The following is a 55,407-nucleotide window of genomic DNA, read 5'->3' as shown; positions in this document are numbered from 1 at the left end:
CGTAAAGTAGAATACAAAACCTTATTGAGCGAAAACTGCTTTAAGTCATGAGTACGGAATACATAGTCTGAAACATAATTACAGGCATTACGATAAACAGACATAGTTTCATCAAGCAAAACCTTATCTGTTTCATCTACGACTATTTGAATTTTAGCTGTAATAGTCATTTGTTCCATATATGTACTCCTTTCATAGATATTTCACTAAATATATTATATAATAATAATTAGTGAAAATCAATGTTTTGAGGTGACGTGAATTATGGATAATAGATACAATCGTCATAACAGACGGAAATACAGCCTTAAAGTAGATATAGTTCTAGTAACCAAATATCGTAAACAATTACTCAAAGATTCTATCGCTGATGATGTTAACGATATTGCTAATACTTATGGCACAAATATGGTTCGTTTCTGTCTAAACAGTATTGGAAGAAAAAAATATTTTGGTCAGACGGATATTTTGCTTGCAGCATTGGAGAAGTATCGTCAACTACCATACAAAAATATATTGAGAATCAGGGTTAACGATTAAAGATTTACAAGGCTCCTCCCACCACCTAAAGGTAGTGGGTTTCCGCCTATGGCAAACGAAAGGGTTTTATTTATGAAAACTCCAACGCCGTTATGTGCCCATCCGCCGGGCATTGCAAAACGGGAGACTATTATTCTCATTTTACTCTCATCCTTTCTCCGGATCAAGCGTAAAATCTGTTTTTCCCGACAATTCCAGATCCAGCATCTGCGCCAGTGGAACACAGGAATTCATACACTCCTCATAGGTGTTGGTCTGCGCCCCCATTTCAATCAGCAGATACCTCTGCTTTAAGTGCATATTGTAACGGTAGCCTTTCAAGTAAATCCTGCGGGTCAGCCCCGGGTAATACTCGTTGCACAGCACCTGCATCTGGAACGAAAATGCGAGATTATCCGCAATATTTTTATTCGGAAGCGAATCAATGTCCCCGAGCCGTCTCGTTCTGGACAGTCCGTTGAAAAACATGAAGCGCGCCATTTTTTTGCCGCCGATCTCCGTAACGAGCCGCGTTCCTTCTGCCACTTCGTCCCGGTGCAGGTCGATCACCACCTCAATCGACGGGTTTTCCTTCAAAATCGCTTCCAACGCCGGAAGGGAATTGGAATAGGCATAATCCCTTTTTTCCACGTCATACTGTCCCATATGATGCATCACGTTATAGCCATACTGTTTGCGAAGAATTTCCGCCAGCACCTCCCCGACGCCCATAATTCCGGTCTGCGCGTTTCCCGGAATCGAATCGGCAAAGGCTTCCTGCGAATGGGTATGATAAATCAAAATCTGCGGCTGGTCGTCCGTCCGCTTCTGTACGGAAAGCACCCTGCCAAGCAGCGCCTTTTGATTCAGCTGCGTCTCGTCCGCCGCGGTTGCCGGATCGATCGCATAAAATTCCCGCACCAGCGCATCATAACTCGTAAGCTCCGACCAGTTGTAGGTACGCTGCTTCTCCGGAAGAGAGGCTGTAAAATCGCCGATGCCGGAGCTATTTGCTGTGTCGCCGGTTTCGTTTTGACTATCGCCAGGTCTGGTTTCGATCCCGCCGCTGCCTTGTCCTTCGCGGTCGGATGCAGCACTGCTCCCATCGGTTTCGCTGCCGTCCGCCACGCCGTTTTGTCCGCTTTTTCCTCCGCCCGCCTGCTCATTTTCCAACCGCGCAAGCTCTTCAAGCGATAGGTCCCTGCCATCCGTCGGCGCATTTTTTTCTGTATCGTCACCGCTCATCCCGGTGTATTCGTCCCTTCCTTCCGCCAGCAGAATCTTTTCCACCATATCAGAATTTTCCTGCGCCAGCTGCGCGGTTTTTGTTTTGCTCTGATAACCAAGAAACGGAAAAATCCATCCGGACACAAAGAGCCTGCCGTTGTCCCCTGCCGCTGCGATCACCGGACATAGGGCATTTAAAAGCTCCAGCTCTGCATTCTCCGTCAGAAGCTCCCTGAAATTTCGTTCCTCTGCGCGCGGAAACGCCAGAAAAACAATTCCGGCTATCACAATGGCGATTACTGCCCGATATCTGTTTTTTTTCGGTCTGTCTTTTTTCCCCATGCTGCAATATATGCGCACAGGAAGGCTGGAATCACTTTTCCTGACTCAGCACCTGATTGGTTCGCCATCACTTTTCCTAACCAAGCACCTGACTGGTTCGTAATCACCCTTCCGGATTCAATGCCGGTTGGTTCGCAATCACCCTTCCGGGTTCAGCGCCCGGTTGATTCCATTCGACACGATTTCGCTCAGATACAAAATTGTCTCATCGATGTCCTTTCCGGTCACATACATATTGTTCAGACCGGACAGTGCCTGCGGATGCTCGCGATTTTGAAGCAACGCAGAATCGTTTTCCTGTTCCATCTCCCGCAGCGCGTCTCCGACGATTGTCGCAGCATCCACTACCGTCGGCACACCAATCGCAAGCACCGGCACTCCCAGAGATTCCCCGGTCAGCGCATTTCTGTGGTTGCCGACCCCTGAACCCGGATAGATTCCTGCGTCACTGATCTGGAACGTCCTGTTTAACCGCTTTGTACTACGCGCCGCAAGCGCATCGACAACCAGCACCAGATCCGGCTTTGTCTCCTTCACAACGCCCCGCACGATTTCCGCACTCTCCATGCCTGTCTGCGCCATTACACCGGGGACAAGACAGCTGACGCGGTTCATTTTTTTCCGGTTATACGCTGCAGCGCCAAACTCGAGAATGATGTGCCGGTTAATAAACAGTCTGTCCGCCACCCGCGGTCCCAGCGCATCCGCCGTCACCTGCCGGTTTCCAAGCCCCACGACCAGCACGGATTTTTCAGTCTCCAGATCAGGAATCAGTTTCTGCAGCTGCATCGAAAGTTCCTTCGCCACCTCCTGCTGATACTCCTCCTCGTCGTTTCCAAGCTGTCCGGCTTCCAGTGTAACGTATGTTCCGATCGGTTTCCCCATAATTTTTGCGCCATTTTTCGTCTCTATTTTTACCCGCGTCACCAAAATTCCCGTTTCCGGTCTGGTTTCCTCTTCCAGAATTACCCCGTGAATCTCAACGCCGGACTCCCGAATCCGTTCCCCCTCTTCCAGTGCAAGATCTGTTCGAACGACAAAAACGCTCATTCGCATTCCCTCCTTCTAAGATTGTGTTTCTTACAGTTCACTCGCGCCATTCACAATACAATAGAATGCTCGCTCCGCGAACATTCTATTGTCATGAACCGCGTCTTCGACGCTCTCCGCTGCTTCGCAGCTCATTTTTACTCATAAAGTGGCTCTCCCTTCGTACCTTTTTGTAAGCAGATTTTCATGCGAGCATGAAATCTGCTTACAAACGGTACGAGTGAACTGTAAGAACTATATTCCCATTTTTTCCAAAAATCCAGAAAATATCTATTGACAGAATTCTTTTCATCCAATAGAATACATATGTATGTTTGCATTAGAACGTCCGTGTCCGGCTTTAATGTAATACGATACAGCACACATTTTTGGGTTAATTCATTGGAGGTATCATCGTGGCAAATATTAAATCTGCAAAGAAGAGAATTTTAGTAAACCAGACCAAGGCTGAAAGAAACAAAGCAATCAAATCTTCTGTTAAGACCGCTGTTAAGAAGGTTCGTGTTGCAATCGAAGCACAGGACAAGGAAGCTGCAAAGGCTGCACTGCTGAACGCAACCACAGTTATCGACAAGGCTGCTTCCAAGGGCGTATATCATAAAAACACCGCTTCCAGAAAGGTTTCCCGTCTGGCTAAAGCAGTAAACGAAATCGCTTAATTTTAAAACGAATGAAACAGAATTAAAAAATTCTGTATGAAAAAGAGCAGTTCCCACCGTCACGGGAACTGCTCTTTTTGTTATGGTGACATGGAAAATACTCTGTGCAGAACAACATCCATCCCTGATTACGCGGCTCAACAGACAGATCCCAGGCTCACAGCTTCGTCATGCGATCCTGTGCGATCAGCTTTTTCAGTGCCTCCACGCCGACGCGCACCGCCATGTCTGTGTCGTGGACGACCGGGTTAGAAAGTCCGAGCACTTCCCGCTCCTGGTTTGCCATCGTCAGAAATACCGCGCCGCAGCGCACCCGAAGATACTGCGCCACGATAAACAGCGCCGCGGATTCCATTTCCGATGCAAGGCATCCCATCTTTTTCCACGCGCCCCAGTGCTGCTGCAGCATGTAATCCACCGGCATGACCTGCGGCTCGTGCTGTCCGTAAAAGGAGTCCTTGCTCTGCACAACGCCCGTATGGAATCGGATTGCCTGATCCCGGGCTGCCTCTCGCAGTGCGCAGATCACATCCAGGTTTGCGACTGCCGGATATTCGATCGGAGCATATTCCCGGCTCGTCCCCTCAGCCCGTACCGCACCGGTTGCAATGACCAGATCGCCGCTTTGTACCTCTGTGTCAATGCCGCCGCAGGTTCCGACGCGGATAAACGTATGCGCGCCCGCTTTGAACAGCTCTTCCATCGCAATCGCCGCAGAGGGACCGCCGATGCCTGTCGAGGTCACAGAAACGGTCTCGCCCTCCAGCGTTCCGGTATACGTCACAAATTCCCGGCTGTCCGCAATCAAAACCGGATGTTCAAAATATGCGGCGATTTTTTCACACCGTTTAGGGTCTCCCGGCAAAATGACATATTTTCCAACCTGCCCGTTATGAATCTGCAGATGATACTGCATTTCTTCTTCCGCATAGTGCATACAGATCCCCCTTTCCGGACAATCTTTATCAATTCTATAAATTTGCCATCCAAACGCCTGCTTCATAGGCGCGCTTTAAGTAATGTGCGCAGTCTTCCCCTTCCGGCTTGGAAACTTCCATCACGAAAGGCTGCTCGTAAGCGGACGCCCGGACAAGCTTCATGGTTTCTTTCCAGTCAATGCTGCATTCCCCCGGCAGACGATGTGCGTCTCCGCAGCCATCTTCTTTTCCCCAGCCCCTGTTGTCATGTAGGTGCTGGCAGAAGAAACGGTCTGCATAGCGGGTTGCCAGCAGCTTGATGAACTCGTTGCCGCCGACAAGGTTTGCATGTCCGGTATCGATGCACAGTCCCAGAAAATCTGCGGGATAACGTCCAAACAGATAATCAAACTGCTCGATCTGATCTTTTGCAGAAGCTTCAAACAGGTTCTCCAGACAGATCTTCACCCCAAGCTCCTTACAATAGGGCTGCAGCTCATCCAGAGACTTGCATGCCTGCTGATAGAAAAGCTCTTTGGTTTCCGGCTTTTCTTCAAAGCTCTTTGTCGGCAGATACATATGCAGCACGATCTCCTTGCCTCCCAGCACATGAACCAGCTCCACACGGTTTTTAATCAGCTCGACGCCCGCGATACGGTTCGGCTCCAGCTCAGACAGGTAGTCTTTTCTGCCATGAGGTGCCTCTGCATATCTTTCTACAAATCGGCGGCTGCCCTTCGAAGCATGCAGTCCTTTTTCTTTCAATCCAAGCTCGTCCATCCAGCTGCGGATCTGCTCCATTTCGCTGCGGGCGTACAGATAATCCCCATCCCAGTCAAAGCACCAGTGAATGTGCGTAAAGCCAGCCTCTGCGATCTCGCGGAGCTTGTTTTTGATTTCTTCCAATTCCCACGGCTCGTTTGCAAAATCTGTGCTAATTCCCAATTCCATGTTATTTCCCTCTTTCCCCTTTGTATCTATGCGGCATATCCTGCCGCTTTGCGTGATGCCATTTCATTGTACTACGACAGCGGCTGAAAGCAAGCCGTTTCCTGTAACAAATGCTTTGTCACAACGCCTTATGCCAGCGCCTTTAATTTGCTTTCCAGCAGATCTTTGCTCTGTACGCCGACCATGCGCTCTTTTTCTTCGCCGTTTTTGAAAATAATCAGAGTCGGAATGTTCATCACATGATAGCGCTCTGCAAGCTCACCCTCGTCGTCCACATTGATTTTGCCGACGTTATAGCCTTCCTCTGCCAGCTTTTCCACTGCAGGTCCCTGCATCCGGCAGGGTCCGCACCAGGTTGCCCAGAAGTCTACCAAAACGGGGCCTGCCGCCTGCAGTACCTCTTTTTCAAAATTATCCACGGTAATATTTTTAGCCATATTTTCCTCTCATTTCTGCGCACATTTTTTTGTACATGCCGAGTTTGTGTCAAGTGCGCACAGACACAAATCTCGCGATTGAAAAATTCTATTTTTCATAACTGTTCAGTCCCCTCACAGTTACGCGCAAAAATCCATTCCAAATCGGCTGTGCCGATAGGATTTTTGCCTTCCAGCCTAAGTTTTCTTACGGTCAACGCAGTAAATGCGCAGACCTACGGAACAGTTACTATTTTTCAATCTTTATTCTATTCTGTTTATGATACCAGAGTCAACAGTTCGAAAAACCTCCTGCAAGCACACTTGCGTCGGATTTCCGACCTTTTGACCCTGATATCAGTATATCCACAAATTGTACTTTTTTCCATAACAAAGTCATAATCTGTTTACTTTTTTGCATTCGAACGCTATAATACAAAAAGAATTTTCGGAAGCGGGATGTGTGGGGTTCACATATCCCGCTTTTTTTGTCGCTTTACTGTATTATCACATTGAAAGAAGGAAACTGCCATGTCACCCAAGCTGCACCATACGTTAAAAAATCTGTTCCGGATTTTCCTGATTCTGTTCGGAAACGCCCTATATTCCCTTGCAGTCGTCGCCTTTATCCTGCCATCCGGCATCATCACCGGCGGCACGACCGGTCTGGCCCTCGCATCTGCGCACTGGTTCCATACGCCGATCACAGCGTTCGTACTGTGCTTCAATATCCTGACCTTTTTACTCGGATTTTTTGTGCTCGGCTGGAAGTTTGCCGCGACTACGCTTTTGTCCACATTCTTTTACCCGATCTTGCTCGCATTCTGGCAGCAGTTCCCGGCGCTGTCCTCCCTGACGAAGGACGCAATGCTCTGCACGATCCTCGGCGGAATGATGATCGGTGCCGGCATTGGCATTGTCATCCGTGCAGGCGCATCCACCGGCGGTATGGACATCCCGCCCCTGATTTTAAAAAAACTATTCCATCTCCCTGTTTCCGCAACGCTCTATGTGTTTGATTTTTCCATCCTGATTCTGCAGATGTTCTTTTCCGACATCGAAGAAAGTCTTTACGGCATTTTGCTCGTCATGATCTATACCTTTGTGCTGGACAAGGTTTTAGTCATCGGCACCCATCAGGCGCGCGCCGACATCGTCAGCAGTCATTATGAAGAAATCCGGCAGGCAATTTTTACCCGTCTTGACCGCGGCTGCACCCTTTTAAATGCGACGACCGGCTATCTGCAGACCGATCAGCCCGTCCTGATGACCGTCGTTTCCCGCCGCGAAATGGCTTCCCTGAATCAGATTGTCATGGAAATCGACCCCCATGCCTTTTTGATCATCAGTGATGCAAACGAGGTCAAAGGCTCCGGCTTTACCAGCACCAAAATCCATAAAAAGAACCCGAACCTCTGATCAGTTCCGGGTCTTTTCCACAATCAGCTCTTTCAATTTCCACAGACACCAAAGGTTTGGAACCGCCATGCAGGCATTGCATAGGTCCGATAGGTTCCAGACCAGCTCCAGCGAGCAGACGGATCCGAGATATACAAACACCATGTAAATCACCTGAAATACCGTTACACCTCTCTCGCCCCACAAATACCGCGCCGCACATTCCCCATAAAAGCTCCAGCCGATAATCGTCGCAAATGCAAACAGCACCAGGCAGAGCGACAAAAGATCCTCCCCCGCAACCGGCAGGTTCGAAAATGCAACAAAACAATATTCATCTACAGCAGCCGCCCTGTAAGGAGCGGCATTTTTTACCATATCGCTCAAAATTGCAAGCGCCGTCACCGCGCACATCACCAGCGTATCCCAGAACACTCCCGTCATCGAAACCAGCCCCTGATCCCGCGGAGATAGCCCTTCCGCCGCTGCCGCCGTCATCGGCATCGAGCCCATTCCAGCCTCGTTTGTAAAAAGTCCCTTCGCCATTCCGGTGCGAACCGCCATTTTCACTGCAGTCCCTGCAATGCCTCCGATCACCGCTTTTTTCGAAAAAGCAGACACAAAAATCGCCTGAAGCGCCGCCGGAATCCATGCTGCATTTTTTACCAGCAAAAACAGACAGCTACCCAGGTACAGCACGCTCATCACCGGAACCAGGCAGGTACAAACCTTCGCCGTTTTTTTCGCTCCTCCGATCAGGATGCTGCCCGCCAAAAGCGCCGCTGCGATGCCGATCCAGTGTACAGACACCGGAAGCCTGCGAGAAATTACCGCTGTCAAGGAATGCGCCTGCACACCGCTTCCGACGCACAGCGCCGCCAGCACGGTAAAGACGGAAAAAAGAACCGCCAGCAGCCGATTGTGCAACAGCTGCTCCATTACATACATCGGTCCGCCATAAAAGCTTCCGTCTGCCCGCTTTTTCCGGCACGCTGCGGACAGCACGCTTTCCGCATAGCAGGTCGCCATCCCGAAAAAGCCGCTGATCCAGCACCAGAAAACCGCCCCGGGTCCTCCGATCGCAATTGCACTCGAAATTCCGATGATATTTCCGGTTCCGATTGTCGCCGCCAGGGCGGTTGACAGTGCTTCATAGGGTGACAGCCCTCCTGATCCGGCAGAGGACAGGCTTCGGCGCAGTCCATCCGGCAGCTTCCTTTGAATAAAGCCCAGTCGAATTGTAAAATACAAATGTGTCCCGGCAAGCAGCACCAGCATTGGAAAATTCCACAAAAGGTCGCAGACTGTCCGCACCGCGTCATTGAATCGTTCCATCCTGATTTCCGTTTCAGACAGCCTTTCGCCGCACGTTCCGGTACCCGGCTGTCACAGTCGTTTTTTCTTTTCCAATATATGACGCAGGATGTTTTTTCTATGAATATATAAAAAGAATCCTGCAAAGCAGGATTCTCCGCCTGCGGCGGGTCGCGCAAGCGACATTCTTCCATTCCGCTGCAGTGCGATCCGCGCGGAGCGTTTATTATCGTATAGGAAACGAAGTTTCCTATACGATGAATAAATACGCATCAACGATTCTGCATGAACCCTTCGATTTCATCCGGGTCGCGGATAATCTGCTCCGAAAGGACTTCGCATCCGTCCTCCGTAATCAGAAGGTCGTCCTCGATTCGGATGCCGATTTCCCATTCATCGATGTACAGCCCCGGTTCGTCGCTGATGACCATTCCGGGAAGCAGCTTATCGTTCTCCAGCGTGTTGACATCGTGCACGTCGATTCCAAGATGATGGGATACGCTGTGCATGTAGTAAGTGCCGATCTCCTCCTCGTTTTCAATCAGACCGAGACGGATACATCCCTCCGCCAGCACCTTTTTGCAGACGTCATTCAACTCCCGAAGCGTCATGCCGGGCTTTGCCGTTTTTGCGATCGTCCGGTTTGCTTTCAAAACGACCTCATAAACCGCCCTCTGCTGCTGCGTAAAATGCCCGTTTACCGGATAGGTTCTCGTGATGTCCGCACAGTAGCCCTGGTATTTTGCGCCCAGATCCATCAACAGCAGCGTGCCGTCCTCGCAGATATCCCGGTTGGTTTCGTAGTGCAGCATTGTACCGTTTGCACCGCTTCCGGCAATCGTCGGGAACGAAGTTCCATCCGCGCCCTGATACATGATCTGATATTCAAAATCCGCCTGCGCCTGATATTCCGCCATGCCCGGTTCCAGATGCTTCATCACATACTGCAGTGCATTGTCAGTGATTCCGATCGCCGTTTTGAGCTGTGCGACCTCGTCTGCATCCTTCTGCATCCGCATCTGCGCCACATACGGGAATAGATTTCTGATCGGATGTCCCGGATACAGCGCTGCGTATTCCTTCGCCTTTACCGCATTGTAATCCGGCAGATCCTCTTGCTGATGGCGATAACAGTCAAAATACAGGCTTTTGACATCCTCGCGGGTCATCATCATATCGAACACCCCGTCAAAGCTTTCCAGGAAACGCACATCTTCGATCTGGCTAACCTCTTTTGCCTCATCGACCGTCACCTTCCTGCCATACCAGCGCTCCTGCGTCGGGTCAGCCTCTTCTATAAATAGGATTTCCTTCGGATCGCGTTTTGTCTTTTTCATGAGCAGAATCATCCGCTCCCGGCGCAATCCCGTCAGATAAAAGAAGTTGCGGTTCGCCTCAAACGGCGCGTACTCGTCCGCGCTCACATGTGTTTCAATTCCAGAAAATAAAATCAGTGCAGCATTTTCCTCCATCTGATCGAACAGCTGCTGTCTTCTTTTTAAAAAATTCATCTTTCCCTCTCATTTCTGCGCACGCTTTTTGCGCATGCCGAGTTCGTGTCAAGTGCGCGCAGACACAAACCTCGTGATTGAAAAATTTTATTTTTCAACCTTTTCCTACATTTTGCAGACGCCCTCACGTCATGCACTTTGCGGACGCAAACGCGATCCCGCTTCTTTCATGTATCGGATAAATTCTCCGTTCAGTCGTTCTCTTCCAGCTCCTCCAGATTCTCGTCCGACGCAGACGAACCCATCCATGCCGCGACTCCAAAAATCAGAAGCACCGTTCCGACCGTAATCCATAATGTACTGTCCGAATGCATCCAAATCGCCGCAAATCCGCCGATTTCCAACGGAATAGCCGCGATTTTCAGCCCCCAGAACCGCAGTTTTTCCACATCGTTCAACTGCTGATACGCCTGCTTCTGGGCCACCACAGACGCTGCACACATAATAAAAATGTTGCCGGAGGCTTTGTGTCCTCTTAACAACCACGCGATTCCAAAACAGATCGCCGCCAAAAACCATCCAACAATCAGCAGCAGGAAGCTGTCGCCTTCAACGAAATCCTCCACATACTGATAGAAATCATCTTCTGTCCCGTAAAAATAGAGATATGCGTGTCCCTCGGACGGCTTCTGCACCGTCACTTCACCGTTTCCGACAAGCGCTACCGCCGTCAGCTGCGCATCCTCTCCCAGTCCCCAGATCTGATAACGGGTATCTCCATTTTTTCCGCCCGGGTAAAATTCGTCAAACCATTCCAGACCGCGAACATTATCCTCCGTCAGCTCTGTCTGATCGTCCAATGCAGCTGCGACATGATCGCCCCGGACTGTATAGCTGCCACCATCCTCTTTTTCCCAGCCGGAAGAATCCTCATCCTCTTCTTTCTGATAGACCCATTTTTCCACTTTCAGATAATAAAACTGCCCATCCAGAAACTTTCGCGGATCGGAAACCAGATCGCCGGTCAGTGGAATCTGCGTCACCACAACTTCCTGCTGCGTGTCCTGATTTTTCCATTCCTCCAGATCCTGCATGGTGACAACCGGCGCGTCATAAAGCGCCTGCGCACGCGCACTCGTATCTTTCGTATCAGCTGCGCAGAACACAATTCCCGCAAGTACAAAAAATATCCCCAGTCCGATAAAAAATTTTTTCACAATCCGCTCCTTTCCATAGCTGCTCTATTTCGGGGTGTCCGTCAAAAAAAGAATTGAAGCCTCTTGCATTCCTGTCTTATACTGATAGTACCTGATAATATAGGAGGGCTTCCACATGATCCGTTTCGCTGTAATCGGCACAAACACCATTACCGATAAATTTCTCCAGGCAGCCTCTGCACTGCCTGATTTCAAGCTCTGCGCTGTCTATTCCAGAACGCTTGCGCGGGCGCAGGAGTATGCACAAAAAAATAACGTTTCGCTTGTCTTTGATTCTCTGGAGGCGTTGGCCAACTCAGACCAGATCGACGCAGTCTACATCGCCAGCCCCAATTTCTGCCATGCGGCCCAGAGCATCCTGATGATGCAACACCACAAGCATGTGCTCTGTGAAAAACCAATCGCCTCCAATGCTTCGGAATTTCAACAGATGTATGACACTGCCATAAAAAATCAGGTCATTCTGCTCGAAGCCATGCGCTCTGTCTTTTCTCCGGGTTTTGCAGCGATCCGTTCCTTGCTGCCTGTGCTTGGAACAATCCGGCAGGTAGATTTTTCTTTCTGTAAATATTCCAGCCGCTATGACCATTTCAAAGAGGGGATCATCGAAAACGCTTTCCATCCTGCACTTTCCAACGCTGCCCTGATGGACATCGGCGTTTACTGTGTCCATCCGCTCGTCTCCCTGTTTGGCATGCCGGCTTCGATTCAGAGCAGCAGCATTTTCTTATCCAACGGCTTCGAAGGCGCCGGCACGGTTCTTTTACAGTACCCGGATATGCAGGCAACGCTCCGGTATTCCAAAATCTCGGATTCGTATCTGCCATCCCAGATTCAGGGAGAAGCCGCAACCCTGCTGATCGATAAAATTCAGGATCCCCAGCAGCTCACGCTCCTGTTTCGAGACGGTCATACCGAAAATCCGAACATTCCAGCTGTTTCCAACAACATGGTCTACGAAGCAGCTGAATTTGTCCGCTTAATCGACCAGCTGCAGCAGGCGCTGGAAAATGACTCAGCGGATGGGATACCTTCCCTTATCCGTCATTCCTGGCTGAAGGCATCCTGCCTCGAGCTCGAAATCATGGACACCGTCCGCAGGCAACAAAAAATTCTTTTTCCGGCAGACCACTGAGGTCTGCCGTTTTCATTCATGACAATAGAATGCTCGCAGAGCGTGCATTCTATTGTTTCGGGAAGAGCCTTCTCCACCATAAGCAGCGGTAAAATGCACCTTTCTTTTTACATTGAAATCCACCCAAATGCATTTGCCACGGAGCTGATCAAAATGATCGTCGCAAAGATCGGGCATAAATACCGAATCATCACGTTAAAAATCTTCTTTCTCCGAAATGCGCTCTCGCCGTGCATAACTTCTTCTTCGATGCTTTTTGTTCCAACTACTTTCGACACGAGCAGACAGGTCGCAATTGCTGCGATCGGCATCATAACAGAGTTTGTCAGAAAATCAAAGAAATCCAGAAACTGCATTCCGATCAGCTTTACCCAGGACAACGGACCGTATCCCATACAGGATAAAGTCCCCAGACCCAGCATGATCACGCCAACCAAAACAACTGCCTTCCTGCGTCCCCAGTGAAGCTCATCCTCAAAGGTAGACACTGCACTCTCTGTCAGTGCAATCGAGCTTGTGATCGCTGCAAATAACACGAGTACGAAGAATAAAATTCCAGCTACTGTTCCAAATCCCATGCTTGCAAACACTTTCGGAATCGTAATAAACATCAGCGCAGGTCCTGCCTGCAGCGTCTCTGGATCTCCGCCGGAAAAGGCAAATACTGCCGGGATGATCATCAGGCCCGCCATAATTGCGATGGCTGTATCGAATACTTCTACATTTCTCGTCGAATCCTCAATCGAAACATCTTTTTTCATATAGGATCCAAACGTGATCAAAATTCCCATAGCAATCGACAGGGAATAAAACATCTGTCCCATCGCCGCAACCACAGTCATCCAGGAAAAATTCTTCACATTCGGTACCAGAAAATATTTCACACCTTCCAGTGCGCCCGGACGCGTTACCGAATAAATTGCAATAATCACGGACAACACGATCAGAATCGGCATCATGAATTTCGATACGCGCTCGATTCCGTTACGCACACCCGCATAAATGATCGCCAGCGTAAACAGCGCAAATACCGTAAAACAGATTTCCGTAGATGCTCCGTTTGAAATAAAATCGGAAAAATAGCCGTCTGCTGCCAGCTTCTGACCATTTCCTTTGATATATTCAACCAGATATTTGATGACCCAGCCACCGATTACGGAATAATACGGTACGATCAGCACAGGAATGATCGCATTGATCCAGCCGCCTGCAGACAGCCATTTCGATTTGCCGAAAGAGGAAAAGGCTCCGACCGGGCTCTTTTTCGTCATGCGCCCAATCGCGGTTTCCGCTACAATCATGGTATAGCCGAAGGTCAACGCCAGCAAAATATAAATCAGCAGGAAAATGCCGCCTCCGTACTTTGCTGCCAGATACGGAAATCTCCAGATATTTCCCAGCCCAACAGATGCTCCCGCAGCCGACAGGACATATCCGAGTTTGCCGGAAAAGCTGCTTCTTTTGTTATGTTCCATTTTCAGTCTCTCTCCTTTTTGTGAAATACGTTTTTACTATACCATACTTTCATCAAAAAGGATTCCTAAATTTTCGGAGTATTTTTATGCATTTATGCGGATTTTTTCTTTTCAACTGCCGATCTGATGCGTCCGGATACCCTGCTTTTTCTACGACAGCATCTTCATAAAATAGTTTTCGTAGAAAAATACAAAGACAAAAAAAGATAAAACGTTGTAGGGGGAAGTATGGGCATAGATTATGTGGGATGCACATGGGTAAAGCTCCCATTTAATATCTTTAAAAGCTGATCCTTTTTCTTTCGATAGAATCTGGTGCGTTTCATGTATCGTGGAATTCGAATTCCATAAATACGCATAAATTCCAACACCTCTGCTAAATCAAAGGATTTTCTATCTGACCAATCCGTGTATCTTCTATGCTGAATCAGCCATACACCGATTATATAATAATCCAATGCGTCCATATCATCTTCACTTTGGATATCATGACCACAAAAGAAACGATAGTCTATCGGTGCTTTTACGTAAAGATTATGCAAGCGTTCACTTGATGCTTTAATATCTTCTCTCGTCCAATGCTTATACATTTGTTATTCCTCATCAGCGTAAGTGATTTTGCTTTAAATTATAATTTGTGTTTACAGTCCCGATAATGTTCTCATAACCAGATCAACATCTTTATTTTCAAGTTCTTGAATGATATGCAAATATGTTTTTTGTGTTGTCGTCATGCTGGCATGTCCCAGGCGCCTGGCAACACTGGCAATGGATACACCCGCAAACAGCAAAAGTGACGCATGCGTATGCCGTTACGGTATAATAACGACAAACGGAAAAAGCCTTTATTTTCAAGGGGTTTGAGCGTTTGCCGTCATTTATTCAATTCCTTTTCCAAGTTGAAATGTGACGAGAAAATCATCGAAAAAAGGAGGTTGTTTCATTAACGACAAAATTTAATAGTGCCAGCGGTCCGGTATTGCCGGATCGCTGATTGCCGTGGGCGTTTCACTTTTACAGGTGGGCGCCCTTTTTCATACCCATTTTCAGGAGAAAGGAGATTCACATGGAATTAAACGAAATGGAAAAACGGCTGCTGTTTCAGGTTGAAGGTGACTATCAATCCAAAATTCTGAATGAGCTTTACATGACCGCCCGGTACACAAAGAATCTCGAACAGCGGAAGGCAGCGGAAAATCTGATGGAAAAGTTACGCGTCCTGACGGATGCCGAGTGCATGGACATCGTGCGGGATATTCAGAAGAATTACCGTCTGCCCTACCCGCCCCGGACGATCGGGGAAAAGATTGCCGAGGCCAGACAGCAATCCGGCGCAGAGAAATTGAAGGGGCATGACATCATGGCGCTGGAACGCTTTGACCCGGAGGTAAGGCACATGATTGTCTTTGATGTGCTGTCTTATGATTCCCCTGTGGGTGACAGGGGCGATAAGATGCGCCTGTTCCTGACGGATGCCGGCTATCAGAAATTCTTAGACAGCCAGGAACGGGGCGAAGTCAAACTGAAAAACCATGCGAAGGTTTCAGGCGGGCACCTCCACTATGACCGCAGGGACCGCGCCTTGTAACGGAAATAACCGGAGAAAGGAGGCTGTGAAATGGCTGTATTCCGGGTAGAAAAAACGAAGGACTTCACGATCATGTGCAACCACCATCTGCGCAATACGGAACTGTCCTTAAAGGCAAAGGGGCTTCTCTCCCTCATGCTGTCGCTGCCGGAAGATTGGGATTATACCACAAAGGGACTCGCCCATATCTGTAAGGACGGTGTGGATTCGATCACTACCGCCCTGAAGGAGCTGGAGCGGCACGGGTATCTCACCAGGCAGCGCCTCCGCTATGAGAACGGGCAGCTCGGAGATATTGAATATACCATCCATGAAAAGCCTGTAAACGCTGAAAAACAGACGTTTCCACCTAAACGGGAAAATCCAAGACAGGTAAATCCAGGACAGGCAAAACCTGAACAGGTGGAACCAGGACAGGAAAATCCCGCACAATTAAATACTAATCCACAAAGAACTAAAAAATCAAAAACGGATATATCAAGAACCCATCAATCAATCTATCCAGCAGAGCCGGAGGCGGCAGGCCGCCCGGATGGGATGGATCGGATTGGATTGATAGACGCATACAGCAAAATCATCAAAGAAAATATTGAGTATGACTGTATGGTCTCCCGGTATGGGAAAGAACGCTTAGACGAGACCGTGGAGCTTATGCTTGAAGTGGTTTTATCCAAACGCCCCTTTATCCGTATCGCCGGGGATGATTTTCCCAGGGAGGTGGTAAAGGGCCGTTTCCTGAAGATCAATTCCGACCACCTGGAGTATGTCTTTGACTGTATTGACAAGAACACTACAAAAGTCGGGAATATCAAGGCATACCTGCTGGCGGCGCTGTATAATGCCCCGGCAACAATGGACAGTTATTACCGTGCCGAGGTCAACCATGACCTGTACGGCTGTTAGGCGCCTCTGGGCGTCTTTTTTCATCACGGAAAGGAGGCGGGGCACGATGAAAAGAAATACTGTGCCGGCACGATGCCCGGCGTAACCAAAGAACAGATTCAGGCGGCGCGGGAGGCGGACCTGTTCGCATACCTGCAGTTCCATGAGCCTGGGGTACTGAAACGGGACGGGCCCAATTACCGGCACAAGGAACATGACAGCCTGATCTATGTGACCGGGAAAAGGTACTGGTACTGGAACAGCCGGGGCCGGAGTATCAACGCCCTGGATTATCTGATCCAGATTCGGGGCTATGGGCTGGTGGATGCGGTCCATACGCTGGTAGGCGGAGAAATCCAGCAGGCACCGGCCTATCGGAGTGCAACAGAAAAAGCCCATGTGCAGAAAGAACCGGAGAAGAAACCTTTTTCTCTCCCCTGGGCCAGACGGTGTGCTACCTCTGCTGTTTCCTATTTACAGCGGCGCGGGATCAGCTCTGATGTGATTGGCCGGTGTTTCCGGAAAGGGCTGTTCTATGAGGCACGGTATCATGGCGAGCCGGTCTGTGTGTTTGTGGGAAAGGATGAAGCCGGCAAAGCGAAGTTTGCCTGTATGCGGAGCATTACCGGCAATCTCAGAAAAGATGTTTACGGCAGCGACAAGGAATACAGCTTCTGCTATCCACCGAGGAATCCGGGCAGCCGCCATGTGGCGGTCTTTGAGGCACCCATTGATGCCCTCTCCCATGCCACGCTGCAGGAATTGGAAGGCTGGAAATGGGACGGCTACCGGCTGTCTTTAGGCGGCACTTCCCATGTGGCGCTGACTGCATTTTTGAAACGCCACCCGGAAATCCGGCGCGTCAGCCTCTACATGGACAATGACCTTGGAGGCCTTAAAAATGCCAGGAGGATCAAGGCAATGCTCCATGAAGATCAGCGGTTCAAACATATCCGGGTGGGGATCAACCCGCCCCGTATAGGAAAGGACTACAACGAAATGCTGCTCCATGTTACGAAGAAAATGAAAGACCATCAACAACAATGCCGCCAGAAACAGGCAGCTATTTCAATTTGACAGGAGGATTTTAGAAATGATGAACACAGAGAACACCGCTTTACAGATGATTGCCGAAGCTGCCCGGTGTCCGGACTATGGCCCCGACATGGTTAAGGCGCTGATGAAAAAGCTGGATATGAACGAGAAAGGCTTTGCACTTCTGATGAACGTCGCCCCTTCCACGGTCCGGCTCTGGACCAGCGGTGCAGCGCAGCCATGCGGAACAGCAAAGCGGCTCATGCAGATTTACGAGACCGGGCCGGAGATCGTCGGCAAGATTGCCGGAGGGCAGCCGCCGGCAGATGGGAGGAATCTATAAATGGCACCGGTCACTATGAAAGATGATGCGCTTCCGCAGATTCACTTAGTCCGTGATACAGATTTAGGCGTATTTGCCTATGAACTCCATATCCTGGCCGGGGATTTCCTGCGGGAAAGTGAATTCAACCTGCGCTCACTGGCAACCAACACCGGGCCGGATTCTATCGCTATCATGGGAAAAAACCACATATGGATTGCTGATGCCCTGTCTGCCTACTATCCCACAGGAGAGCTTTACCGGATGGCCGCCATGACGGAATACCCCGGCGCCAGGGCTTTCCTGTTCCACACAGAGCGTAAGGAGGACGGACGGCTGTACGGGGATGTCCTGATGACGGACCTTGACACGCTGCGGCAGGACATAGAACGGAATACCCTCTACCCTTACGGAGTCAACATGGAATACCGGGACGGCACGAAGGCGGAGGCAGGCATTGAAAAATGGGAGGCAATGGAACTATGCGAAAAGGACGCCCTGAAAACCTGGCGCTACCTCTATGCGCCGGAGCAGGTGACGGAATGGCAGCACCACTATTCCAACCTGTTCAGCCAGTGGAAGGCACAGGCATTTTCCTATATGCCCCAGGATTTGGAGGAACGTCTGAATGTGGAGTATATGGAGGAGGCGCAGAATCCGGACACAGATATGTACCGCATACCCCTGGGAACGGCGAAGCAGTTGCTTCTTGACGGGGCTTCGGTCTACCGCCTCCTTCCCGGAGGGGCGGAAAAGATTGCGCCTATTGCGGCTGTCCGGGCGGGCCTCTGGTATGAGCATTATCGGGAGTTTGCCGTTACCCCGGAGGACCTGGGCGCGCTTGACCGGCTGGTCCGCAGGGAGACAGACCGGCTCATGAGAATACGCCCGCAGCTTGATAAATCACAGGAACGCCGCCCTTCCCCGGAGCGGTGATTTTTTATGACAGACTGGAGGTGATATTGATTGGCGGATAACATACAGCATGAAGATTTCGGGGAAAAGATCAGCGGCGCGAAAAAAGACTTATGGAAGGACCGGGGGCTCTATGTGAACGACCTGGACGCCATGAATGAGCGCGAAGCCGAGAAATTTGTAAAAAAGGATAATATCTGGAAGAAACCGGATTATCAGGCCATGCTTGATGATGGGATTCCCCTTGGCGTGGTGTATTTCATCAAAAAGGCGAGGGACGGATTAAATGCCTCCCCGCAGTATTACCGCAGGGATGATACGCCGGAGAAACGCCTTGCAAGGCAGAAAGAATATATCCAGACGGTACGGGAGCTGCAGGGCGCGGTTTCGGAAGTCCGCACCGTGGAGGACGCCATGCAGGTCTATGACCGTTTCTTTGTGGAAAACGGGTATCTGGAACAGGTGCAGGGCTGGGGCAGCGGCACCCATTACCAGGTGACGGAGAAGGGCCGTGAGAACCCGGCCATTACAAACAAGCTGTCCAATACCCTGATGGTCCGCTCGGCAGGATATTTTGAGCGGAACTTCACACAGAAAGCACAGAAGGAACAGTTTGGCGTTTCCAAAGACCAGAAGGTGCCGAAGGGCTATGCGATCCATTTCAACGACGGGAAGAATACTTATTCCAAAAATAATGACTGGAAACCTGATACCTGGTATGTGACGAAGGGCTATTCCATCTTACAGACAAATTTTGAAACGCGGGAGGCTGCCCTGAAATGGGTGCAGGAGCTGGCAAAAGGCCGCAGCAAAAGCGGAAAGACGCGGTTTGTGCCTCCACAGCTTATCGCTGTGCGGCGAACCGGGCCGGATTACAGGAACGGCGCAGAGATTACCGGGCAGCACTACCTTGATACCTTCGGATTCCGCGGCGGTGAGTTTGGGAACTGGATGAACCAGAATGACCGGCAGGCTTCCCTCAACATGGGGTTTGAAGCACTCAAAGATTTGGCGGCAGCCCTGCAGGTCAGCGACAAAGATATTGCCTATCAGGGGACGCTTGCTATCGCTTTCGGCGCCAGGGGCAGCGGCAATGCGGCAGCCCACTATGAACCGCTTCGCAAGGTTATCAATCTCACGAAGATGCACGGGGCCGGCTCTTTGGCACATGAATGGTGGCACGGGTTGGACGATTACCTGGGTACGAAAATGGGCGTAAAGGGGATGCTCTCAGAACAGCCCCGCCTCTATGCGCCATTTCAGAAGTTAATTGAAGCCATGAAATATAAACCGGAGACACCGGAGCAGGCGGCGAAACGCACCGAAGCACAGACAGAGCGCACCCGGAAAAACGCGGCAAGCTGGCTGGATTCTGCGGTGCTCGGTTCCTTGAAACGGCATGGCAATGAGGAACAGCTGGAAACTTACGCGGTTCTCAGGGAGGCGTTTCTGTCCGGCGAGGCCGGCTCCGTGGAACAGATCAGTGCCTTTAAGAAGTCTGTCACCGGGCGGGTGATCCCCAAAAGTGAGCGGGAAAGGCTGGAAATATTCGAGCACATGCTGTCCGGGATGCAGGCACAGGAGGCCCCGCAGATTGGACGTGTGGAGACCGATTTTTACCGAAATTCCGTGCGCATGGGAAAGGAATGTGAAAAGGACGGCGGCTATTGGGACAGCAACGTGGAAATGACCGCCAGGGCCTTTGCCTGTTACATCAAGGATAAGCTGCCCTATCAATCGGATTATCTGGTGGGCCATGCGGATTGTGCCGTTACCTTTGTTTCCGATAAAGACGGAAAAATGGAGGTTTTGAAAGCCTATCCTGAAGGTGAGGAACGGCGGGCTATCAACGCGGTATTTGACGAGATCGTGGCAGACCTGAAACGGGAGCAGATACTTACCCATTCGGATGTGACGCTGCCCCTTCCGGCGCAGCCATTAGCAGAGAATGAGCAGATTTCCATATTTACGGCAGAGCGGCCTTCGGTCATGGCGCAGCTTGCAGCGGCGAAGCCGGCAGAAAAAACTACCCCGGCACAGGCGGTCCCGAAAAAGAGCCGTGTGCCGGAGATTTAAGGAGGTGTGAAAGATTTTGGAAGAAAATAAAGATTACCGTGCTTACCGGTACGGCGATCATTTGGAACCAGGTGCAGAGCTGAAAATCGAGCACAGTGTTTCTTGTGAAGATGTGGATATTTCCTCCCTGATTACAATGGGCGCCGAAAATCTGGAGGCCATGCGCCAGGGAAGTATCGACGGTGAACAGAAAGCCTATGAGATTGTGGTCGCGGCGGCAAAGCAATGGGAAAAGCAGGCAGCCGCCACGCAGATGATCAACCGGGCGCTTTCTTACCTGCGAACCCCGGAGGTGGAGCATACCGCAAATGAATGGCGCAAAACCGACAACTGGCGGAATGACGAAGAAATCAGCAACCGTGTCTACCGCATGAGTTGTGGTATTTGGGAAGATACCAAATATGACCGGGAAACCAAACAGAGCGTACCGGTTGCCTGGTATGTGACCTGGGATGTCTATGTGAACTCCCCAAAGCAGGGTTATGGCGAAAAGATTGCCGGGCAGAATCAGAAACGCTACACGGACAAGGCCGCCGCTGAAAAGTATCTGGAAGGCCGGAAAAAAGCCTACTCCCATTTATTCACGGAAATTTCCCCGCAGATACCAAAACAGTATGAGCACCATTTTACCGTGTATGGAGCACTCCTGCCGGGGTACACGGTGGAGGGTCAGGAACCGGCAAAACCAGACCGCACCGCCACCGAAGTTTCGGAGGGCGGTATTTCTATACCTGAAAAGCCGGAGAAACCTTCCGTGCTGGGAAAGCTGTCTGCGGCCAAAACGCAGGAGAAAACACCTGCTGCTCCCGGTGCGGCAAATAAAAAGAAGGAGGATATGCAGCTATGAAGGTGTTAATGGTAGAGCCGGGCAAATCGCCCTATGAGACTGAAATTGAGGGCGGGCTGGAATCCTTGCAGACTGCCGTTGGCGGAGATATTCAGGCAACTTATCCCTTTGATGATCTGGTTGGACTGATCTGCAATGATGAAGGCAAGCTCATAGGTCTGCCCTTAAACCGGGCACTTTATGATGATGAGGGCCATTTGTACGATATTGTTCCCGGCAATTTTTTGATCGTCGGTTTGGGCGAAGAAGATTTTACAGACCTTCCCGCTGACCTGATGGAGAAATACACGGAGCGATTCAAATACCCGGAGAAGTTCTTCCGTCTGGCGGGTGAGATCGTTGCGGTGAAGCAGCCCCTCCCACCGGAAGAAAAGCAGCAGCCGGCTTCTGTCATGGAGGAACCGGGCAGGGATGACATAAGACTTGACGATACCACGGATTTGGCCTTTGACTTGGATGAATTTTTCAGGCAGAACAGCGGGGCCTATGCAGACCTGTACCCGGATTCCCATGCAGAGAAAGAGCGCATGGCGGACGAGCTGCTTTCAGGAGATACCGGAAAAATCCGAATGAGGCTGGCGGCATTTGAGCGCGAGGAACACATGGAGGGAGAAACAGCGCCGCTTTTAGCGCGTATTTCTTCCTATGAGAAAGAGTACGGGATCAGCGCTTATTCCATTTACCAGCTTGGCTTATCGGACAATACAGACAATCTCCGTTTTATGTCTCTTGACTGGCTGGAAAGCAAAGGGCTTTCCGTGGACCGGGATCATTACCAGATGGTCTATGCAATGCAGCGGGAACCGGGCGAAACACTGGAGGATATTTACAGGCGTTTTAATATCGACCACCCGGAAGATTTCAGGGGCCACTCCCTTTCCGTTTCCGATGTGGTGGTCCTGCATGAGAATGGTGCAGACGCCGCATATTACGTGGACAGCATCGGCTTCAAGGAGCTGCCGGGCTTCTTCGGCGCAGGCGCGCCGGAAGCGAAACGGGATGTTTCGGTGCGGGAGCAGCTTGACAATGCAAGAAAACAGGCGGCACAGACAGAGCCGAAAATATCGGATAAAAGGCCCAGAGAGCCGGAAAGGAGCTGATAGCTTATGCTGATGGCAGTAGAAGGCCCCTATGCCCTGATGGTGCAGCCGGACGATATTTTAATTTCTCCCCGTGAGGTAGACGAGCATTTTGGAACGATGGTCTGCTTCCACTCCCGCTACGCACTGGGTGACAGTCACAATTACATGGATAAAGATGATTTCCTGCGGGAGATGTATTTAGATACCGTGGGGCATGATGAAGCGGGTCTGAAACGCTATGAACATATGGTGAACATTGTGAGCAGCCGGTTCCGGCACGGGCCAAAGACGGAGGAACGGGCGGTTGATGACGCCATGCTGAAGGTGATCTCCGAAAAATACATTACGCTGCCCCTTTATCTCATGGATCACAGCGGCCTTGCCATGCAGACCACAAGTTTCAATGATCCCTGGGACAGCGGGCAAGTCGGTTGGATTTATGTTTCCAAAGAGAATGTCCTAAAAGAGTTCGGCGGCGAAAAAATGACCGGCACCATTCGGAAAAAGGCGGAGGATCTGATGCGCAGCGAAGTGGCCGCTTATGATTCCTACCTGCGGGGCGAGTGTTACGGCTTTGAGCTTTACAAAAACGGCGAGCTTACGGATAGCTGCTGGGGCTTCATGGGTGACTTGGCCGATGTCTGTAAAGATATGGCTGAATATCTCCCGGAGGGCTGTAAGAATATGGTGGACCACCTGGAGGAACAGGATCACCCGGCGACCATCATCAAGACGCTTTTGAAACATGCGAAAATCCAGGTGAACCAGGCGGCAAAAGCCTTTGAACATACCCCGCGCCAGCAGGTGATCGGGGACGCTCGTTAAACAGTTATTTCCTATTTGTTATTACAGATTCTATCAGGAAGGAGGATGCACATGCAGGAAGAATTGGAACAGCGGACCGTTTCGGTCTCCATCCAGGCGGCAAAGCTGTCCGGGCGGGTGCTGCGTTCTGCGATTGCCGCTGTGCTCAGGAAAATGGAGCAGGAACGCACTACCCCGAAAGTCGGCAGGAACAGCATGAAACGGCTGACCTATAAAGACCCTGGAGCCAATACCATTGAAGTGTCCGGCAGAATCCGCTCTTTTGAGCGGTACGCCAGGAAACACCAGGTCCGCTACCATATTGAAAAAGAGCTGGGGACCGATCCCCCGAAATGGACGGTCTATTTCAAAGCAAACCAGGCGGACGCACTGACAGCGGCTTTTAAGGAATTTACGAGGAAGGATCTTACCCGCAGCACCAGGCCGTCGCTTCTTTCCCAGCTTCATAAATTTAAGGAGCTGGCGCAGGTGCTTGGCCGTGACCGGGTAAAGAACAAGGAACACGGAGGGCCGGAACGATGAAGATAGATACCGATGCCCTGAAAAAGCAGGTGATCCTCCATCTGCCCTATCTTCTGTTCCTTCTGGTCTTTGCGAAGCTGGGCGAGGCGGTTCGCCTTGCCCCCGGAGCGGATGCCTCACAGAAATTATTAGGGCTTTCCGAAGGTTTCTCACTGGCTTTTCAGAGTATGTGGCCGGGTGCGGCGCTGGACTGGCTGGTGGGATTATGCGGTGCGGTGATTGTGCGGCTGGCTGTCTATCTCAAAGGAAAGGATGCCAAAAAGTACCGCAAAAATGTGGAATACGGATCGGCCCGTTGGGGCAACAAAACAGACATTGCCCCTTTTATGGACCCGAAACCGGAAAACAACATTATCCTGACGCAGACCGAGGGGCTTATGATGTCCGGCAGGCCGAAGAATCCGGCCCATGCCCGCAATAAAAATGTGCTGGTAGTCGGTGGTTCCGGCTCTGGAAAGACGAGATTTTTTATCAAGCCCAATCTTATGCAGATGCACAGCTCCTATGTCGTCACCGATCCGAAAGGTACGGTCTTGATTGAGGTGGGAAAGCTGTTAAGCCGCGGCACACCGAAACTGGATAAGGACGGCAACCCGGTCCGGGGAAAGAATGGAAAAATCGTGTATGAGCCTTATAAGATCAAGGTATTCAATACGATCAATTTTTCAAAAAGTATGCACTATAACCCTTTTGCCTACATTCACAATGAGAAGGATATTCTGAAACTGGTGACAGTGCTGATCGCAAACACCAAAGGGGAAGGAAAATCCGGCGACGATTTCTGGGTCAAGGCCGAAACTTTGCTTTACACGGCATTGATCGGCTATATTTATTATGAGGCCCCAACAAACGAGCAGAATTTTTCCACTCTGGTAGAAATGATAAACGCTATGGAGGTCCGGGAGGATGACGAAAGTTTCAAAAATGCCGTTGACCTTCTCTTTGACGCACTGGAACAGAAAGACCCGGACCACTTCGCCTTACGCCAGTATAAAAAATACAAACTTGCGGCGGGCAAGACAGCAAAATCTATCCTTATTTCCTGCGGTGCCAGACTTGCCCCCTTCGACATTAAGGAAGTCCGGGAGATCACTATGTATGACGAGTTGGAGCTTGACTTGGTTGGAGATAGGAAAACGGCGCTGTTTTTTATTATCAGCGATACGGACGCGACCTTCAATTTCCTTGTCAGCATGGCCTATACGCAGTTGTTCAATCTGCTGTGCGAGCGTGCCGATGACAAGTACGGCGGCAGGCTGCCGGTACATGTGCGGTGCCTGATCGACGAGGCCGCCAATATCGGGCAGATTCCAAACCTGGAAAAACTGATGGCAACGATCCGTTCCAGGGAGATTTCGGCCTGTCTGGTCCTGCAGGCGCAGAGCCAGTTGAAGGCGCTTTATAAGGACAACATGGACACCATCATCGGCAACTGTGACGCTTCCCTTTTCCTGGGAGGCAAGGAAGAAACCACGCTGAAAAGCTGGAACTCCCTGCTCGGAAAGGAAACCATTGATATGTATAACACCAGCGTCACCAAAGGCAACCAGGAATCCCACGGCCAGAACTTCCAGAAGTTGGGGAAGGATCTAATGTCGGTGGACGAGCTGGCCGTGATGGACGGAGGAAAATGTCTGCTGCAGATCAGAGGCGTGCGCCCTTTCCTCTCCCGGAAGTACGATATTACCAGACATCCAAATTACCGGCTGCTTTCCGATTTCAATGAGAAGAACGCTTTTGACATTGAGAAATTTTTATCTACAAAACTGCCGATGCGTCCCGGCGAGCTGTACCGCAATTATGAGGTCACAGCGGAGGATTTGGAGGCTCCGGCTATATGATGATGTAGCTGCCTGTTAAGGTTTCTGGCTTTGACGGGCTTTTTCTTTTCACCGGAAGGAGGTTTTATTGAGGATTCGTGCACCTCCCTGACAACTGAATATTTTTTCAGGTATATCCTGAACTCTGCCGCCCCTGTGCTTTTTGTAAATGTTCTTGAAGCACAGGGGCGTTTTTTCGTTTCCGGCCTGATATGGCCACAACACAAAAACAATATTTCTTAAATTAAAGGAGGAACTTTATGGCTTTTTTTGCAAGTGCGATTGATACCCTGAAAATCCTGGTTATTGCTCTGGGTGCCGGCCTCGGCGCATGGGGCGTTATCAACCTTCTGGAAGGTTATGGCAATGACAACCGTGCGACACGTTTCTAACTGAAAAGGTTAGGCACTAAGTCGAAGGGCTTTATAGCTTGAAATCTTAGGAGAACTGACAATCCGATGGGTGGAATGAAAGGGAAACGCCTGGAAACGCCCACACTGATACTCCGATTGGCTTTGAAGTGTGCAACTGCTTCATGGTCAAAAGCTCGGTGAAGTCGGCAGAGAGTGGCCGTAAGCGGAACAATCCGCACGAAACCTGCCCAGAGGTGGGCGGCGTCACCTATATGCCGGGTGTCAGATACTCATGGTGAGAATGTGCGACCGACCGCACTGACTACTTCCGAATGTACGGGTCTAAACGTTGTGAGTGTGTCGAAAGGCATACGGCCATTGATATGGCGTGTCCGTGGATTAGTAAGACTGGTTGTTATGAAACTCCACGTGCCGTTACAGGCGGCAAGGTTCTTTTAGAACTGGGCACAGGCTTAGAGGAAGCACCTAAAAGTATCAAATGATAGGATTGTCGGAACGTGGAAAGCTGGGAACGTATAAAACAAGCCGTTGCAGGCCGTTGGGCGGGAAAGCCGGGTAAAACTGGTATAACCGCACTTAATCCCAGTGAGAGTAGGGGCATGGTACCGATGAAGCAGAAATAATAAGTCTGTGGAGGGACGGCCCCAAGTCGGAAATGAATTAAGAATACTGAAAACACAACAAACACAGCTTCGAGTATGACAAAGAAAATCCAAACCGAAAGGAGCGGGTGCCTGTGTTGACTTCGGAGCAGCAAACACACAAACCGAAACAAAGTAAAATCCGCTATACGGAGTATTACGACCTGCAAAACACTTTTGACCGTCTGTATGCCGACAGTTTGAAAGGCAAGACCTTTCAGAACCTTGTTGGCCTAATGGCAAGTGAGGAAAACATCAAGCTGGCATATCGGACAATCAAAGGAAACAAAGGAAGTGGTACTCCTGGCGTGGATAAGAGGACGATTAAACATCTGGCTTCTATGGAGGAGGAGAAGTTCGTCCGACTTATCCAAAAACAATTCAGTTGGTATAATCCCCGCCCGGTAAGGCGGGTAGAAATCCCAAAACCTAACGGAAAAACAAGACCGCTGGGTATTCCCACAATCGTTGACCGTATCGTACAGCAATGTATTCTGCAAGTGCTGGAACCGATATGCGAAGCAAAGTTTCACGAGCGTTCCAACGGTTTTCGTCCAAACCGCTCCACGGAACACGCTATCGCACAGTGCTGTCGGCTCATGCAGATACAGCATTTACACTATGCGGTTGACCTGGATATACACGGTTTCTTTGACAACGTACATCATGGAAAGCTGATAAGGCAGATGTGGGAACTGGGTATCCGGGATAAAAAGCTGCTGTGCATTATCAAGCAGATGTTGAGAGCGCCTATCGTTCTTCCCGATGGCAAGAGAATTTACCCGACAAAGGGAACGCCGCAGGGCGGCATACTATCACCGCTCTTGTCAAATATCGTGCTGAATGAACTGGACTGGTGGGTATCTTCCCAATGGGAAAATATGCCCACCCATTACGAATACAAGACCCGGCAGAACGCACGTGGTACGGACATCAAAAGCCATACCTACCGGGCTTTGCGCCGGAGTAATCTCAAGGAAATGTATCTCGTAAGATATGCCGATGACTTCAAAATCTTCTGCCGCAGTTACAAAGATGCAGTGAAAGCGTTTGAGGCAACAAAGCGGTGGCTGAAAGACCGTTTAGGACTGGACATCAGCCCGGAAAAGTCAAAGGTAATCAACATGGAACAGCGGTACTCGGAATTTCTGGGATTCAAGATGAAAGTCTACCGTAAAGGGAAAAAGTACGTGGTCTGCTCACATATGAGCGATAAAGCGATTGCGCACGCAAAGGAGAAAATCTCAGCTGCGATTAAAGCGATACAGACCCCGGCTGACAGCCAAAGTCAATAGATCGCAATACAGCAGTACAACTCGGTAGTTGCCGGACTTCATAATTACTATCGTCTGGCGACCCGTGTAGGCGAGGACTTTCCTAACCTAGTGCAAGGGCTGAAAAAGCAAATGTCAAACAGACTGCGGGGCTTGACCCGAAAGGGAAAACTGGAACGCGGCTTCATAAAGGAGCGGTACGGAAAAAGTAAACAGCTAAGGTTTTTGAACGGACACCCGCTTATTCCGATGGGATATGTTCAGACACGGGACGCCCAGCACAAGAAGAAAACCATCAACCGGTACACACCGGAAGGACGGGCAGAAATCCATAAAAATCTCGGTGTAAACACCGATACGATGATATGGCTCATGCGAACTCCTGTACTGGACAAAAGTATTGAATTTGCAGACAACAGAATTTCGTTGTTTGCGGCTCAGTATGGGCGGTGTGCCATTACAGGCACAGAACTTATGCCCTATGACCTACGCTGTCACCACAAAGTTCCGCTGGAAAATGGCGGGACAGATAAGTACAGCAACCTTGTTCTCGTAACCGAAGCTGTTCACCTGCTTATCCATGCCACCTTAGAAGAAACGATACAGAAGTACCTAAAACAACTCCAACTGAACAAAAAGCAACTGGAAAAACTCAATAAACTGCGGAAACTGGCGGGAACGCCAGCTATCGCTTAAGCATTCTTTAATGCTGTAACGAAGTGTGTAAGTTGTGTTCAAAACCGTTGAAATTCATTTCCGATGGAGCGCCGTGTGCGGTGAAAGCCGCACGCACGGTGCGGAGCGGGGGAAAATCCGGCGATAACTTCAAAGGATTACCTATCGCTATCTGGTGCCAAATCCCAGGGCATGAAACAGCTTATGGCTGGCGGCGGCATTGCGCTGGTGGGTGCCACACTGATCCCGCTGCTCTCCGGCCTGTTCGGTTAATAGCCGATGGGCAGTCTGTTTGAACGGATAACAGACTGGATTAAAGAGGGCTTAATTGAAGCGATCACAGGACAATACACCGGTATCTTTGAGTCCGTCAACAGCCAGGTCTCGGATGTGGCCTCACAGGTAGGACAGACGCCGCAGGGCTGGAATGGCGGCGTGTTCAGCATGATCCAGAATCTTTCTGAAACCGTCGTCATTCCCATTGCGGGAATTATCCTGACTTTTGTCCTTGTCTATGAACTGATCCAGATGATCCTGGAAAAGAACAACATGCACGATTTTGATACGTTCAACATCTTCAAGTGGATTTTCAAAACCTTTGTTGCCACATACCTGCTCACCAACTGCTTTACTATCGTCATGGCGGTGTTTGACGTCGCCCAGAATGTGGTGAGCCAGAGCGCCGGCGTGATAAACGGGAACATGGACGTCACCGCTGCGCTGGCCGACCTGGAAACGCAGCTTGAAGCAATGGGGATGTGGGAGCTGATCGGCCTGTGGCTGGAGACCAACATTATCAACCTGTGCATGTGGGTGTTGTCCATCGTGATCTTTGTCATTGTGTATGGCCGTATGATTGAAATATATCGCGCGTCCAGAAACGCCGCTTTTCATCCAAAGGCGGTGTGCGGGCATTTTGGGACCCCGGCTTTAGCAAGCCGGTAAAGAAAAGTATCAAAGACGTGAAAAGCGTCACTTTAGCGTCATCCGATTTACTCCGGAGGGAAACCACAAGGGGGACAATAGCGTATCGGAAAAATCGCAAGTTGGGGAAACCATCTACCCACGACTGAGCGGCAAGACGCAACATTGTGAATGAGGAGCAAGGCTAAACTGCTTTAAGGGCAGTCCGAGGCGGGATACTCGACCCGGCGGCGCAGGATGGTTGTATTCGCCGTATGTCATAGCGGAATGTGACAGGTAAACACAGACCGCACGATACTTATGACAGCCAGCCGCAGTAAGCGGAAAAGGACGAAAACCCACTACCGACATCACAATACGCTTTTCCCAAAGTGTCTAACTGGAGATTGCCTAAACCGGAATGCCGGAACTATCCGGCTATGCGTAATGCCGCAAGGCGATAAATTTCAAGGGGTAAAAACCCAAGAAAGATGACGCTGAATATCCGGCATGGCAACGGAGCCTCCGTAGTAGTCTGAGGGCGGGAAAGCCGTCTACATGGCGAAGGGAGGCAGGATGTCAACCAATTCATAAAAAGGAAAGGTGCGTGAGGCATTATGAGAAGTCCTGAAAATGTGTTGGAAAGCCTAAAATCCAAGGCGTGTAACAAGAGTTACAAGTACGAGCGGTTATACCGCAACCTGTACAATCCACAATTCTATCTGCTGGCATATCAGCGGATACAGGCGAAACCAGGCAACATGACAGCCGGAACAGACGGCAAAACCATTGACGGAATGGGAATGGCAAGGATAAACGCCCTCATTGAAAAGATGCGGGATTTTAGTTATCAGCCTAACCCGGCAAGGAGAACGTATATCCCGAAATCCAATGGGAAAATGCGTCCTCTGGGGATACCGTCATTCGACGATAAACTGATACAGGAGGTGGTGCGGCTCATCTTAGAGAGTATTTATGAGCCAACCTTTAGCGACTATTCCCACGGTTTCCGTATAAACAGAAGCTGTCATACGGCACTCAAATATGTGCAGAAATATTTTACGGGGACAAAGTGGTTCGTTGAGGGAGATATAAAGGGCTGTTTTGACAACGTAGACCATCATGTGTTGATTGCTATTTTGCGAAAGCGGATTGCAGACGAACATTTCATCGGTCTGCTCTGGAAGTTCTTGAAAGCCGGATATATGGAGGATTGGAATTATCACAATACTTATTCCGGCACTCCACAAGGCTCCATCATCAGCCCTATCCTTGCAAACATCTACATGAACGAACTGGACAGTTATATGGCAGAGTATGCAGAGAAATTCAACTGCGGAAACCGCCGTAAAATCAATCCTGCGTTCAAGAAGAAATTGGATGTCTGCCGAGGGAAAGAACAAAGGCTTAAAAGAAATATCTCTAAAATGAGCATGGAAGAAAAAGAGGGCTTAATTGCAGAAATCCGGGAACTGCGGCGTAGTCTGAAATCTATACCGTATAGCGACCAGATGGACGATAGCTATAAACGGCTTTGCTATATCCGATACGCCGATGATTTCTTAATCGGAGTTATCGGCAGCAAAGAGGACGCAGAACAGATTAAACAAGATGTAGGCTGCTTTATCCGGGACAAACTCCATCTGGAAATGTCCGAGGAAAAGACATTGATTACTCATGGACACGACGCTGCGAAGTTCTTGGGATATGAGGTCACAATCGCCAAAGGCGAACACAACAAAAAGACCAAAACCGGGGATACCAGACGGGTAAACAATGGAAAAGTCTTACTTTATGTTCCCCATGATAAGTGGGTAAAACGACTGTTCTCCTACGATGCCCTCAAGATTAAATACGACAAACAAAATGGAAACAAAGAGGTTTGGGAACCTGTCCGGCGCACTCGCCTGTTGCACTTGGACGATTTGGAAATCCTAAACCAATACAACGCAGAAATCCGTGGATTGTATAACTATTACCGACTTGCAAACAACGTGTCTGTACTCAATAACTTCTACTATGTAATGAGATACAGTATGCTCAAAACCTTTGCTGGAAAATATCGGACACGAATCAGCAGAATTATCCGCAAGTACCGTCAAGGAAAAGATTTTGTTGTGGAATATCCGAAGAAAAACGGCAAGGTCGGAAAGGTATTGTTTTACAATAATGGGTTCCGCCGGGACACTAAAGTAGAAAGCGGAAATCCTGATATAGTAGCAAGAATTTTTGAGAATTATGGGCGTAATAGCCTTATAAAAAGACTGCAAGCAAACAGGTGTGAGTGGTGTGGCGTAGAGAATGTGCCGCTTGAAATACACCATATACGAAAACTCAAAGATTTAAGTGGCAGAAAACAATGGGAAATCGCCATGATTGGGCGTAAGCGCAAGACAATGGCACTCTGCATTGACTGTCACGATAAGTTACACGCAGGAAAGTTAGACTGACATCTGGAGAGCCGGATACATCGAGAGGTGTAAGTCCGGTTCGGAGGGGAGTTCTCGGAAACCTGCCATAGCAATATGGCAAGGCGCCGGGTTCTTACCCTACTTACAGTCAGCCTGGCACCCATACCCTTTTCCACAATGGCAAACCGTGAATGGGGGCAGATGGGGACAAATTACCTGCGCTCCCTGTTTGCTTTAGGTTTCCAGGGGTTTTTGATCCTGGTCTGCGTTGCAATTTATGCGGTGCTGGTCCAGTCAATCCCTTCTTCCGGCGACATTCACGGCGCAATCTGGGGCACGGCAGGCTATACGGTCCTGCTGGCCTTTGCCCTGTTTAAGACAGGCTCGCTATCCAAAAGTATTTTTAACTCGCATTAGCGTGTAACCAACCTATATTTTAACAAGAAGGAGGACTTTTCTATATGAGTAAGACAAACAACGAACCCATGCAGCCGGAGGCACAGACGGGTGAAAGCTTGAAGCTGGATGTAACTGTGCGCCCGATTGCCCCGATGGGGAACCTGCTGGCTTACGCCAATGTGACGATTGGGGACTGTTTCAAGATTGACGGCTTCCGCATCTGCTCCGGTGAAAACGGCCTGTATGTCAACATGCCTTCCACCCAGGATAAGCAGGGAAAATGGAGGGATGTCTGCTGGCCGGTGACGGCGGATTTCCGCAGGCAGCTTAACGACGCCCTGATCGAAGGGTACGGCCAGGCGATTGAAAATTTGCAGGCCACCCTTGAAGCGACAAAGGGAGCGGCGGAGAAACCTTCCTTGACCGGTGCCCTGAAGGATAATGCCGGCAAGGTCAAGACGCAGCCGGCAAAATCTGCTCCCGCCAAGAATGAGCAGGCCCGATAATGCCGGAGGCTGGAAAATATGGCATCGTGTACGCAGACCCGCCCTGGCGTTACGATATGAAACGCGGCAATGGGGTGGCGGAAAACCATTACCCCACCATGAGCATAGAAGAAATATGCGCACTGCCGGTTACAGACCTTGCGGCCAGAGACAGTGCGCTTTTTCTATGGGCCACCTTCCCACAGCTCAATGAAGCCTTCCGGGTGATCGAAGCATGGGGATTCAAATATAAGACGCTGGCCTTCCTCTGGCTGAAACAGAACCGGAAAGCGGATTCCTGGTTTTATGGGATGGGATTCTGGACCCGCTCTAATGCGGAGGTATGCTTACTGGCGACCAGGGGGCACCCGAAACGCCAGTGCGCGGGAATCCATCAGTTTGTGATCTCCCATATCGAGCAGCACAGCAAAAAGCCGGACGAGGTACGGGATAAGATTGTGAAGCTCATGGGCGACCAGCCCAGGGTAGAGCTTTTTGCAAGACAGCAGACCCCCGGCTGGGATGTGTGGGGCAATGAAGTGGAATCCACGGTCACGATGCAGGAACGAAATCAGTAAGATACAGCATGAATGGAGGTGAATTTACATGCCCTATGTACCCGTACCCAAAGACTTAACAAAAGTCAAGACCAAGCTGGCGTTTAACCTGACGAAGCGCCAGCTCATTTGTTTCAGCCTGGCCGCACTGGTGGGGCTGCCGGTATATTTCCTTACCCGCGGCGCTATCGGCAACTCGGCGGCAGTGCTGTTGATGATCGGGCTTATGATGCCCTTTTTCTTTTTCGCCATGTATGAGCGGGACGGACAGCCGGCGGAGAAACTTCTGAAAAACAGGCTCCGCCATAAGCTCTGGCCGAAGAAACGGCCATACCGGACGGAAAACCTGTATAAATCCATGTCAAAGAAGGAGGTTACGAGGATTGCCAAAAACCAAACAGCAGGAGGCCCAGGAAAAACGTCTGCAAAGAAACATCAGGCAGGCAAAAAAGACCAGGGCCGACGCAAAGACAAGCGGAAATAAGACTGTCCGCACCAGGCCGCCTAAAAAGGGCGGCTTTTTTGCCGGGCTGAAAACGGACGCCCCGCAGACGGTCCAGCAGAGTATTCCCTATAAGGAAATGTACCGGGATGGAATCTGCCGGCTGACGGATAAGCTCTACACCAAGACGGTGCAGTTTTTTGATATTAACTACCAGCTTGCACAGGCGGATGACAAAGCGCAGATTTTTGAGGGCTACTGTGATTTCCTCAATTATTTTGACGCTTCGATCCATGTGCAGCTTACTTTCATCAACCAGCGGGCCAATATGCAGGATTTTGCCCGCAGTATCGACATTCCCATCCGCGGCGACGAATATGACGGAATCCGCAGAGAGTATGGGGATATGTTAAAGAGCCAGCTCCAAAAAGGCAACAACGGCCTTACAAAGCGGAAATATATCACCTTTGGGATTGAGGCTGACGACCTCCGCACTGCGAAGATGCGCCTGGAGCGGATCGAGGCTGATGTGCTGGCAAATTTCAAAGCCCTGGGAGCACAGGCAAAGCCGTTAGACGGGCTGGATCGCCTGGAGCTCCTTCACAGCCAGCTACACCCGGACGGGCAGGAAAAATTTCATTTTACCTGGGTGGACCTGCCGAAAACCGGGCTCTCCACAAAGGATTATATTGCGCCCTCCGGCCTGTCGTTCTCGAATGACGGAAAGACCTTCCGGGTGGCCGACCATTCCGGGGCGGTGTCTTTTTTGCAGATTTTAGCGCCGGAACTGACGGACCGTCTGCTGGCGGAGCTTTTGGACCTGGACGACGCCGTGACGGTGAACCTGCATATCCAGTCCATTGACCAGACCCAGGCGATCAAGAACATCAAGCGCAAGATGTCCGATTTGCAGAAAATGACCATTGAGGAACAGAAGAAAGCGGTCCGTGCCGGGTATGACATGGACATCATACCTACCGACCTTGCCACCTACGGCGAAGAAGCAAAGAATCTCTTACAGGATTTGCAGAGCCGGAATGAGCGCATGTTTCTTGTGACGGTGCTGGTGGAGAATATCGCTTCCAAACGGCAAAAGCTGTTTAATGATATTCTGTCTGCCTCCGGTATTGCGCAGAAATATAACTGTGCCCTGAAACGTCTGGACTACCAGCAGGAACAGGGGCTTATGTCCTCTCTTGCCTTAGGGTTGAACCAGATTGAAATTGAGCGTGGGCTTACGACCAGCAGCACCGCCATTTTCGTGCCGTTTACGACCTGCGAGCTGTTCCAGGAGGGCGAGGCTCTTTATTATGGTCTGAACGCATTAAGTAATAACCTGATCATGGCGAACCGCAAGAACTTAAAGAATCCAAACGGCCTGTTCCTGGGAACGCCCGGCAGCGGCAAGTCCTTCTCTGCCAAGCGTGAGATCGTCAACGTGTTCCTTTTGACGGAGGATGACATCATTATTGCAGACCCGGAAAATGAGTACGGGCCTCTGGTACAGCAGTTTGGAGCCCAGGGGCAGGTCATTGACATTTCCCCGACTTCCACCAACTATATCAATCCGATGGACATTAACCTGGACTATTCGGATGATGAAAACCCCATCACACTGAAAAGTGATTTTATCCTGTCGCTGTGTGACCTGATTATCGGCGGCAAGGAGGGGCTTTCCCCAATTGAGAGGACCATCATTGACCGCTGCACGAGGCTTGTGTACCGGGATTACCTGCAGGACCCCCGTCCGGAGAATATGCCGATCCTGGGTGACCTGTATGGGCTGCTTTTGAAGCAGTCTGAACCGGAGGCGCAGAATATCGCTACGGCGCTGGAAATCTACGTCAATGGCTCCCTGAATGTGTTCAATCACCGTTCCAACATTGACATGAACAACCATCGGGTACTCTGCTTCCAGCTCAAATCTCTGGGCAAGGCCCTGAAAGAGATCGGGCTTCTCATTATGCAGGATGCCGTGTGGAACCGTGTCACCGCCAACCGCTCCAAACATAAGACGACCTGGTTCTATATCGACGAATTCCATCTCCTTTTGAAAGGCCAGACCGGAAGTTTCAGCGTGGAAATCTGGAAAAGATTCCGTAAATGGGGCGGCATACCGAGCGGCCTGACACAGAATGTAAAGGATCTGCTGGCCTCCCGTGAGATCGAGAATATTTTTGGTGCGACACGTTGACGCACAAACATCGCTCTATGAGGGTAAAACTTCATGGACTTATGGCCATGCGATGCTAAAATCGTCGGACTTACCTTCTTACGAGGTAAGTAACAACTGATAATTCGAAAGGTAGAATGATGGGGTAACGCCTTGAAATGCCTTCTCTGATACTTCGACCGGCTCCGACTGTAATGGTTGGGGTCTGGAGCTCGATAAAGTCGGCGGAAGTCTGCCGAAACAGTGTAGAAATACAGCTGTCGAAAGTGCGGTAGAGGTACTGTATGCAGATGACACGTCGGGAGTCTATAAAATATCTATGGTGAGAATGTCCACGACGGACTGACGAAAACCGCGAATGTACGGGTCTAGATGTTTACCATATAGAAATGTATGGACACTTAATTGTGGGTCAGTGCGGTGTAGTAAGAATCGAAAATATGAAACTCCGTATTGTGTTACAGGCACAATCAAGCTGACAGGACTATAGCGGACACCTAAGGATATATGCACAGATAGAATTATCGGAACGTGGAAAGGTACAGAGTTGCTCATAAGCAATCTGCGGACGAATCATATAAGCCGCCTAATCTGTGCTGAAAAGCGAAGCTCGAACCTACGACAGCCCTACGAAAAAGGCGGGCTCGAGGAATGGGCTTTAGTCGGTTAGAAACAATTGTTGTCATTCAATCTTATAAGGATTACGAGTATGACAAAAAGGGACACTTTCCCAAGAAAGGAGAGTGATGCCTTATGACCATGAAAAAGAAAAAGCAACTGCTCTGTGAGGATAATCTGCGTCACAATGAGTATTACGGAATGCAGAATACGATTGATAATCTATACCAGGCAAGTTTGAACGGAGAAGTTTTTACAGATTTAATGTCTGTCATTCTTCAACGGGAAAACATTCTTCTAGCGTACAGAAATATCAAGAAAAATACGGGAAGTAAAACAAGTGGCACAGACAATCTCACAATCGAGGACATTGGAAGATGTTCCCCCGATGAGGTTGTTGAAAAAGTTAGATTTATTATTAATGGAAGTGAACATGGGTATCGCCCAAAACCTGTAAGGCGTAAGGAGATACCAAAACCATACGACCCAAGTAAAATGAGACCCTTAGGGATTCCGTGTATATGGGATAGACTTGTTCAACAATGTATCAAACAGGTATTGGAACCTGTTTGTGAGGCTAAGTTCAGCAAAAACAGCTATGGATTCAGACCGAACCATTCGGTTGAGAACGCTATAGCAAGAAGTTATCAGCTACTTCAACATGCCAATCTTCACTATGTCATTGAATTCGATATAAAAGGGTTCTTTGATAACGTGAATCATGCCAAGCTGATACGACAGATATGGGCTATGGGTATTCATGACAAGCAACTGATATTTGTCATAAGACGAATTCTCAAAGCACCAATCAAACTGGAAGGTGGGACTTTTATCACACCCGACAAAGGAACCCCACAGGGAGGTATTATATCGCCACTTCTGGCTAATATCGTGCTTAACGAATTAGACCACTGGGTAGAAAGTCAATGGCAATGGTGTCCGATTTGCAAACGGAATGCTAGACCTGAAAACGGCTTTCGACAGGCTAAGAAATCTAACCTGAAGGAAATGTTCATTGTTCGCTATGCAGATGATTTTCGAATCTTTTGTAGGACAAAGGACTCCGCTGAACGCACCAAATGTGCAGTCACTCTGTGGCTGAAAGAAAGGCTCAAACTGGAAATTTCTGAAAAGAAAACGAGGATTGTCAATGTAAGAAATCATTACTCTGATTTTCTCGGATTCAAAATGAAAGTTCACAGAAAAGGCAACAAACTCGTGGTTATATCTCATATCGCAGATAAAAATCTCGAGCACAAAAGGGAGAAGCTTAAAGAACAGGCAAAGAGAATCGTTCACCCTCGCAAAATATATGGCGAACAGGGGGAAATCAGACTCTATAACAGTATGGTTACTGGCATGCAGAATTATTACTGTATCGCCACACATGTTAATCATGATTGTGCTTCCCTAAACCGCACAGTCATGACCTTGCTGACAAACAGGCTTAGCACTCGCACAGGCAACCGTCTTGTGAAAACAGGGCGAGAGCTTACGGAGTTTGAAAAAGCCCGTTTTGGTAAATCCAAAATGATGCGATATGTCGCTGGTACGAATGAGCCCGTGTATCCAATAGGATACACACAGCACAAAAACCCGCTTTTCCGTAAGAAGAGCTGGAATTATTACACTCCCGAAGGACGAGAAGGTATTCACAACTGTCTGAGAATCAACATCCCTATGATGTTGGCTCTCATGCGTCAACCAGCCTATTCCAATAGTGCGGAATACGCAGACAATCGAATATCTCTCTTCTCAGCCCAATGGGGAAAATGTGCTATAACAGGTGTTGAATTCTCCTCTGTTGGGGAAATTCATTGCCATCATAAGTTACCCCGACATTTAGGCGGTACGGATGCCTATGAGAATCTTATTCTCATAAAGAATTCCGTACATAAACTCATTCATGCTTCAAAAGCGGAAACTATTTACAAATATATGGATTTACTACAGCTAGATATCAAACAGCTTATAAAGGTTAACCACCTTCGTGAGTTGGCTTCCATGCAACCTATTTAATCTTATTTCAACTACTACAGTTTTTATTCTATTCAAAGGTTGATTGTTTAGACAATGAAAAATACTAACCGATGGAACGCCGTGTGCGGTGAAAGTCGCATGCACGGTGTGGAGTGGGGGAAAAGCCCGAGATGATATCAGAGGCTTACCTATCACTATAGAACTCGGATTTTATCTACATGCTGAACCAGGCCCAGGGAGACCGGCAGATTTTGGCGAAGCAGTTGGGGATTTCCCCGCACCAGCTTTCCTATGTGACCCATTCCGGCCCCGGCGAGGGGCTTCTGTTTTTCGGGAATGTGATTATCCCCTTTGTCGATCATTTTCCGAAAGACACCCTGTTATACAGCGTACTCACAACACGGCCTGATGAAGTGGCAGGTGCATAAATTCCCGAAAATAAAAATGACTGGAGGTGATAACAGTGCCGCGGGAAAAAGAATTTCAGAGGAAAAAGAAAGATACCCGGATGCCGGTCCGTGATTCCCATGCGGAGGAATGTATGGACACCCGGCAGAGCGAACAGGATTTTAACCTGCTGCGGGTCAGGGACGCCCCTTCTTCTTCGGGAACGGCCCGGAGCCGGAGGTATGAAACCGCAGCACAGCAGGCAGCGGATGATACACAGCCTTTCAAAGCGGATGTACCGCAGCAGGCGGATATTTCCATACCGGAACATTTGGAAAGCAGGGATATGGACCATGAGCCGGCACGGGCACCTGAAACACGGAACCCTCTGGAACCGGGAACTTCTGCACCGGAACCGCGCCGGAGGGATTTCAGATATGTGGATTCCCGGCGTGCGGATTCTGACAGTGGCAATTCTGGTACAGAACGCCACACACAGGGAGAACCCGGTCAGGCAGAACGCCGTTCCCGGATGCACCAGCATGGCAACAAATACCAGCAGCGTTTCCAGGAGGCGGCCAAAGCCGAGAAACCAAAGGAGAAACCGCCGGAGGCAGCCGAAGGAGAACCGAAACGGCCTTCCAAGCTGGAATTTGCCGCTGACGAGCTTCCACCGGAAACAGCGGATAAAAAACTCACCCAGGCCAGACGGAAAGCGGAACGGACAGCGGAAAAGCTGGAACAGGCGGAAAACCGCCTGCCTGCCCGCCGTAAGCTGCGGATGGAAACATCTTCTGATCCTGATACGGGTAAGGCCAAAAAACACTTGAAATTTGAAAAGGAGGTGAAATCCCAGCGGGCCCATGTAAAGGGTCCTGTTCCGATGCGCCCGGTAAAGGCCGGCGCAAATATGGCGGTTGGTTACTCCCATAAAAAAATCTATCAGGCGGAGGATGAAAATGTCGGCATTAAAGCGGCCCACCGTACCGAGCTTGCGGGCGAAGGGGGGTTACGCTATGCCTACCATAAACATAAGACCGCGCCATACCGCAGGGTGGCAAAGTTACAGCAGAAATCAGCCAGAGCCAATGCCCGGCTTGCCTACCGGCAGACATTACAGGATAACCCGGAACTGAAGAAAAACCTTCTTGCCCGGATGTGGCAGAAACAAAAAATAAAACGCCAGTATGCCAAGGCAGCCAGGGAGGCACAAAAAGCCGGAAAGCGGGCAAAGGACACCGCCGTTGCCACGGAAAAGATTGCTGCAAGTGTGGTTCACGCTGTCAAGCGCCACCCGGTTCTATGCGGAATCGTGATCCTGCTCCTTTTGGTATTTTTCCTGATCGCTTCCTTGTTTTCTTCCTTTTCCAATATTGGAACCGGAGGGCTGGGGAGCCTTGCCGCCTCTACTTATCTGGCGGACGACGCGGACATCAACAATGCGGAGCTTATATATACCGAGTGGGAAACGGACCTGCAGATGCAGATCAACCGTGTGGAATCGGACCGGCCCGGTTATGACGAGTACCGCTATAATATCGGCCCTATTGAGCATGACCCTTATGTTTTAATGGGGTATCTCACCTCTGCGTATCAGGATTTCACCTATGCACAGATCGAGAGCGTCCTCCGGGAGCTTTTTAACGGGCAGTATTCCCTATCCTTCACGGAGGAAACGGAAATCCGCTACCGGACAGAAACAAGCATTGACCCGGAGACCGGCGAGGAAACCGAAGAAGAAGTGCCTTATGAGTGGCACATCTTAAATGTAACGCTTACTTCCATGCCGCTTGAAAACCTGGTGGTTTCACGCATGGACGCAGACCAGAAAGAAATCTGCGAGATTTTATTGCAGACCAAAGGAAACCGGCAGTATGTGAAAAATGTGTTTGGCACCAACTGGCTGCCCTATGTCACCAGCTACTACGGCTACCGGGTACACCCGATCAGCGGGGAAAAGAACTACCATACCGGCGTTGACATCGGGATGCCCCAGGGCACGGAAATTTTGGCCGGGCATGACGGCACGGTCACGCTGGCAGGAAATGCGGGCGGCTATGGTCTGTGCGTCGCCATTGAAGGCGAGGCTTACGAGGGGCACTCTCTTACCACCAAATACGGCCACTGTTCACAAATCTTAGTATCTGCCGGACAGGAGGTAAAGGCCGGGGATGTGATCGCAAAGGTCGGCAGCACCGGAAACTCCACCGGGCCGCACCTGCACCTGGAGGTATTGGTTGACGGACAGTATAGGAACCCGTTGTATTTTGCCGATACCGGCGATACCAGCGAGCGGCATCTGCCGGCAGCAGGCGCAGGCGGCGGGGGGAATTATTTCAATTATGATGTACCGCCGGAGGCCCTTGCGGATGAAAAATTTGCGGCTATGCTTGCGGAGGCTGAAAAGTATTTAGGCTATCCGTATGTGTGGGGAGGCGCAAGCCCTTCCACTTCCTTTGACTGTTCCGGGTATGTTTCCTGGGTAGTTAATCACTGTGGAGTGGGCTGGAATTTCGGACGCCTGACCGCAGACGGGCTTTTAGGCGTGTGTACGCCAGTATCAAGCGCCGATGCAAGGCCCGGCGACCTGATCTTCTTCCAGGGGACCTACAATACCAGCGGCGCAAGCCATGTGGGAATCTATGTGGGTAACGGGATGATGATCCATTGTGGGGACCCGATCTCCTACGCAAACATCAACACAAGCTACTGGCAGCAGCACTTTTATACATTTGGGCGTCTGCCCTGACAGATTGGAGGTAATAAATTGAACCCTAAGATTGAAAAACTGGAGAAAGAGATCGACAAGACAAAAAACAAGATTGCGGAGATGCAGGCCAGGCTCCGCGGCCTGGAAAAACAGAAAACGGAGCTGGAGAACACCGACTATGTGGCGATTGCCCGCAGCTTCCATCTGACGCCCCAGCAGTTGGCCGAATTTCTGAAATCGCAGCAGGCCGCTCCGTCCGGAGATGGCCCGCTTAAGAAACAGGAGGACATGAATGAGGACTAAAAAAATCTCTCTGCTACTGGCGCTTGTGCTTGTCATAAGCGCCATCGCTTTGCCCCTGACGGCTTATGCTGCCGGGGACAAAGATACCACACCGCCGGAGCTTGCGGCTTCTCTGGACGGCGGTACGCTGAAAGTAGAAAGCAGCGACGACAATTCCGGCGTAGAAGCGGTCTTTGTGGACGGGAACCGTATCAACTCCCTGACCAATGGGGCGGCTACCGTCACCTTAAAGGATTATGCCGGCACAGGAAAACAGGTAAACGTGTATGCCCAGGATTATGCCGGGAACCGCTCAAAGACCGTGAAGTTTGAAAATCCCTATTATGAGGAACCGACGCCCACGGAAAAACCTGCGGAAACGGTGCAGCAGAACCAGAGCAGCAAGCCGGTAAAACCGGCACAGGTCCAGGCTGCTTCTTCCGGCAGTACCAATCATAATGCCCAAAGCAGCAATTCAGGCAGTAATGCTTCCGGGAATAGTTCTAATGCGGGTACCAATACCGGCAGCAATACAGCCTCCGGCACAAATGGCGGCAGCTCCAATTCCCAGGAAGAAACGGAAACCACTTCCTCTATCCCGGATGGCGCGTTTACCCCGGAGGGAACCGGCACAGTGCTGGATGAAGCTACTGGCGAGGGTGACGATAAGCAGTTTTACACGATCACCACCGAGGCCGGAAATGTGTTCTATCTTATCATTGACGGCAAGCGTGACGACAACAACGTCTACTTCCTGAATGGTGTTACCGAAGCTGACCTGATGGCTCTGGCGGAAAAGAACGAGGGCACCATGAGCGTGATTCCAACAGAGGACGTCTGCACCTGTACGGATAAATGCGAAGCCGGCGAAGTCAATACCGCCTGCTCGGTCTGCAAGAATGACCTCAAAGGCTGCACCGGAAAGGAAAGACCTGCGGAAACAGAGGAACTCGCACAGACCGAACCGCCGAAAAAGGACAACGGCAGCGCCGGCACGATTATCTTTATTATCGTTGCCTTGCTTGCGGTAGGCGGCGTTGGCTATTATGTAAAGATCGTCCGTCCGAAGCAGCAGGCAGAGGATGACGAAGATTTCGAGGATGACGGCTACGGCGAAGGCTTTGACCCGGATGAAGCCTATGGAGAGCCGGAATATCTCTCCGAAGATGATTTTGACGACAGGATCGATGATGAACAGGAGGACAGCGAGTAAAGCTGTCCTTTACTATTTTAAGAAAGCGAGGATTTTTCATGGAGAAAACAAATACCCATTACCGCAGCGGCGTAAAGCGGCTGCTGGCATTTCTGCTTTGCGCAGTATGCGTCTTTGGGATGATCCCTACCCAGGCGTTCGCATTTTCGCTGGGACAGAAAGCAAGCTCCTGGCTGGGCGATCAATATGTAGGGTCTGACGGACAGCATTATTATGCGCCGGCGCCTTACACCTACCTTGTTTACAATTCTGATGGAACGATGGATGTGCGCAGCAGTTCCGGGGGCAACGCTTATCGGCACTATATGCTGACAGCTTCGGACGGGAGCAGCCAGCAGGTATATTGCGTGGAAAGCGGCATTGCCTATAACACTTCCGACAATACCTATACATCGGAAAGCGGCACCAACAGCAATTACTTAAACCTGCTCCCTTCCGAGGCAAGACGGGGGATCACCCTCACGGCAATCTACGGCTGGAAACCCGGCACCTCCCTCCCTGTGTCCGGCATTAACGAGGACGATTACAAAATGGCGACGCAGATCATCCTTTGGGAATACCAGCAGCAGCTTCGCAGCGACCCATACAGCCGGCACGGGAACGGCCATGCAGATGCCAACCAGTATTTCAGTGTGATTGCCGGACGTCCTGCGGAAAAAGCCTACAACTGGATTTTGTCACAGGTTGCCTCCCATTCCACGATCCCCTCTTTTACTTCCACGAAGAAAAGCGAGGCCCCGGAGCTGGAACTGAAATGGGACACGGAAAAGAAGATTTATACCCTGACTGTCACGGACACCAATAACCTGAAAATCGACCTGGAGACTTTGAAAGGCAGCGGCGTTTCCGTCACAAGAAGCGGGAACAAGTACACGTTCACCAGTAAGAACATGATTATGGACCCCGTCACCTTTGAATTCCGAAAGGACATCCCGGTTGCCAATGACATGCTGATCTGGGGCAGACCCGGCTACCAGACTATGATGACCGGCGCCAGCGACCCGGTTTCCTTCTTTGTAAAGATCAAGACCGAAACCTACGGCACCGCAAAGATTGTCAAGACCAGTGAGGACGGTATTGTGTCCGGGATTCCTTTCCAAATTTCAGGCACGGACATTTTGGGAAATAAAGTGGATGAAACCGTCACTACCGGAGAAAACGGGCAGATTAAAGAAAAGCTGCTGCCCGGCACTTATCTGGTGAAAGAGCTGCCGGTGGACCGTTATGTGACCCCTTCCGCGCAGTATGTCACCATTGAAAGCGGCCAGACCTCCACGGTGCATTTCAGCAATATCCTGAAAAAGTTCCGCGTCCATGTGGTAAAGAGCGACGCTGATACCGGCACCGCCCAGGGCGACGCCACCCTTGCCGGTGCAACTTATGGCATTTATAACAATGGCGAGCTGGTAGACACCTACACCACCGGGCCGGACGGCAGCTTTATGACCCGCTACTATGTCTGCGGTGATAACTGGACGGTGAGGGAGATTGATCCCAGCACCGGCTACCTCTTAAACGATACGGTCTATGAGGTGGGCGCTTCCCCGACCCTGTATGAAGTGGAACTGAATACCACGGAAAACCAGGTTACGGAAACGGTCATTTATGGAAATATCCAGCTGGTGAAGCATACGGACGACCTGGACCCGGATGTGTCCGGGGATGAAAATACGGACGAACCCAATGAGGGCGTCATTGAACGCCCGGAGGCCGGTGCGGTCTTTGAGGTTTACCTGAAGGCGGCAGGCAGCTATGATGCGGCAAAGGAAAGCGAGCGTGATCTGCTCACCACCGATGGAGACGGCTTCGCTTCCTCCAAAATGCTCCCTTACGGCCATTATACGATCCACCAGGTTTCCGGCGAGGAAGGAAAAGCGTTTATCCCGGATTTTACGGTCTTTATTTCCTCCAACGGACAGACTTACAGTTATATCCTGAATAACCGCACCATTACCGCAAGGCTGCGTGTGGAGAAATGCGACGCGGAGACCGGCAATATTATCCCCATGACGGGCACCGGTTTCCAGATCAAGGACCTGTCTACCGGGGAATTTGTCACCCAGGATATTTACTATCCGAACCCGGAAACCCTTGATACCTTCTATGTATCGGATGAAGGCTGGCTGATGCTGCCGGAGCCTCTGCACACCGGGGATTATGAGCTTTACGAGGTGGCGGCGCCTTACGGGTATGTACTTTCCAGCGAGCCGGTGCCGTTTACCATTGACGGCAGCGAGGCCGTTGTCACGGTTACGCAGTACAATATGCCGCAGAAGGGGCAGCTTACCATCACCAAGACCGGCGAGGTATTCGCTTCCGTCCAGGAAAACGATGGTCTGTACCAGCCGGTGTATGAGGTCATGGGGCTGCCGGGCGCAGTCTATGACGTGATCGCGGATGAAGATATTTATACCGGTGACGGAACGCTCAGGGCGGCAAAAGATACGGTTGTGGAAACCCTTACCACCGGGGAGGATGGAACCGCCCAGAGCGGGCTTCTCTATCTGGGCCGCTACCGTCTGGAGGAACGCCAGGCGCCGGAGGGGATGGTCTTAAATACCCAGCCGGAATATGCCGAGCTTACTTATGCGGGTGAAACTGTGGAAGTAACGCAGACCGCCATCGGACTTTATGACGAGCGTCAGAAGGTGGATGTGAGCCTGTTCAAAGCACTGGAAACGGACGATCTTTTTGGGCTTGGCATGAATGAGGAATATCAAGATATTTCTTTCGGGCTGTATGCGTCCGCTGACCTGACGGCTCTTGACGGCAGCGTCATTCCGGCGGGCGGGCTCCTGGAAGTGGTTTCCGTTGACCCGAATGAGGCGGGCGGCTATGACGCTTCCTTTGCCTCCGACCTGCCTTTTGGCAGCTACTATGTGAAGGAACGCACCACAAACAACGCCTATATCCTCTCTGATACCGAATATCCGGTTATTTTTGAATACGCAGGCCAGGAGGCGGCGCTGGTGCAGATTCTTGTAAATGAAGGCGAGGTTGTTTCCAACGACCTGCTGCGCGGGCGTGTGGACGGCGTAAAAGTCGGCGAAAACCCGGAGGGCGGCGAAGATGTGAAGCTGTCCGGGGCACTGATGGGATTATTCAGGCCGGACACGGAAGAATTTACCGGGGAAAACGCACTGCTTACTGTCACCACTGCCGAGGATGGCAGCTTTTCTTTTGAGAATATCCCTTACGGCCACTGGATCGTAAAGGAAATTTCCTCTCCGGCACTTTATACGGTAAGCCCGCAGCAGCACCATATCTATATCGGTGTGGACGGCCAGCGCATTGAAATCAAAGTGGAAAATACCCTGATCCGCGGCAGCGTGCAGGTGATGAAAACCGAGGCAGTAGACGAGCCTTCTTCTGTGAAGAAAGAGGACAAAGATAATAACACCTTCCTGCGTTTCCTCTCCGGCGCGGTATTCGATCTGTATGAGGATGCCAATGGCAACAAGGAATTTGATTCCGAAGATATGAAGATCGGTACCCTGAAAGAATCGGAGGCGGGCTACCACACCGCGGAGGGCCTTCTGGCAAAGGGCTACTTTGTGAAAGAAAGCAAGGCACCAGAGGGCTACCAGCTTGACGAGAACGCCTACTACTTTGCCATCACAGAGGACGGCCAGGTGGCGGTTGTGGAAAATGGCGAGGCCGGACGGGGCTTTACCAATGAGGCGTACCGCGGGAACCTGAAGATTACAAAGGATTCCAGCGACGGGCGCAAGGATGGATTTGCTTTTGAGGTGAAAAGTGCAGACGGTTCCTACTGTGAAACTTTCACTTCTCCAAAATCCGGCGTGATCGAGGTCAAGGGGCTGCGCGTTGGCATTTATACCGTAACAGAAATCTCCAACCGGGCAAGCAAGGACTATATCATTCCTGACGCTGCCACCGTGGAGATCAAGGCAGACGAAACCGCAACGGTCCAGTTCTTCAATGAAAAGCCAGAGAAACCGGCTACCCCGGATAACCCGGATAATCCGAAAACACCGTCCAATCCGTCCACACCATCTAATCCTGATAAAGCGGTACCGCAGACTGGGGATGACAATTTCATTTTCCTGTATGGCGGGCTTCTGGCACTGGCGGTGATTGGCGGCGGACTGTTTGCCGCAGTCTATTTCAAAAAGGGCAAGTACAGCAGAAATACCCCAAAGAGAAAAGTTGTTGGTATTGCGGTGGTTTCCCTCTGCGGGTTGTTGGCACTTGGCAGCGGGTTCCTGATGGTACGCGACCTTAACCAGTATTCCGAGAGCGCCGGAGCCTATAAGGACATTGCTTCCCATGTAGAGCTGCCGGAGCAGACCGAAGCGCCGGAGGAAGATAATACGGAAACGGAACCTGCCGGGGAGGACCCTTCTGTGGTCCTCCCCGCAGTGGATTTTGAAGCTCTTAGGGAAACCGGGCCGGACATCATCGGATGGCTTACCCTCCCTGATACGGCCATGAACTACCCGGTAACGCAGACAGACGATAACGAGTATTACCTGCACCATCTGTATGACGGCACCTATAATAAGACGGGCTGCCTGTTTGCAGACTATGAAAATCAGGAGGATTTTTCGGACCGCAATACCATTATCTACGGCCACAATATGCGGGACGGCTCCATGTTCGCCACGCTGAATGAGTATGACGAACAGAGCTATTTTGACGGACACCCGCAGATGTACCTTGTCACCCCTGGCGGCGGCTATGTCGTGGAAATTTTCACGGCGTTTGTGGCAAAGCCCAGCGAGTCCGGCAGCGACACTTCCCCCTGGCGTCTTAATTGGAAGGATGACGGTGCCTACACCACATGGCTTTCTGAAATGGCGGGACGGTCTGTCATTGAAACCGATGTTACGGTGACTTCCAGTGATAAGGTGCTGACCCTTTCCACCTGTACGCCCGGAGGCGCGAGCCGCTTCATTGTCATGGGAAAACTGGCGGCTGTAAACGATTAACAAGAATATGGGAAACCGGTGCGGGGGCAGTCTGCTCCCGCACCTGCTATTTAGGAGGATTTTTCTATGGTAAATGCCATTGTTTCGATACCCGGCTACGTCCATCTGTACCGCTCCCTTTTGCGGTTCTATGATATGCCGGAAAATGAGGTCCGGGAAATGCTCTACCTTCTGAACACGGCAAACCTGGACTGCTACGAGTATTACCACCCGGAGCGTGATGTGATCCAGAGCGGGCCAGTGGCTTTTAGCGGCTGGCTGGAACATATGGACTGCCGCCCTTACCGGACAGAGGTACAGCTTTATAAATCCCTGCTGTTCTTAAAGCGCAGCATTGACCGGGATCTGATCGTGACCTCACAGCGGGAGGCACTGCAGACGCTCCGCTGTATCATTTCCAACCTGGAATACCGCTTCTATAAGGCGTATGGCATGGAGATTGAGGACAAGCGGACCGTGTACGGAGAATGTACCTACCATATGGTACCCAGGGAGGACGAACCCAGTGTGTGCCTGATGCACGACTGGATCTACCTTCCCAGCGCATAATGCCGGGAACTTTATATAAATTTGTCCCGAATAATAGACAAAATTCGGGACAGTTCATTTTCAAAGGAGGGATGCCATATCACACAAAAGGAAGTCAATGCCGTATTTGACGAGCAGGTGCAGCTCTGCGCTGACATTCTGCAAAAGAAAACCAAAGAATACACCGGGGACGATACGGACCGGCTGGGGGCTTTTAAGGCGGCGGCAGCTTTGCAGCATACCACGCCGGAGCGTGCCCTTGCCGGGATGCTAGCGAAGCATATCGTCTCTCTGTATGACATGTGCTTTGATGGTGATACGGATTACGATATAAGCACATGGAATGAAAAGATCACAGACAGCCTCAACTATCTGTTCTTATTGAAAGCTATTGTAAAGGAGGGACATACCAATCAACCAAATTGAAGTGAAGATTTTGAACTGCCAGGCGGTTGCGGAGGCCGAGAAAAACATGGTCTTTGCTGCCCGTCTCACGCAAAGGGGCCACCGGATCACTACAATGGATGATCTGATGGCTCTTTATGAAAAATCGTTCAATAAGAATACCGTGGCGGCAATCAGCGGTCTTCCGCACCCCACGGTTCAGAAATTTGCGGTGATCACCGTTGCTGTTGTGGGGGCAAGCAGGCGATTCCTGTCGCAGATCACCAGACACCAGAACGAAGTAAAGTTTATGAGTGCGTCCTTACAGTACAGCAATTATACGGGGCAGGCAGATTTTGCCGTGCCCTATGAGATTCTGGCCGCCCCGGTTGCGGTCCGGGAACTGTACTTAAAAAGCTGCCACGAAGGCATGGACTGTTACGAAAAGCTGTGCGCCGAAGGAATCGGCCATGACGCGGCGGGATATGCCACGCCCCAAGGGCTTCGGAATGTGCTGATGATCAGCGCCACCCCCTATCAGTGGAAACACATCATCGGCCAGCGGGTATGCCGGCGCAATACGGACGAGACCCGGATCGTGCTCCTGAAAATCTGGCAGGAGCTTTATTCGTTAAGCCCGGCGCTGTTTGCCCCCGGTCTTACAGGGCCGTTCTGCCAGCAGGACAAATGCTTGGAGGGGAAAATGACCTGCGGCAGAAAAATAGATGCGGATATGACGCCGGAGGATCTTCTGAAAGCGGACTATCCGGCACTTTTTGAAGGAGGCGCGCATGAAGATCAAACTGATTGACTTTGGCGTGCCAGAGAGCCGCCGCCCTTTCCGTCCGCATGGGAACGATGCAGGTGCGGATGTTTACATGCCCTATGACTGTACTTTGCAGCCGGGAGAGATCGCAAAGGTTCCTCTTGGATTCGGGATTGAAGTGCCGGACGGCTATGCGGGCTATGTGTTCCCACGTACCAGCATGGCGGTAAAAGGGCTGGTCTGTGAACTGCCTCCTGTGGATTCCGGCTACCGTGGGGAAATCCATGCGATCATCAGTAATGTAAGCAATCAGACGCAGGAGCTTTCCAAAGGCTCCCGCGTGGGCCAGCTTGTGATCACCCCGGTTGTGATCGCGGATTTTGTTACCGAACTTGGCGAGCAGCGCGGCACAGGCGGATTTGGAAGTACAGGAAAATAAAAAAGTGACTTTTAGAGAGTAATTAGGGAATTATCGCCGGTAGTGAGATTGGGCATATCAGGAAGATTGCAGGGTACAATAAAAGAAAGGCAGAAGGCAGCAAAAGGCGGTACACTGTCATAGCGTACCGCCCTGCTGCTTAAAACTGCTTTAATATGTCGTGATGCCCTACGTCCACCAGGATAATCATTTTGTCGCCTTCGTAATACCAGATAATGCGGATGTCCATGTTGACGCTGCACTCAAAAAGATCCGTGGTTCCCTGGATGCGTTTAGTGCGCAGCGACGGATGGGAAGGATTTTCGGCCAGAAGTTCCAGCTTGTTTTTAAGCTGCTTCTTCTCCTGTACGGTCAGACCCTTAAAATGCTTTTGGAAACGGGGCGTAAAGGTAAACTCATACGCCATCATTCCGCCTCCAATTTGTCAAACAGGGCGTCCACGCTGTCAAAGACAGGCTGCTCCCCGGATGCGATTTTTGCTTTTACATCCCCGATTTCTTCTTTAAGCTCGCTTAAATATTTTTTGGGGTAGACAACCACCGGCATGATGCAGATGGAACCGTCCTTCTCGAAGATGTCCAGTTTATCGCCTTCGGACAGACCGAGTTTAACGATGATTTCCTTTGGAATTGTGACCTGGGCTTTTTGACGCAATTCGGCCAGCATACGATCATCTCCTTTGCTTTAAGTTTGAAAGTAGGAAATTCTTACTTTCTTACTTATAGTATATCCACTTTGTGGGATTTATGCAAGGGGTACGAAAAAAATTTACAAATAAAGCGGCCAGCACCGTGACCGCTTACTTTCTGCTATTGAGTTCTTTCATAATACCGAGGATATACTGCATGGATTTGGAGTCGAGCTGTTTCGCCTCTGCGATAAATTCCCGCAAGGCTTCGGGGCAGGTGTTACCCTCATCAAAGAATTCCTGCGGTGTTACACCCAGGTATTCACAGATATAGAAAAAAGACTGCATGGCGGGAAGTGACTTTTTGTTTTCAATGTTGTTGATGTAGTTGTTTGCCTGTCCTAACGATAGAGACATATCGCGCGCAGATACGCCTTTCTGTGTCCGCAGCTTTGCCAGCCGTTCCGGGACAAAATCTTCATACATCGCCTTCACCTCCCATTCTGTAATAGATTGTACCTCACGACCTTGCATTATTCGCAAATGGAAAAAGGGTGTTTTCGTTGACTTACTAAATTAAATCTATTACAATATGAAAAGTGAAGAATAATACCTATCGGACGGAGGAATAAAAATGGAAGGAAAGACCTGCTGTGTCACCGGGCACAGGGATTTACCCCAGAAAGAGATCAACCATGTAAAGACCGCCCTGCGGCGTGAAATTGATTCTGCTGTTGCGGACGGGTTTACCCGCTTTATGAGCGGCTTCGCAGACGGCGTGGACCAGTATTTTGCCAAGATTGTACTGGAGAAGAAAAAGACAAATCCGGTGCTGGAGCTGATTGCTGTCATTCCCTATCAAAAGCGCCTGGACAGCCTGATGGCAAAGGGCCGGACTTATGAAATGCTGGAGGCTTGCGCGGATGTTGTTGTCATGCAAGAGAAATACCACCCCAGCGTCTATTCCCACCGGAACCGCTACATGGTAGAACACTCTGACCGGGTGATCGCTGTGTATGACGGGAGGGAAAAAGGAGGCACGGTGAGGACAATCCGGTTTGCCCACCAGATGAAAAAGGTACTGCGGGAAATCCCTGTCGGGGAGATTGTTCTGCCAGGCCAACCCATTGCGAAAAGAAAATGAAAAAATGGATAACTGATACTTGATGATGCGCTCACTTTTCGGTGGGCGTTTTTCTTTACCTATTTTTTAGGAGGATTTTTTATGTGGAACATGATTACACACTTTCTTACATTCACCGGGGGAATGTCTGCCGGCGTTGTGCTGATGTGTCTTATGCAGGCCGCAAAGCAGGAAGATGAATGGTTAGAAAACAGAAAACGGGAGGAAAACGAATGAATCAGGAATTTGCAGAAAATATAAAAAACCATATCCGGGAATATCTGCCGGTGGACTATCAGGATGCAAAGATAACCCTTGAAAAAGTCACCAAAGGAAATGACCGGATTCTTACAGGGCTTATCATCCGAAAGGATGATGAAACGGCTGCACCGTCCATTTATCTGGAACACTATGAGGAACAGTTTGGCAAAGGTCGCCCGATGGACGACATTATGAAGGAAATTGCACAGATAAAAGTGGAAAACAGCCTGGAACTTCCTATTGATGTGAAAGGACTTCAGGATTATGAAACAGCCAGGCCGCTGCTTGCGATCCGTCTGTGCGACCCGGAAAAGAATCAGGAATATTTGAAAGATAAACCCCATACCGCATGTGGGGAACTGGCGGCAACCTACCGTATTCAGATCATGGAGGACAGCAGCGGAACGGCTTCCGCTGTTGTTACAAATGATATGTTGAATCTTTGGGGAATTACACCAGAGCAGCTTCACCACGATACGGTGTCAGCAGAAAACGCCCGGAATCCTGTCTGTTTATACACAATGGATGATGTGATGTCAGAAATAATGCTGTCCGTAAAGCCTGAGAATCTTTTTGAACAGACGGAACCATTAGAATCTGAAATGATACCTATGTATATCCTGACAAACCAGAATAAAGTAAATGGCGCCGGGGTTCTGGCAAGAGACGGCGTACTGGATAAAATCGGCGAGCTGCTTGGTTCTGATTTTTATGTCCTCCCATCATCGACCCATGAAGTTATCCTTGTGCCGGATAACGGGAACATGCAGACTAAAGAACTGGAGAATATGGTAAAAGAAGTGAATGCTACCCAGGTGCTGCCAGAGGATTTACTTTCTGATAAGGTGCAGTATTATGACCGGGCAGCAAAAACCCTGGGACGAAAACAGGAAAAAGGTCTTTTAGAGCGTCTTTCCGAAAATAAAGCAAAGATTCAGGAGAAAGAGGCAAAGGAACCCAAAGAAAGACATAAAACCAGACAGGAGCCGAGCTTATAAAGGGCAGCGGCTATGCTGCCTTTTCTAATTCAAAGAAATGGAGGTTATAGGAATGAAGTTAGTAATTGCAGAAAAGCCCTCCGTCGCCATGTCGCTGGCGGCGGTTCTGGGTGCGAATGAGAAAAAAGACGGCTACATGGAGGGCGGGGGTTATCTGGTGAGCTGGTGCGTGGGACACCTTCTGGAACTGGCGCAGCCAGAGGCTTATGGGAAACGGTATGCCAGATGGGGTTATGGTGATCTGCCGATCCTGCCGGAAGAATGGAAATACGAAGTGTCGAAGGATAAGAAAAAGCAGCTTGACCTTCTTTGCCGGCTGATGAAAGACAAACGGGTGGATTCCGTGGTATGCGCTACCGATGCCGGACGGGAGGGCGAACTGATCTTCCGTCTGGTCTATGAACACGCCGGATGCAAGAAACCGATGGAACGCCTCTGGATTTCCAGTATGGAGGACGCGGCAATCCGTGACGGGTTTGAGCACCTGCGTCCTGGCAGCGACTACGATAAGCTCTATGACGCGGCGGTCTGCCGGGCTGAAGCCGACTGGCTGATCGGCATTAACGCCACCCGGCTTTTCTCTGTCCTGTATGGCGTCACGCTGAATGTGGGGCGCGTCATGTCACCCACGCTGGCCCTTCTGGTACAGCGGGAGGCGGATATCCAGGCATTTACGAGCAAGCCCTTCTATGTGCCGGAGATCACATGCGGCGGCTTTACTGCCTCTGGGGAAAAGCTGTCCGGGAAAAATGAAGCTGAAAAAATCCGTATGGGCTGTGACGGGCAGGTCGCTTCGGTGCTGTCCGTGGAGAAGCAGGTTAAGACGGTGCAGCCGCCCCGCCTGTATGACCTGACGACTTTGCAGCGGGAATGTAACCGTATCTATGGCTATACGGCCCAGCAGACCCTTGACTATGTGCAATCCCTCTATGAGAAAAAGCTGGCGACCTATCCCCGGACGGACAGCCAGTATCTGACCGAGGATATGCAGGCAACCGCCGCTTCTCTGGTTCTCTGGCTGCGGGATCATATGCCTTTTGGAAAGGGCTGCGCAGGGGAACCGGATATTGACCGCGTAACGGATGGCAGCAAAGTCACCGACCACCATGCCATTATCCCTACGGTGGAGATTGCCCGGACGGATTTATCGGAGCTTCCCTCCGGGGAACAGGATGTACTGACGCTGATCGCCGCAAGGCTGCTTTCTGCCACGGCTCAGGCGCACCGGTTCGAGGCGGTGACGGCGGTTTTAGACTGCCGGGACCGTTCTTTCACGGCAAAAGGAAAAACCGTATTACAGGCCGGATGGAAGGAAGTGGAACGCCTCTACCGCATGGGATTGAAACAATCCAAACCGGAGGATGACGAGAATACAGACGCCTCCCTTCCCGTGCTGCAGGAGGGGCAGATTTTTGAAACGGTTTCTGCCAGTGTCCGGGAGGGCAAAACCTCCCCGCCGAAGCATTATACGGAGGATTCCCTTTTGGCAGCTATGGAGACCGCCGGCACCGAGGACATGCCGGAGGACGCCGAGCGCAAAGGATTAGGCACCCCGGCCACCCGTGCGGCTACTTTGGAGAAACTGGTCTCTGCCGGATTTGTGCAGCGGAAGAAAAAGCAGCTTATCCCCACGGAAAAAGGTACGAACCTGATTCTGGTCCTGCCGGATAACATCAAATCGCCCATGCTCACCGCGGAATGGGAATCCATGTTAAAGCAGGTGGAGCGCGGCGAAGTTCCGGCAAAAGATTTCATGGATGGGATCGCAGATATGAGCCGGGCGCTTGTCAAGGCCCATACCGCCCCGGAGGAATGTTTT

Annotated in this window: 47 protein-coding genes and 8 pseudogenes; 39 read left to right on the top strand and 16 right to left on the bottom strand. The window is 50.4% G+C overall.

The features are described from left to right. Positions 1–179, bottom strand: a pseudogene (locus OCV62_RS18480) (RNA-guided endonuclease TnpB family protein); the annotation flags it as partial. An 85-nt stretch (positions 180–264) separates the two neighbouring features. On the opposite strand from OCV62_RS18480, the pseudogene OCV62_RS18800 reads away from it, so the two are divergent. Further along, positions 265–533 (top strand): annotated as a pseudogene (locus tag OCV62_RS18800) (transposase). Positions 534–536: 3 nt separating this feature from the next. Here the strand turns inward: OCV62_RS18800 and OCV62_RS10425 are convergent. The 3 genes from OCV62_RS10425 to gpr all read right to left on the bottom strand — a co-directional run bounded on the left by OCV62_RS10425 (position 537) and on the right by gpr (position 3,138). Then, on the bottom strand, positions 537–680 hold the full coding sequence (locus OCV62_RS10425) for a hypothetical protein (RefSeq protein ID WP_262586521.1): 144 nt from the start codon (positions 678–680) through the stop codon (positions 537–539). 7 nt (positions 681–687) lie between these two features. Further along, positions 688–2,088, bottom strand: coding sequence for a stage II sporulation protein P (gene spoIIP / locus OCV62_RS10420; RefSeq protein ID WP_262586519.1), 1,401 nt, complete (start codon positions 2,086–2,088; stop codon positions 688–690). Positions 2,089–2,226: 138 nt separating this feature from the next. Beyond that, positions 2,227–3,138 (bottom strand): GPR endopeptidase, encoded by a 912-nt coding sequence (gpr, locus tag OCV62_RS10415; protein ID WP_262586517.1) that lies wholly within the window; start codon positions 3,136–3,138, stop codon positions 2,227–2,229. 395 nt (positions 3,139–3,533) lie between these two features. Between gpr and rpsT the strand changes: the two genes are divergently transcribed. After that, positions 3,534–3,797 carry a 30S ribosomal protein S20 gene (rpsT, locus tag OCV62_RS10410; protein WP_021914605.1) on the top strand — a complete coding sequence of 88 codons (264 nt, stop codon included), beginning with the start codon at positions 3,534–3,536 and terminating at the stop codon, positions 3,795–3,797. A gap of 157 nt (positions 3,798–3,954) precedes the next feature. Here the strand turns inward: rpsT and udp are convergent, their stop codons facing one another. From udp to trxA, 3 genes are all read right to left on the bottom strand, one after another. Further along, on the bottom strand, positions 3,955–4,734 hold the full coding sequence (gene udp, locus OCV62_RS10405; RefSeq protein ID WP_021914604.1) for a uridine phosphorylase: 780 nt from the start codon (positions 4,732–4,734) through the stop codon (positions 3,955–3,957). A 34-nt stretch (positions 4,735–4,768) separates the two neighbouring features. After that, on the bottom strand, positions 4,769–5,665 hold the full coding sequence (locus tag OCV62_RS10400; protein ID WP_262586515.1) for a sugar phosphate isomerase/epimerase family protein: 897 nt from the start codon (positions 5,663–5,665) through the stop codon (positions 4,769–4,771). Between the two features lie 128 nt (positions 5,666–5,793). Next, a complete protein-coding gene (gene trxA, locus OCV62_RS10395; protein WP_021914602.1) occupies positions 5,794–6,102 on the bottom strand; it encodes a thioredoxin in 309 nt (102 codons plus the stop codon). A gap of 510 nt (positions 6,103–6,612) precedes the next feature. Here trxA and OCV62_RS10390 point away from each other — a divergent pair. Next, positions 6,613–7,500 carry a YitT family protein gene (locus OCV62_RS10390; RefSeq protein WP_262586513.1) on the top strand — a complete coding sequence of 296 codons (888 nt, stop codon included), beginning with the start codon at positions 6,613–6,615 and terminating at the stop codon, positions 7,498–7,500. On the opposite strand, the gene OCV62_RS10385 is transcribed toward OCV62_RS10390, so the two are convergent. From OCV62_RS10385 to OCV62_RS10375, 3 genes are all read right to left on the bottom strand, one after another. Beyond that, positions 7,501–8,814, bottom strand: a complete 1,314-nt coding sequence (locus OCV62_RS10385; RefSeq protein ID WP_262586511.1) for an alanine/glycine:cation symporter family protein — start codon at positions 8,812–8,814, stop codon at positions 7,501–7,503. Between the two features lie 251 nt (positions 8,815–9,065). Continuing rightward, entirely contained in the window at positions 9,066–10,304 is a 1,239-nt protein-coding gene (locus OCV62_RS10380) for an aminopeptidase P N-terminal domain-containing protein (protein WP_262586509.1), read from the bottom strand. Between the two features lie 191 nt (positions 10,305–10,495). After that, the gene (locus OCV62_RS10375; RefSeq protein WP_262586507.1) at positions 10,496–11,461 is read right to left on the bottom strand and encodes a hypothetical protein; all 966 of its coding nucleotides are present in this window, start codon (positions 11,459–11,461) and stop codon (positions 10,496–10,498) included. Between the two features lie 115 nt (positions 11,462–11,576). Here OCV62_RS10375 and OCV62_RS10370 point away from each other — a divergent pair, with 115 nt between their 5' ends. Further along, positions 11,577–12,596: a Gfo/Idh/MocA family protein gene (locus tag OCV62_RS10370; RefSeq protein WP_262586505.1), complete on the top strand. Its 1,020-nt coding sequence runs from the start codon at positions 11,577–11,579 to the stop codon at positions 12,594–12,596. Positions 12,597–12,703: 107 nt separating this feature from the next. Here the strand turns inward: OCV62_RS10370 and OCV62_RS10365 are convergent, their stop codons facing one another. From OCV62_RS10365 to OCV62_RS18470, 3 genes and pseudogenes are all read right to left on the bottom strand, one after another. Continuing rightward, positions 12,704–14,071 carry a sodium-dependent transporter gene (locus OCV62_RS10365; RefSeq protein WP_021914596.1) on the bottom strand — a complete coding sequence of 456 codons (1,368 nt, stop codon included), beginning with the start codon at positions 14,069–14,071 and terminating at the stop codon, positions 12,704–12,706. A gap of 239 nt (positions 14,072–14,310) precedes the next feature. After that, on the bottom strand, positions 14,311–14,661 hold the full coding sequence (locus OCV62_RS10360) for a chalcone synthase (RefSeq protein ID WP_262586501.1): 351 nt from the start codon (positions 14,659–14,661) through the stop codon (positions 14,311–14,313). A gap of 51 nt (positions 14,662–14,712) precedes the next feature. Next, positions 14,713–14,883, bottom strand: a pseudogene (locus tag OCV62_RS18470) (site-specific integrase); the annotation flags it as partial. Between the two features lie 254 nt (positions 14,884–15,137). Between OCV62_RS18470 and OCV62_RS10350 the strand changes: the two are divergent. The 31 genes and pseudogenes from OCV62_RS10350 to OCV62_RS10200 all read left to right on the top strand — a co-directional run bounded on the left by OCV62_RS10350 (position 15,138) and on the right by OCV62_RS10200 (position 50,578). Beyond that, positions 15,138–15,659, top strand: a complete 522-nt coding sequence (locus tag OCV62_RS10350) for a DUF5720 family protein (protein ID WP_006861269.1) — start codon at positions 15,138–15,140, stop codon at positions 15,657–15,659. 30 nt (positions 15,660–15,689) lie between these two features. Continuing rightward, on the top strand, positions 15,690–16,562 hold the full coding sequence (locus OCV62_RS10345) for a DUF6017 domain-containing protein (protein ID WP_033141606.1): 873 nt from the start codon (positions 15,690–15,692) through the stop codon (positions 16,560–16,562). Between the two features lie 72 nt (positions 16,563–16,634). Beyond that, on the top strand, positions 16,635–17,618 hold the full coding sequence (locus tag OCV62_RS10340; RefSeq protein ID WP_033141605.1) for a toprim domain-containing protein: 984 nt from the start codon (positions 16,635–16,637) through the stop codon (positions 17,616–17,618). A gap of 16 nt (positions 17,619–17,634) precedes the next feature. Next, positions 17,635–17,919: a helix-turn-helix domain-containing protein gene (locus tag OCV62_RS10335; RefSeq protein ID WP_033141604.1), complete on the top strand. Its 285-nt coding sequence runs from the start codon at positions 17,635–17,637 to the stop codon at positions 17,917–17,919. Continuing rightward, complete coding sequence (locus tag OCV62_RS10330) at positions 17,920–18,834, top strand: hypothetical protein (protein WP_242856402.1); 915 nt, start codon at positions 17,920–17,922, stop codon at positions 18,832–18,834. A 30-nt stretch (positions 18,835–18,864) separates the two neighbouring features. Further along, positions 18,865–20,889 (top strand): LPD1 domain-containing protein, encoded by a 2,025-nt coding sequence (locus tag OCV62_RS10325; protein WP_055218729.1) that lies wholly within the window; start codon positions 18,865–18,867, stop codon positions 20,887–20,889. Between the two features lie 16 nt (positions 20,890–20,905). Then, entirely contained in the window at positions 20,906–21,736 is an 831-nt protein-coding gene (locus tag OCV62_RS10320) for a hypothetical protein (RefSeq protein WP_055218731.1), read from the top strand. Continuing rightward, positions 21,733–22,836: a DUF3846 domain-containing protein gene (locus OCV62_RS10315; protein ID WP_055218733.1), complete on the top strand. Its 1,104-nt coding sequence runs from the start codon at positions 21,733–21,735 to the stop codon at positions 22,834–22,836. The genes OCV62_RS10320 and OCV62_RS10315 overlap by 4 nt, the downstream gene beginning before the upstream one ends. A 6-nt stretch (positions 22,837–22,842) precedes the next feature. Next, positions 22,843–23,643: a hypothetical protein gene (locus tag OCV62_RS10310; RefSeq protein ID WP_055218735.1), complete on the top strand. Its 801-nt coding sequence runs from the start codon at positions 22,843–22,845 to the stop codon at positions 23,641–23,643. Positions 23,644–23,694: 51 nt separating this feature from the next. Continuing rightward, positions 23,695–24,165, top strand: a complete 471-nt coding sequence (locus OCV62_RS10305) for a PcfB family protein (protein WP_055218737.1) — start codon at positions 23,695–23,697, stop codon at positions 24,163–24,165. Then, positions 24,162–26,006, top strand: coding sequence for a VirD4-like conjugal transfer protein, CD1115 family (locus tag OCV62_RS10300; RefSeq protein WP_055218739.1), 1,845 nt, complete (start codon positions 24,162–24,164; stop codon positions 26,004–26,006). Before OCV62_RS10305 ends, OCV62_RS10300 begins: the two co-directional genes overlap by 4 nt. A gap of 239 nt (positions 26,007–26,245) precedes the next feature. Next, positions 26,246–26,377, top strand: a complete 132-nt coding sequence (locus OCV62_RS10295; RefSeq protein ID WP_082424488.1) for a Maff2 family mobile element protein — start codon at positions 26,246–26,248, stop codon at positions 26,375–26,377. A gap of 718 nt (positions 26,378–27,095) precedes the next feature. Further along, positions 27,096–28,970, top strand: a pseudogene (gene ltrA, locus OCV62_RS10290) (group II intron reverse transcriptase/maturase). Between the two features lie 153 nt (positions 28,971–29,123). Continuing rightward, positions 29,124–29,222: pseudogene (locus OCV62_RS10285) on the top strand (Maff2 family mobile element protein); the annotation flags it as partial. Between the two features lie 6 nt (positions 29,223–29,228). After that, positions 29,229–29,894, top strand: a complete 666-nt coding sequence (locus OCV62_RS10280; protein WP_055218741.1) for a VirB6/TrbL-like conjugal transfer protein, CD1112 family — start codon at positions 29,229–29,231, stop codon at positions 29,892–29,894. Between the two features lie 575 nt (positions 29,895–30,469). Further along, positions 30,470–32,302, top strand: a complete 1,833-nt coding sequence (locus tag OCV62_RS10275; protein WP_055218743.1) for a reverse transcriptase/maturase family protein — start codon at positions 30,470–30,472, stop codon at positions 32,300–32,302. Between the two features lie 102 nt (positions 32,303–32,404). Then, a pseudogene (locus OCV62_RS10270) lies at positions 32,405–32,680 on the top strand (VirB6/TrbL-like conjugal transfer protein, CD1112 family); the annotation flags it as partial. Between the two features lie 44 nt (positions 32,681–32,724). Continuing rightward, entirely contained in the window at positions 32,725–33,168 is a 444-nt protein-coding gene (locus tag OCV62_RS10265; RefSeq protein ID WP_006861292.1) for a SpoVG family protein, read from the top strand. Beyond that, on the top strand, positions 33,168–33,725 hold the full coding sequence (locus tag OCV62_RS10260; protein WP_006861293.1) for an MT-A70 family methyltransferase: 558 nt from the start codon (positions 33,168–33,170) through the stop codon (positions 33,723–33,725). The genes OCV62_RS10265 and OCV62_RS10260 overlap by 1 nt, the downstream gene beginning before the upstream one ends. Before the next feature lie 28 nt (positions 33,726–33,753). Next, the gene (locus OCV62_RS10255) at positions 33,754–34,188 is read left to right on the top strand and encodes a PrgI family protein (protein ID WP_006861294.1); all 435 of its coding nucleotides are present in this window, start codon (positions 33,754–33,756) and stop codon (positions 34,186–34,188) included. Further along, positions 34,088–36,325, top strand: a pseudogene (locus tag OCV62_RS10250) (VirB4-like conjugal transfer ATPase, CD1110 family); the annotation flags it as partial. The gene OCV62_RS10255 and the pseudogene OCV62_RS10250, both read left to right, overlap by 101 nt. 753 nt (positions 36,326–37,078) lie before the next feature. Further along, positions 37,079–38,956, top strand: coding sequence for a group II intron reverse transcriptase/maturase (gene ltrA, locus OCV62_RS10245; protein ID WP_416810594.1), 1,878 nt, complete (start codon positions 37,079–37,081; stop codon positions 38,954–38,956). 161 nt (positions 38,957–39,117) lie between these two features. Further along, positions 39,118–39,345 (top strand): annotated as a pseudogene (locus OCV62_RS10240) (conjugal transfer protein TraE); the annotation flags it as partial. Positions 39,346–39,380: 35 nt separating this feature from the next. Beyond that, positions 39,381–42,053 (top strand): CD1108 family mobile element protein, encoded by a 2,673-nt coding sequence (locus OCV62_RS10235; protein ID WP_158370655.1) that lies wholly within the window; start codon positions 39,381–39,383, stop codon positions 42,051–42,053. Between the two features lie 18 nt (positions 42,054–42,071). Then, on the top strand, positions 42,072–42,317 hold the full coding sequence (locus OCV62_RS10230) for a DUF4315 family protein (RefSeq protein ID WP_055221100.1): 246 nt from the start codon (positions 42,072–42,074) through the stop codon (positions 42,315–42,317). Next, positions 42,307–43,509 (top strand): DUF4366 domain-containing protein, encoded by a 1,203-nt coding sequence (locus OCV62_RS10225; RefSeq protein ID WP_055221098.1) that lies wholly within the window; start codon positions 42,307–42,309, stop codon positions 43,507–43,509. The genes OCV62_RS10230 and OCV62_RS10225 overlap by 11 nt, the downstream gene beginning before the upstream one ends. 38 nt (positions 43,510–43,547) lie before the next feature. Further along, complete coding sequence (srtB, locus tag OCV62_RS10220; RefSeq protein WP_055221096.1) at positions 43,548–48,461, top strand: class B sortase; 4,914 nt, start codon at positions 43,548–43,550, stop codon at positions 48,459–48,461. A 66-nt stretch (positions 48,462–48,527) separates the two neighbouring features. Beyond that, complete coding sequence (locus OCV62_RS10215; RefSeq protein WP_055221094.1) at positions 48,528–49,010, top strand: hypothetical protein; 483 nt, start codon at positions 48,528–48,530, stop codon at positions 49,008–49,010. 21 nt (positions 49,011–49,031) lie between these two features. Further along, positions 49,032–49,415 (top strand): hypothetical protein, encoded by a 384-nt coding sequence (locus tag OCV62_RS10210; RefSeq protein ID WP_242856451.1) that lies wholly within the window; start codon positions 49,032–49,034, stop codon positions 49,413–49,415. Further along, entirely contained in the window at positions 49,402–50,184 is a 783-nt protein-coding gene (locus tag OCV62_RS10205) for an FAD-dependent thymidylate synthase (protein ID WP_262527060.1), read from the top strand. Before OCV62_RS10210 ends, OCV62_RS10205 begins: the two co-directional genes overlap by 14 nt. Then, positions 50,165–50,578 carry a dUTP diphosphatase gene (locus OCV62_RS10200; protein ID WP_055221092.1) on the top strand — a complete coding sequence of 138 codons (414 nt, stop codon included), beginning with the start codon at positions 50,165–50,167 and terminating at the stop codon, positions 50,576–50,578. The genes OCV62_RS10205 and OCV62_RS10200 overlap by 20 nt, the downstream gene beginning before the upstream one ends. 139 nt (positions 50,579–50,717) lie before the next feature. Here the strand turns inward: OCV62_RS10200 and OCV62_RS10195 are convergent, their stop codons facing one another. The 3 genes from OCV62_RS10195 to OCV62_RS10185 all read right to left on the bottom strand — a co-directional run bounded on the left by OCV62_RS10195 (position 50,718) and on the right by OCV62_RS10185 (position 51,692). Continuing rightward, complete coding sequence (locus OCV62_RS10195) at positions 50,718–50,987, bottom strand: type II toxin-antitoxin system RelE/ParE family toxin (RefSeq protein WP_006861304.1); 270 nt, start codon at positions 50,985–50,987, stop codon at positions 50,718–50,720. Continuing rightward, positions 50,984–51,244: an AbrB/MazE/SpoVT family DNA-binding domain-containing protein gene (locus OCV62_RS10190; RefSeq protein ID WP_033143531.1), complete on the bottom strand. Its 261-nt coding sequence runs from the start codon at positions 51,242–51,244 to the stop codon at positions 50,984–50,986. The genes OCV62_RS10195 and OCV62_RS10190 overlap by 4 nt, the downstream gene beginning before the upstream one ends. A 133-nt stretch (positions 51,245–51,377) precedes the next feature. Next, a complete protein-coding gene (locus OCV62_RS10185) occupies positions 51,378–51,692 on the bottom strand; it encodes a helix-turn-helix domain-containing protein (RefSeq protein ID WP_033143530.1) in 315 nt (104 codons plus the stop codon). A 148-nt stretch (positions 51,693–51,840) separates the two neighbouring features. Between OCV62_RS10185 and OCV62_RS10180 the strand changes: the two genes are divergently transcribed. The 4 genes from OCV62_RS10180 to OCV62_RS10165 form a co-directional block, all read left to right on the top strand. Further along, positions 51,841–52,350, top strand: coding sequence for an SLOG family protein (locus OCV62_RS10180; protein ID WP_055221090.1), 510 nt, complete (start codon positions 51,841–51,843; stop codon positions 52,348–52,350). An 81-nt stretch (positions 52,351–52,431) separates the two neighbouring features. Continuing rightward, entirely contained in the window at positions 52,432–52,566 is a 135-nt protein-coding gene (locus tag OCV62_RS10175) for a DUF3789 domain-containing protein (RefSeq protein ID WP_074925882.1), read from the top strand. Next, positions 52,563–53,588 (top strand): DUF5688 family protein, encoded by a 1,026-nt coding sequence (locus OCV62_RS10170; RefSeq protein WP_055221089.1) that lies wholly within the window; start codon positions 52,563–52,565, stop codon positions 53,586–53,588. The genes OCV62_RS10175 and OCV62_RS10170 overlap by 4 nt, the downstream gene beginning before the upstream one ends. Before the next feature lie 52 nt (positions 53,589–53,640). Then, a partial coding sequence (locus OCV62_RS10165) for a DNA topoisomerase 3 (protein WP_262586498.1) occupies positions 53,641–55,407 on the top strand: 1,767 nt, incomplete at its 3' end.

It is taken from the genome of Gallintestinimicrobium propionicum (genome assembly GCF_025567525.1).
Taxonomy (GTDB): domain Bacteria; phylum Bacillota; class Clostridia; order Lachnospirales; family Lachnospiraceae; genus Gallintestinimicrobium; species Gallintestinimicrobium propionicum.
Note: the sequence above shows the minus strand (reverse complement) of the source record. Positions and strands in the feature narration are given on the sequence as shown.

Coding starts and splice junctions, on each gene's coding strand:
- OCV62_RS10425 (WP_262586521.1), bottom strand. CDS start 680: ATGAGAATAATAGTCTCCCGTTTTGCAATGCCCGGCGGATGGGCACAT.
- spoIIP (WP_262586519.1), bottom strand. CDS start 2,088: ATGGGGAAAAAAGACAGACCGAAAAAAAACAGATATCGGGCAGTAATC.
- gpr (WP_262586517.1), bottom strand. CDS start 3,138: ATGAGCGTTTTTGTCGTTCGAACAGATCTTGCACTGGAAGAGGGGGAA.
- udp (WP_021914604.1), bottom strand. CDS start 4,734: ATGCACTATGCGGAAGAAGAAATGCAGTATCATCTGCAGATTCATAAC.
- OCV62_RS10400 (WP_262586515.1), bottom strand. CDS start 5,665: ATGGAATTGGGAATTAGCACAGATTTTGCAAACGAGCCGTGGGAATTG.
- trxA (WP_021914602.1), bottom strand. CDS start 6,102: ATGGCTAAAAATATTACCGTGGATAATTTTGAAAAAGAGGTACTGCAG.
- OCV62_RS10390 (WP_262586513.1), top strand. CDS start 6,613: ATGTCACCCAAGCTGCACCATACGTTAAAAAATCTGTTCCGGATTTTC.
- OCV62_RS10385 (WP_262586511.1), bottom strand. CDS start 8,814: ATGGAACGATTCAATGACGCGGTGCGGACAGTCTGCGACCTTTTGTGG.
- OCV62_RS10380 (WP_262586509.1), bottom strand. CDS start 10,304: ATGAATTTTTTAAAAAGAAGACAGCAGCTGTTCGATCAGATGGAGGAA.
- OCV62_RS10370 (WP_262586505.1), top strand. CDS start 11,577: ATGATCCGTTTCGCTGTAATCGGCACAAACACCATTACCGATAAATTT.
- OCV62_RS10365 (WP_021914596.1), bottom strand. CDS start 14,071: ATGGAACATAACAAAAGAAGCAGCTTTTCCGGCAAACTCGGATATGTC.
- OCV62_RS10360 (WP_262586501.1), bottom strand. CDS start 14,661: ATGTATAAGCATTGGACGAGAGAAGATATTAAAGCATCAAGTGAACGC.
- OCV62_RS10350 (WP_006861269.1), top strand. CDS start 15,138: ATGGAATTAAACGAAATGGAAAAACGGCTGCTGTTTCAGGTTGAAGGT.
- OCV62_RS10345 (WP_033141606.1), top strand. CDS start 15,690: ATGGCTGTATTCCGGGTAGAAAAAACGAAGGACTTCACGATCATGTGC.
- OCV62_RS10340 (WP_033141605.1), top strand. CDS start 16,635: ATGCCCGGCGTAACCAAAGAACAGATTCAGGCGGCGCGGGAGGCGGAC.
- OCV62_RS10335 (WP_033141604.1), top strand. CDS start 17,635: ATGATGAACACAGAGAACACCGCTTTACAGATGATTGCCGAAGCTGCC.
- OCV62_RS10330 (WP_242856402.1), top strand. CDS start 17,920: ATGGCACCGGTCACTATGAAAGATGATGCGCTTCCGCAGATTCACTTA.
- OCV62_RS10315 (WP_055218733.1), top strand. CDS start 21,733: ATGAAGGTGTTAATGGTAGAGCCGGGCAAATCGCCCTATGAGACTGAA.
- OCV62_RS10310 (WP_055218735.1), top strand. CDS start 22,843: ATGCTGATGGCAGTAGAAGGCCCCTATGCCCTGATGGTGCAGCCGGAC.
- OCV62_RS10305 (WP_055218737.1), top strand. CDS start 23,695: ATGCAGGAAGAATTGGAACAGCGGACCGTTTCGGTCTCCATCCAGGCG.
- OCV62_RS10300 (WP_055218739.1), top strand. CDS start 24,162: ATGAAGATAGATACCGATGCCCTGAAAAAGCAGGTGATCCTCCATCTG.
- OCV62_RS10295 (WP_082424488.1), top strand. CDS start 26,246: ATGGCTTTTTTTGCAAGTGCGATTGATACCCTGAAAATCCTGGTTATT.
- OCV62_RS10280 (WP_055218741.1), top strand. CDS start 29,229: ATGGGCAGTCTGTTTGAACGGATAACAGACTGGATTAAAGAGGGCTTA.
- OCV62_RS10275 (WP_055218743.1), top strand. CDS start 30,470: ATGAGAAGTCCTGAAAATGTGTTGGAAAGCCTAAAATCCAAGGCGTGT.
- OCV62_RS10265 (WP_006861292.1), top strand. CDS start 32,725: ATGAGTAAGACAAACAACGAACCCATGCAGCCGGAGGCACAGACGGGT.
- OCV62_RS10260 (WP_006861293.1), top strand. CDS start 33,168: ATGCCGGAGGCTGGAAAATATGGCATCGTGTACGCAGACCCGCCCTGG.
- OCV62_RS10255 (WP_006861294.1), top strand. CDS start 33,754: ATGCCCTATGTACCCGTACCCAAAGACTTAACAAAAGTCAAGACCAAG.
- ltrA (WP_416810594.1), top strand. CDS start 37,079: ATGAAAAAGAAAAAGCAACTGCTCTGTGAGGATAATCTGCGTCACAAT.
- OCV62_RS10225 (WP_055221098.1), top strand. CDS start 42,307: ATGAGGACTAAAAAAATCTCTCTGCTACTGGCGCTTGTGCTTGTCATA.
- srtB (WP_055221096.1), top strand. CDS start 43,548: ATGGAGAAAACAAATACCCATTACCGCAGCGGCGTAAAGCGGCTGCTG.
- OCV62_RS10215 (WP_055221094.1), top strand. CDS start 48,528: ATGGTAAATGCCATTGTTTCGATACCCGGCTACGTCCATCTGTACCGC.
- OCV62_RS10200 (WP_055221092.1), top strand. CDS start 50,165: ATGAAGATCAAACTGATTGACTTTGGCGTGCCAGAGAGCCGCCGCCCT.
- OCV62_RS10195 (WP_006861304.1), bottom strand. CDS start 50,987: ATGATGGCGTATGAGTTTACCTTTACGCCCCGTTTCCAAAAGCATTTT.
- OCV62_RS10190 (WP_033143531.1), bottom strand. CDS start 51,244: ATGCTGGCCGAATTGCGTCAAAAAGCCCAGGTCACAATTCCAAAGGAA.
- OCV62_RS10185 (WP_033143530.1), bottom strand. CDS start 51,692: ATGTATGAAGATTTTGTCCCGGAACGGCTGGCAAAGCTGCGGACACAG.
- OCV62_RS10180 (WP_055221090.1), top strand. CDS start 51,841: ATGGAAGGAAAGACCTGCTGTGTCACCGGGCACAGGGATTTACCCCAG.
- OCV62_RS10175 (WP_074925882.1), top strand. CDS start 52,432: ATGTGGAACATGATTACACACTTTCTTACATTCACCGGGGGAATGTCT.
- OCV62_RS10170 (WP_055221089.1), top strand. CDS start 52,563: ATGAATCAGGAATTTGCAGAAAATATAAAAAACCATATCCGGGAATAT.